Origin of the sequence: Enterobacter sp. TMH.L2, assembly GCF_050847315.1 — a bacterium.
GTDB lineage: Bacteria > Pseudomonadota > Gammaproteobacteria > Enterobacterales > Enterobacteriaceae > Cedecea.
In genome coordinates, this window is the sequence record NZ_CP193791.1 from 4059096 (window position 1) to 4116219 (window position 57124).

Consider the following 57124-nt stretch of genomic DNA (forward strand, 5'->3'; position numbering starts at 1 on the left):
ATGCTCCCCGCCTGCAAAGGCCACTCTCGTTAACCTACAGGACGACACCATGAACATGCCTTCAACTCGTAAACTGCTGCCTTTGCTGTGCCTCGTGACCAGCGGACTTTTCTACTCCGCCACCGCCAGCGCCATGGGCGACGATGATGCCAAAACGCCGGACTGCCCGAAAGGCCAGGTGTACGACAGCAAAACCAAAACCTGTACCGTGGAAAAGAGCAGCATGTTAAGCGACAGCGACAAGACGCAATATGCTTACCATCTGGCAAAATCAGGCCGGTATCAGGAGGCGTTAAACCTGCTGGATACCCTGCAGCAGCCCAACACGCGTGAAGCCTGGAACTACCGGGGCTACGCCACAAGAAAATTGGGGCGAACCGATGAAGGAATCGGCTATTATCAGCGCTCCATCGCCCTGGATCCGCACTATGCCAAAGTGCGCGAATATCTTGGCGAAGCGTGGATGATTAAGGGCCGCCCTGACCTGGCGAAAGCCCAGTTAGCGACCATTAAAACGCTCTGCGGAACCGGCTGCGAGGAGTATCGCGATTTAAAAGCCGCCATTGACGGGCACCCGGAGTCCTAAGGCTGAGGGCATAAAAATCACCGTCAACGAAGTTCGTTTACAGCTGGCCCAGCACCTTGCTCGCCTCTGGCGTTACGGCATGGTGCTGTCCCGCAATCGTGATGTGGCTGAAGATTTGGTTCAGTCCACCTGCGTGCGCGCTTTAGAGCGCTGCAGTCAGTTTCAGTCCGGGACGCGGATAGACCGCTGGCTGTTTGCGATTTTGTACTCTATCTGGATCAACGAAATTCGCGCCCAGCGCGTTCGCCAGGGCCAGGGCTTTGTCGACAGCGACGAACTGAGCCAGCTGGCAGACAGCGAAAATACCGAAGACAAGCACCAGTATCACGCGCTGCTGCAGCACGTTAGCGAGCTACCTGAAGCCCAGCGCAATACCGTGTTTTTAGTGTATGTCGAGGGCTTTACCTATCAGGAAGCAGCCGACACGCTGGCCATTCCCATCGGCACCGTGATGAGCCGCCTGGCCGCCGCGCGCCTGACGCTGGCCAGGCACCTGATGCCGACGATGAAGAAGGAGCTCCAATGACGCGTCAATCCTTCTCCGCTCCGTGGAGCGATGAGGCTATCGTGGCCTGGCTGGACGGCGAAATGCGCGAGGATGAACGCCACGTCTTTGAGCAGCAGTTGAATAACGACGCCGATCTGGCCGCGCGCGTTGAGCCGCTCATGCAAAGCCATCTGCCGCTGGAACAGGCTTTTGCCCCACTTTTGGAAGAAGCGCCAGTCGATAGAATGCAGGCCAAACTCAACGTGCTGCTGCATCAGCCGGTGAACATGAAGCCGCAAACACAAGGCGTTAGCCGCCGCAGCCTGATCGCCGCCTCCCTCAGCTTCCTCGCCGTCGGCGTGCTGGCCGGGCGCTTTATTCGCCCCGGCGAGCAAAAACTTAGCGGCGAGCCAGAAATTCGCGACCTGATTGCGCAGTACATGTCGCTTTACAGCGCCGAAACGCTGGCGGACATCAACGTCACGCCTCAGGCGCTGCAAAACGGCCTGAACCGTATGCAGCAGGATATCGGCCTCAGGCTGCAGCAAGGTGAAGTTGAGCTGCCGGAAGCCGAGCTAAAAAGCGTCAGGATGCTGCGCTACGACAGCACCTCCATCGCGCAGATGGCCTACCTGCACGCCAGCTACGGGCCGATGGCGCTGTGTATTTCCCGCAGCAAGGCAGCCGACAGCCCTACGCTGAAGCACGAAGTTCGCCGCGGCCTTAACCTGGTCTGGTGGCGCAGTAAGGGGTATGAATATGTGCTGATAGGCCGCAACCCGCAGCAGGATTTACAGCAAAGCGGCGAGCTGCTGCAGCGGCAGTTCGCGTGAAATAAAGGCCGCATCCGCGGCCATTTACAGTGAAGCGTTTAAGCGCCAGGACGTTCGTTCCAGGCGTCCGTATACTGAATATTTCCATCAACAATACGACAGGTAATTTTTTCATAGTGCAGGCTGCACGCTTTCGTTATGCTTCATTTTATCGTTTCCAGCCAATTTCACATTTGGAACACCACAGTTAATGCCCGTGATTTTTGCATTCTCCATATATACCGTGTAGTAGCAAACCTCCTGCCCCGCATCGTTTACCCGGTAAAACCAGACCTCAGCATTTCTCAGTGTCTGCCCTGCGGCTGCGGCTTTATAAAGGTAAGGTGTTGAGCTATCAACTACCTTCGCCATCTTCAATGTCTACAGAACCTTTTATATCTGCACCACCATCATCTTTAAGCCACATATTGGGATAAATTGGCGTTTTAGTATTTCCTTATTTTGATTATTAAATTAATTGATATCAGGTAAGCTGCAATGGTAATGGCTACTACGCAGATAATATCGATATAAAAGTAAGCGTCATAAATTGACTCTGCGTTGATATTCCCCGCTATAAACAGGGCGATCTTGTTCGCAACTTGATGGTTAACATAGATTTCTGGATTATCTAAACGTATCATTACCATTGCGCCAATAAACAGAAACAACCCTGTTTTAAGCAATCTACGGGCAAGCGTTGGCAATTCCACTGGCAACCACCTCAATCTATCCGAGAGCGATGGGTAACTTCATACAGTGAGTAATTAGCATTAGAACTCACTCCTGATAGCTCTGAATAACTTCACAGTTATAAAATAAATCAATATTGTTACAGATAAATCAGTAATGATAGAGATATAAAAATAGAGATCATAAAAATTATCAGCACCAATCTCTCCGGGACCATACAGTATGTTGCCTAGCTGAGTGGCCAGGTCATGATCGAACCATATTTCAGGATTCCCAATTGTACGACCTATAATCAGTGATAAGATTAAAAAATAGAGTATTTTTCAACATTACGGACACGTGTTGTTATCGCCATAGACCACGACCTCAATCCAACCACGCGCCATCAAGAACTTCATACAAGGCACACGAATAGGTGTTGTGCTCAGCAACGCATTTCTTATCATTGCATAATATGAATTACTCATCAGCATCTTTCCATGTAAAGCCATAAGTCATCCATTGCTTAGTACAATAAGATTTATGGATAATAATTATATTTTATAAAATAAACCAGACTTACCTCTCAAAGAGATGATTATTTATGACACTCTTCTCATTTAAAATAAAAAAACATCACAAGCTATTCATTCAATAAATCATCCATGCCAGATTATTCATTAAATGAATATAAATGCAATCCAGCTAAACTACCGTTCTAAAAAAGAAAGGATATACAGAGCAAAAAAAGCCAGCTAATTAGCTGGCCTTTTCGAGAATTAACGCCCGGGCTCGTTCAGCGGCCAGGACTCGAACAAATAACCGTCGAAGTTAATATCATCGACGTCGGACAGCTCCAGCAGCCGGTTTTTGACGTTTTCCAGGTGCTGCCACATCGCGTGTTTGGCCGCTTTGGCGTCTTTCTTGATCAGCGCCGCAAGGATTTGTTTATGGTCGGCGAGCCACTCTTGCCGATAGTGGTTGTTCTCCAGATGGCTGTGCAGCTGGATCCACATCGGGTTGTTTTCACGCCACTGCCAGGATTGTTTAAACAATTCCACCAGCATGCTGTTGTGGGTGGCCTCGGCCACGGCAAGATGGAACTGCCTGTCGCCGCTTTCGTTATCCCCGGCAGCCAGTTCCTGTTCTTCTATCTGCAAGGCCTGACGCATTTTCAGAATATCTTCCCGTGTGGCCTGCTGGGCGGCAAACTCCGCGATATTGCTTTCCAGCAGCTGACGCGCCTGCAATAGCTCAAACGGCCCGGCATCGTTGCACTGGCTCGTGCCGACTGGAGGGTTAACGAGTTTATCCGGCATGGCAACCACAAAAATACCCGCCCCACGGCGGACTTCCACCAGCCCTTCAATCTCCAGCATGATCAGCGCTTCGCGCACCACGGTCCGGCTCACCGACAGCAGCGCCGCAATTTCACGCTCGGGCGGAAGACGATCCCCCAGGGCATATTGCTGCCGCGCAATCATGTCGCGCAGCATCACGCCCACTTCCTGATAAGGCCGCTGCGGCTGCGCGGCAGGTTTGTCCTGGATTTGCGGTTTCATCTTTACTCACGGCAGGTAGGGAATGAGCCGGACTATAGCATAACTGGTTGACCCATTCCCTGGCCCGACGAGGGCTATTTACCAAAGAACGCGCGCTGGATAGCCATCTCAACGCCACGCACTTCTGCCAGCCCCTTCAGACGGCCAATCGCCGAATAGCCTGGATTCACCTTTTTATTCAGGTCATCCAGCATTTGATGGCCGTGATCCGGGCGCATCGGAATCAGTTCACTTTGCCCTGCTTCTTTCCGGCGCTGTTCCTCTTCCACAATGGCTTTCACCACTTCATACATATCCACGTCACCATAAAGGTGTGCGGCCTCGTGGAAGGTTTTAGGATTGTCTTCCCGCAGCGTTGAGCGCAGGTGCGTGAAGTAGATACGAGGCCCGAAGCGTTTAATCATGCCGACCAGGTCGTTATCGGCCCGCACGCCGTAAGAGCCGGTACACATCGTGAAGCCATTCGCCGGACTGTTCACCGCCTCCACCATCCACTGCATATCCTCCACAGTTGAAACAATGCGCGGCAGGCCAAGGATGGGGCGCGGAGGATCGTCCGGGTGAACCGCCATTTTGATGCCAACCTGCTCCGCAACGGGGATAATGGCCTCAAGGAAGTAGGCAAAGTTTTCGCGCAGCTTCGCTTTGTCGATATCTTTGTAAGTGTCCAACTGGGCGCGGAACCGCTCGAGCGTGTAGCCCTCTTCCGCGCCGGGCAGGCCAGCGATGATGTTGCGGGTCAGCCGCGCTTTTTCATCCTCTCGCATTTCCGCGAAGCGTCGGTTTGCCTGTTCAATTTCTTCCGCGCTGTAGTCAGCTTCAGCCCCTTTGCGCTTCAGAATATGCAGCTCAAACGCAGCGAATTCGATTTGGTCAAAGCGCAGCGCCCTGGAGCCGTCCGGCAGCGGGTATTCGAGATCGGTGCGCGTCCAGTCCAGCACCGGCATAAAGTTGTAGCACACGGTGTAGATGCCGCATTCCGCCAGGTTACGCAGGCTTTGGCAGTAATTGTCGATCCACAAATCGTACTGCCCGCGATGGGTTTTGATCTCTTCGTGGATAGGCACGCTTTCCACCACCGACCAGCCCAGCCCGGCGGCCTCCACCACGGCTTTGCGTTTCAGTATCTCTTCGACCGGCCACACTTCACCGTTCGGAATATGGTGCAGCGCGGTGACGATCCCTGTCGCCCCCGCCTGCCGGGCGTCGGCCAGACTAACCGGATCGTTTGGACCATACCAGCGCCAGGTTTGCTTCATAATATCCCCTCACAACTCAAATTGGTTGACCAGTAAACACTGATGATTAAGCACCTCTTTAGGTGCGTGATATAGCGTCTAAGTTCGGCCAATTCGGCAAGCGTGTCAATCAGGAAGGGATAATTGGTTAACCAAAATCACAATTTAACACACAACATTAGGCAGGAGAGGGCAAAAGATATCAGACATCTACAAACTGCGGGCACAAAAAAACCCGCCGTAGCGGGTTTCTTCACTTCTGAAACGTCAGGCTGGATTACAGCGCAACAACGTTAGCAGCAGCTGGGCCTTTAGCGCCGTTCTCGATAGAGAACTCAACTTTCTGGCCTTCGTCGAGGGTTTTGAAGCTGTCGCTCTGGATTGCAGAGAAGTGTACGAATACATCTTTGCTGCCATCGGTAGGAGAGATGAAGCCGAAACCTTTCTCAGCGTTGAACCATTTTACTAAACCAGTCATTTTGTTAGACATAGATATTACCTTTTCAGTTTCTTGAGCCACTAAACGCGGCGAACATGGTCTGTTCAGCAGAGTTGGACTTATTCGGGCACTTAGGAGGAGACTCGAGAAGAAGGGATATCTAAGATAGCGCTTGAACTGAGGACTGCTTTACTAAAACTGCTTTCATAAGGTCTGTGTTCCAAACCGGGTGCTAATCTCTCACGTCCGCCGGCATTTAGCAAGTACAGCAGGGAAATAAAAAAAATTCTCATTTAAGGGGGACATGAAACTGTTGGCTGTTCACACAAGTTATCTATAAAGAGAGCGGCTTAAGTTCCGTTCACCCGTATCTCTTTTTACCCTACAGGTACAGAGACAGTGAACGTGTCAGGGGCACTACGCCATGCCCCCTGACAACCCTCGGCGCCCGGCGAGCTCATCGCCGCTGAAGCGGTAAACCCACCGGCCATCACCCAAACATTCGGGGTCGTTCGCGATTCGTTCCCGGCGATCGCTCTCTTTCGCTGTTCCCGACAGCTCAACCCCGCCGGAGGTCTGCCGCTCACGCGGCCGATTTATTTGGCCGGGAGTCCGGGTTCTTAGGGGAGTGACGGTGACTCCCCTAAGACGTTCACCTATGCCGCGTTACATATAAAACAGGGCTGGAAGTGAACGGAACCTTAGCCGACTCTACATAATCGTAAAGATTTTGACTAAGAGGCGACACTCTGCCGCCAGAGTCCTCCCTTTATTCCGCCACCTTCACAATCAGCTTGCCGAAGTTCTTCCCGGCCAGCAGCCCCTGGAACGCCTCCACGGTGTTTTCCAGCCCGTCCACGATATCCTCGCGGAACTCAATCTCTCCGGCGGCGATCCACTCGCTCATCTGTTTGTAGAATTCCGGGTAACGATGGCCGTAATCCTGGCTGATGATAAACCCTTCCACGCGCATACGTTTTTTCAGGATAGTCGCCATTAGCTCCGGCAGACGATCGTGCTCAAAGGCGCTGTTGTTGCCGTTGTACTGGCTGATCATGCCACAAACCGGGATACGCGCTTTGGTATTCAGCAGCGGGAAGACGGCGTCAAACACCGCCCCGCCGACGTTTTCAAAGTAGACGTCGATGCCGTTCGGGCAGGCTTTGGCGAGCTGTTCAGCGAAATCACTGGCACGGTGATCGAGGCACTCATCAAACTTCAGCGTGTCCTTCACATAGCGGCACTTATCTTCCCCGCCGGCAATGCCGATAACTCTCGCCCCGCGAAGGCGAGCCGTTTGCCCTACAACCGAACCCACCGCGCCGCTGGCTGCCGCAACCACCACGGTTTCACCCGGCTGCGGGTTACCGATGTCCGTCAGCCCCATATAGCCGGTAAAGCCCGGCATGCCAAGCAGTCCCAGCGCCCATGAGGGATGAGACATGTTTTTCTCCAGCTTCTGCAGGCCTTCCCCGTTGGAAAGTGAATAATCCAGCCAGCCAGAGTCGGCCAGAACCAGGTCGCCCGGCTGGTAATCAGGATGCTGAGAGCTTTCCACGCGGCTGACGGTTCCCCCCACAATAACTTCACCGATGGCAATCGGCGCCGAGTAGGATTTGGCGTCGCTCATGCGCCCGCGCATATACGGGTCGAGGGAGAGGAAAAGCGTGCGTAGCAGCACTTCACCTTTTCCCGGCGTCGGAACAGCCACTTCTTCCAGATGGATATCTTCGCGGGTCGGCATCCCCTGCGGGCGCTTCGCCAGCACAAAGCGACGGTTTTTCTCTGCGGTCTGAGCCATGAGGTACTCCTTTTATTATCAAGAGTGAAAACCTCAGACTAGACAAAAACGGGTCTCATTAGCATGAAATTCGTGCTGCGTTGCCTTCACACCGCAATTTCCGCTAAAACAGCGCTGACGGCCAGCAGATCCGCGCTCCCGCCGGGACTGAGGTTGCGGGCAATAAGATCGGCATCCATTTGCCGAAGATCGTCCTCGTGCCAGCCTTGCTGAATCAGGCGCGCAGCGTAACGCTGCACATAGCGCAGTCCGTTTAGCCCGCCGCGCGACACAAGATTGGTGTCTGGGTTAGCAGCCATCAGGCGCAACATCGCCGCAAGCAGGCGGCGCTTCGGGCAGCTTTCCGCCTGCCAGTAAGGCAGCACATGCTGGCGCACAGTAAGGAATCCGCTTTCCGCCTCGCCGCGTGCGCCGGTCAGGCCAAACTGCTGATAAAGCCTTTCGCCAACGGAAGAAGCCTTCCGGGCCGCGACCAGTTCTCTTTCCACAATCCCGCTGCAGATCTCGCTCACGGTGGAACACACCGCCGATGCAGTTAGCGCTTTGCCCTGCCCCTGCAGACGGCCAGCGGCGGTAGAAAGCAGCCCCAGCGAAAACACGCCACCTTTGTGCGTATTCACGCCTTGAGTGGCCTGATACATCGCCTGTTCGCAGGCGATGCCCGCCGGACGGATGAGCCGCAGCATCTCACTGGCACCTCGCCCGGCATGTTCACGCCCTAAAGCGTGGAACGTGCTGAACCAGGGGCCAATGGCCGCAATGCTGCCGAGAAACATTGGCAGATCCATATCCCGGTGCGAGCCGTTGTTGGCGGCATCCACCAGCCCCGGCTTTGGCGTTAGCCACACCTCGTCCAGCAGCGCCTGCCGCGCCAGGGCTGGCACATCCGGGGCGGCGGCAGTACTTGATTTAATCCCTGGCAAACCAGCCATCTATCAGCCTCTCGACGCGCGCGGTCACTTCATCCATGGGGTGGCGGCGGGAGCGTGCACAGGCATGCGCGGGCTCGTTGCACACCAGGCAGCGCCGGCCCGCCAAATCCAGCGAAGTCCGCCCGACCGGGCCATTGTCGGGGCAAATCACATCCGCATCCCACAGCCTGCCGAGCGGATGGGTTTGCTCCAGCCCGACAGTTGCCGCCTTAAGTTCGCTGGCCGAATGCGCCACGCTCCACATCGCTTCGGCCCCGGTCGGCAGCCACAGTACCTGCCGCTCGAGCACCGGCCAGCGGTTGCCCCACAGCAGCTGGTCGCAGGCCTGCAGCGCTACCGCCATGCAGTTGCGGTAGCGAATGCTGTCCTTTACCTGGCCGGGCGTCACCAGCGTCAGGGAAAGCACCGGCTGCCGGTACTTAACCAGCCACTCTTGCTGCCGGTGCGCCCGCCGCTCTTTCGCCTCAAGCAGGGCTGCAAGGGTAACGCCTTCCGCTTCCACAAGCGTTTCACTCATTGGGCTGACTCCTCTTTGACCTGACGCACCACGTCGATCACGCTGCCGTCGCGGTAGCGGATCACGCCGACGATGCGCGGCGTAAATTCGATCGGCTTCGGCTCGCCGGTCAGGGAAATAGCGCGCTGATAAAGATCTTCTATGCTCACGATCTTCATCCCCGCACCCTCAAGCCGTTCACGGATCTCCGGCCGGGTCGGATTAACCGCCACGCCGTGATCCGTCACCAGCACATCAATGCTTTCACCTGGCGTAACGCGCGTGGTCACCCGTTTAACAACGGTAGGAATACGCGTGCGCAGCAGCGGAGCAACCACGATAGTCAGGTTTGCCGCGCTCGCCACGTCGCAGTGTCCGCCGGACGCGCCGCGCATAACGCCGTCAGATCCGGTGATCACATTGACGTTAAAGTCTATATCGATCTCCAGCGCGCTAAGGATCACCACATCAAGCTGATCGCAGCTCGTGGCCTTCGCTCCGGGATTGGCATAAACGTTGGTGGAGATCTCAACGTGGTTCGGGTTACGCGCCAGAGAGGCAGCGGCCTGGCCGTCAAAACACTGGGTGTCGAGCAGTTTTTCGATCAGCCCTTTCTCATGGAGATCCACCAGGCTGCCGGTGATCCCCCCGAGGGCAAAGCGAGCGACGACGCCATTACGCTCCATTTTTTCTTCCATAAAGCGCGTGCAGGCGGTGGCCGCCGCGCCGGAGCCGGTCTGCATGGAGAAACCGGGGCGGAAGTAGCCCGAATGTTCAATCACTTCCGCTGCGGTGCGGGCAATCATCAGCTCGCGGGGGTTGCTGGTGACACGTGCTGCCCCGACGCTGATTTTGGCCGGATCGCCCACGGTGTCGACCTGCACGATGTAGTCCACCTCATCCTGCATCAGGCTCGCGGGCATATTGGGGAACGGCACCAGCTCTTCGGTTAACAGCACGACTTTGCGGGCAAAATGGGCGTCTACTTTGGCGTAGCCCAGCGAGCCGCAGCAGGATTTACCGTGGGTGCCGTTGGCATTGCCGTATTCGTCGCTGCACGGCACGCCGAGAAATGCCACGTCGATTTTTAGCTCGCCGTCCTGCAGCAGTTTCACGCGCCCGCCGTGGGAGTGGATTTGTACCGGCTTGGCCATCAGGCCATGAGAGATCGCTTCCGCCAGCTTGCCGCGCATCCCGGAGGTGTAAATGCGGGTGATCACACCGTTACGAATGGGCTCAATCAGCGCTTCGTTGCAGGTCATCAGCGAACTTGAGGCCAGCGTCAGATCTTTAAATCCAAGGCGAGCCAGCGTGGCAACCACGTGATTAATCACCCGATCGCCTTCCCGGAAAGCATGATGGAAGGAGATGGTCATGCCGTCCTTCAGCCCGCTTTGGGCAATCGCCTGCTCCAGCGTGTCGCAAAGCTTGCGGGTTTTCTTCGCTTCGGCATCCGCCAGCCACGGCGTGGTTTGATGCGCCCCGTCGAAGCTTCGCAGATGGGCCAGATGCGGATACTCAAGGTGTAAAAGTTCGGTCATATTACTCATTGTTTTGTCCTTAACGGCGCACGCCGGAAGCCGCGGCGCGCTCAAGCACCACCTGCGCATGGTTAATGATTGGCGCGTCGATCATCTTGCCGTTGAGCGACACTACGCCCAGGCCGTTGCGCTCCCCTTCGTCGGCGGCGGCAATCACCCGGCGGGCATAATCGACTTCGTCCTGAGTTGGCGCGTAGGCGTTATGCAGCAGCTCAATCTGCCGGGGGTTGATCAGCGATTTACCGTTGAAGCCCATTTTGCGGATTAGCTCGACTTCTCGCAGGAACCCGGCCTCGTTATTCACGTCAGACCAAACCACGTCGAACGCGTCAATCCCGGCGGCGCGCGCGGCATGCAGCACCGCGCAGCGGGCATAGAACAGCTCCGTGCCGTCGCCACGCTCGGTTTGCATATCCATCACGTAATCAAACGCCGCCAGCGCAATACCAATCAGACGCGGGGAAGAACGTGCGATGGCGACGGCGTTGATCACGCCGACGGCGGATTCAATCGCCGCCATCAGTTTGGTGGAGCCCGGCTCTCGGCCACACTCACGCTCAATGCGCTCGAGGTGAGATTCCAGCAGGAAGATATCTTCCGGCGTGTCGGTTTTTGGCAGGCGCACCACGTCCACTCCGGCGCGCACGACGGCCTCGAGATCGGCCAGGCCAAACGGGGTGTTGAGCGGGTTAATACGAACCACGGTTTCGATATCGCGGTACATCGGGTGCTGCAGAGCGTGAAACACCAGCACGCGGGCGGTGTCTTTCTCACGCAGCGCCACGGCGTCTTCCAGGTCGAACATGATCGAATCCGGGCGGTAAATAAAAGCGGTGGAGAGCATGGCGGCGTTAGCGCCGGGGAGGAACAACATGCTGCGACGGAGTTTTTTCATTGTAGTTTTCCCCAGTCAATCTGTTCGGCATCGGCGGCACGGAGCACCGCGCTTTGCAAACGGGCGCGGATCACGCAGTCCAGTGCCCCCTTGTCTTCCAGAATAAAAATCCCCTCTTTCACGCCGAGCTGAGCGAGCGTCTGCTCCGCCACACGACGAATTTGCTCCCCGAACTGCTTTTGTACTTCGCTGTGTATCATCAGGCTGAACTCACCTTCGACGGGGGCGACTCTCACCAGCAGATCGCTGGACTCCAGCGTCCCGGCTAAGGCTTGCTTTACGATTCTCATAAGGCTTTGTCCTGGTTAAAAAATTCAGGCCACATCCCGCGCGTAGTGCCGCTGGAGATGGCTAAAGGTACTGTCCGGGACAATGTCCCGGATGCGGGCCATTTGCTGGCTCTTGAGTAAGGCTCGCACTTCAGAGGCGGAAATCTCTCGTCCGGCGGCATGGCATTTTCGCGGCAGCTCGATCACCTGAATCGACGCCGCGCTGTGGTGACGGTGCACTTCCAGCCAGTAGCGCATGGCCTGGTTATATTCCCGGGTCACCGCGCAGAACGGTTCGTTGCCGACAAAGCGGTGCGTCACGCCCAGCGCCGGGGCAACGTAGTCACGGAAAATCATCAGGTCCATTGCGCTCCAGGTTTTGTCGATAAGCCCGCTCTCTTTCAGGAAATAGCCCGGAAAGGTGGCTCGGGAGATCAGGTAGTCGGACCCCGGATGCACAATCACGTTAGGCAAGTGGGCCACTCCCTGGCGAACCATCTCCCACCGCTCCTCGAACGGAAAAAACGAAGCGTCCTCGCGTACCACAAACAGATGCAGCCAGTCGCAGCGCTGCGCCGCCTGCTCGGCCAGATAGCGGTGGCCGAGAGTGAATGGGTTAGCGTTCATCACAATGGCGCCGATCCGGTTGCCCGGTTGCCGCAGTTTCTCCAACCCGGCGCAGTAGCGGCTGATGCCGACGGGCGTGTTTTCCATCAGCACCGCCGCCTCATCCACCTGCACCAGCGGCCAGAAGCCGCTCTGGCGAAACCGGTCGAGGTTGTAGGGGCGGGTGAACAGGAACAAATGCGCCTGCCCGCGCTCCATCGCGATATGCTGGATTTCCCCCAGCAAACGCACGCTAAGGTTCTCCCCACGCCAGGCTTCATCCACCGCCACACATTTGATGGTGCGCCACGCCAGCCCGGCACAGCCGACGATTTTTGCCCCTGAAAGGGCGACGACGAACAGCTGAATGTCGCCGTCCAGCCCGAGCTGGTTCCGCCCCAGCAGATCCCGGATAGCGGCCAGTGCCTGCGGCTGCCGCAGCGGATCGACGGTACTGAACTCGATGGGGTTGGGCTGGAACATAGCGTTAGTGCGCCACCGCCCCGGAAGCCAGAGGCTCGCGGGCCGCAACGATCACGTTGCTGAGATGGCCAATGCGCTCAATTTCAACTTCAATGCGGTCGCCCGGCTGCATGAACAGCGGCGGCGTGCGCTTTTTGCCGACGCCACCGGGAGAACCGGTGATGATCACGTCCCCCGCGCTGAGCGAGGTAAAAGTCGAGATGTATTCGATAAGCTCGGCAACCTTGTGGATCATGCTGCTGGTGTTGTCTTCCTGTACCATGCGCCCGTTCAGCCAGGTGCGGATCGCCAGATCGTGCGGATCGCGAATTTCATCCGACGTGGTCATCCACGGGCCAAAAGCCCCGGTCTGCGGCCAGTTTTTCCCGGCGGTAAACCAGGTGTGCTGCCAGTCGCGCGCCGACCCGTCCATATAGCAGCTGTAGCCCGCGACGTGGTTCAGGGCATCCGCCGCAGAAATGTTCACCCCACCTTTGCCGATGATCACCGCCAGCTCGCCTTCATAGTCGAACTCGCTGGAGTGATGCGGTTTCACCACCGGGGAGTCATGCCCGGTCTGGGAGTCGGCAAAGCGCACAAACAGGGTTGGAGCCGGATTGTGCTGGTCGAACTCTTTGCGCTTGTCAGCGTAGTTCATGCCGACGCAGAGAATTTTCTCCGGGCGTTCGATGACCGGCAGCCAGCGAACGTCTGACGCCGCCACATCGGCCTTCAGCCCGGCAAACGCCAGCGCTTCATGCACCGCGTCTGCCGCCAGCAAAGCCTTTAAATCCGCAAAACGCGAGCCTAAACGGCGGCCCAGGTCAACGATGCCTTCCGGCGTTACCACGCCGTAGCTCCGCTGGCCCTGAAGTACATAACTTGCGAGTTTCATAACAGTTCCTGGTTAATCAAAAGTCAGACAAGAAAGTTGCCAAGCACCAGCAGCGCCACCGAGACGTTGATCGCCCCGCCAATGCGGGTTGCAATCTGGGCGAACGGCATCAGCGACATGCGGTTACCGGCGGTCAGAATGGCGACGTCGCCGGTCCCGCCCTGCCCGCTCTGGCAACAGGACACAATGGCCACGTCGATGGGATGCATACCGATTTTTTTACCGACGAAGAAACCGGTCGCTACCAGCGCGCTGACGGTACTGACGATGACCAGCAGGTTGGTAATAGTGAAAGCGTCAACCAGCTCATTCCAAGGCGTAATGGCGACGCCCACGGCAAACAGAATTGGATAGGTCACGGCGGTCTGGAAGAATTTATAAACCACCTGCGAGCCCGCCAGCATGCGTGGGGAAACACCGTGGCAAAGCTTGATCAGCACCGCGACAAACAGCATCCCGACCGGAGCCGGCAGGCCAATCAGTTTGTGCAGCAGCATACCCACCATGTAGAGCAGCACCGCCAGCAGCGCGCCAGAAGCGATAGTGGTCACGTCTGCTTTGCCGTTGAACAGGGCGGCGGTTTGCTCTTTTTCACCGCCGTTGGTTTTACCCGGCATCAGTTCACCTTCGCCGGTCAGGTGCGGGAAGCGTTTTCCCAGCTGATTCAGGCAGCCGGAGATAACGATCGCCGTCAGGCTGCCCAGCATCACGATAGGCAGAATGCGGCCCAGCGCCACGCCCTGATCCATATGCAGCAGCGTGGCGTAGCCGATGGAAAGCGGGATCGCCCCTTCCCCAACGCCCCCGGCCATGATCGGCAGGATCAGGAAGAAGAAGATCTGGAACGGCTCAAGGCCCAGCGCCAGACCAACGCCCATGCCAACAATCATGCCCACGACTTCGCCACACAGCATCGGGAAGAAAATACGCAGGAAGCCCTGAATCAACGTGGTGCGGTTCATGCTCATGATGCTGCCGACGATGATGCAGCAGATGTAGAGGTAAAGGATGTTGGTGGATTTATAGAATTTGGTGGTGGACTCCACCACCACGTCCGGCAGCAGGCCGTAGTACACCAGCGCGGAAGGGATGAAGGTGGCGCAGATGGCGGCGGCACCCATTTTGCCGATCACCGGCAGGCGTTTACCAAATTCGCCGCAGGCAAAGCCGAAGAAGGCCAGCGTCGCCACCATCACCACGATATCGCTCGGCAGTTTACCGCCTAGGCAGTCGATGGCGATCAGCGCCCCTGCCAGCACAAACAACGGCAGCGGGATGATTCCCACTTTCCAGCTGTCGAGAATATGCCACCAGCGCTCTTTGAGCGTTGGCTTATTAATATCAATGGATTCAGGAATGATGTTGTAGGAATCATCGGTCGTGCTCATATCAAGCCCCTTTTTTTAATTTGTCGGGGCAGACTAAAAGATTAAATACCCCTGTAATGTGAGGGGTAGCAGATTAAAACCGTTAATTTAAAGGCATCTATGGCGTTAATGGTTTTTATTTCTTCGTGGTTTTTATGGTTTTTATTCCCGGCTTAGACAAACCTTAAGAGAGTGCAAAAAAATTGGCTGAAATTAACGAAAAGTGCCGTTGCGTGAGGTTGTTCAAACTTTCGTTCAAAGCCGCGCAGCCAGCGGGGCATCGGTGTTAAGCTGCCATTTTGCCTCACTGAATACACGCCTGGCCTATGAAAGTTTCCTTTCAGATACGCTTGTTTATCTACCTGGTTGCCTTTTTTTCCGTGCTCTTTGCCATGCTCGGAACCTATTACTATTTCGACGTTGGCCGCCAGCTTTATCAGGAAATGAGCACCCGGGCGAGAATTCAGGCGGAAGAGATTGCCTTAATTCCTACCCTGCAGGAGTCGGTGGAAAAAAAAGATATTCCGGCAATACACAACTTTATGCAAAAGCTGGTCGTACATAGCGATGCCAGCTTTATCGTCATCGGCGACGAGCACGGCATTCATCTCTATCATTCCGTGCATGCCGACCGCGTGGGCAAAACGCTGGTCGGCGGCGATAATGAGGAAGTGCTGCAGGGCAAAAGCATCACCACGCTGCGCAAAGGCGGCCTCGGCCTGTCGCTGCGCAGCAAAGCCCCAATCTTCGACCAGCACGGTAAGGTGATTGGCATTGTGTCGGTGGGCTACCTGAAGAGCTACCTCGATGACGTCACGTCCGGCAAGGTGATCAACATCCTGCTGGCGGCGATCATTTTGCTGCTGGCGCTGTTTATCTTTTCCTGGTACTTCACCCGCAGTATCAAAAGGCAGATGTTCTCGCTGGAGCCGCGGCAGATCAGCCTGCTGGTGCGCCAGCAAAAAGCGATGATGGAGTCGATCTACGAAGGCGTGATCGCCATCGACAGCCGCTCGCAGATCGAGGTGATCAACAAGGCGGCGAAGAAACTGCTGGGCCTGGAACAGCCTTCACGCGAGATCCGCGGCAAGCAGATTGCCGAGGTGATCCAGCCGGTTACGTTCTTCGATCCCGAAGTCATGCTGGCGCGAGATACCCACGATGAAATCTGCGCCTTTAACGATCTCAGCGTGCTTGCCAGCCGGGTTCGTATCGAGCTTGAGGGCGTGCTGCAGGGCTGGGTGATCACCTTCCGCGACCGCAAAGATATTGATAGCCTGAGCTTCCAGCTCAGCCAGGTGAAACGCTACGTGGACAACCTACGCATCATGCGGCACGAGCAGCTTAACCGCATGGCAACGCTCGCCGGGCTGCTGCACATGGCTCGCTACGATGACGCCAAACGCTATATCAAAGCGCAGTCCGAGCACGCCCAGGAAGTGCTGGATTTTGTCTCCGCGCGCTTCTGTTCCGCCACGCTGTGCGGCCTGCTGTTGGGCAAATACGCCAGAGCGCGTGAGAAAGGCGTGTCGCTGGCGTTCGATCCGGCCTGCAGCATGACGAGAATGCCGAGCAACGTGCCGGAATCCGAGCTGATTTCGATTATTGGTAACCTGCTGGATAACGCCATCGAGGCCACCCAGCGCGCCGAAGGCGAGCACCAGCCGGTGGAAGTCTATATCGTGATAAACGACCGGGAGCTGGTCATCGAGGTGGCCGACCACGGCGTCGGCATTGCGCCTGAACTGCGTGACCATATTTTCACGCCGGGCGTCACCACCAAAACCCACGGCGACCACGGGCTCGGCCTGCATCTTATCGCCAGCTACGTCGCGCTGGCGAAGGGCACGGTGGAGGTTTCCGATAACCTGCCGAGCGGCACAGTGTTCTCAGTATTTATTCCAGATGTTGTCGTTCCGGGGAGCGACCTCAGCCCAACGTAAGGCTTTTGAGTATGCAAAATGAAATGATTAACGTGCTTATCGTGGAGGATGAGAGCGAACTGGCCGAGCTTCACGCGGAGCTGATAGATAAGCACCCCCACCTGCACCTGGTGGGGATAGCCAACAGCCTGGCGGCCGCCCAGCGCCTGATGCTGGAAAAGCAGCCGCAGCTTATCCTGCTGGATAACTATCTGCCGGACGGAAAAGGCATCACGCTGTTTGGCAGCGACCTTTTAAAACAGCACGCCTGCTCGGTGATCTTCATTACCGCCGCCAGCGATATGGACACCTGCAGCCAGGCGATTCGCAGCGGCGCGTTTGACTACATCCTCAAGCCGGTCTCGTGGAAGCGCCTGAGCCACTCGCTGGAGCGCTTCGTGCAGTTCAGCCAGCAGCAGCGCGAATGGAAAGTGGTGGATCAGCAGAACGTCGATAAGCTTTATGAGCTGCAGGCGCGCAACGCCCCGCTGGATGCGGGCAGCAAAGGTATCGAGGAGAATACGCTGGAGCTGGTCCAGCGCCTGTTTCGCGAAGCCGAAGCTCAGCGCTGTTTCTCGGTAGACGACGTGGTCAGCGAAACCAAACTCAGCAAAACCACCGCCCGCCGCTACCTGGAACACTGCGTGGAAAAAGGCTTTCTCAGCGTTGAAATGCTGTACGGCAAGATTGGTCACCCTCGCCGCCTGTATAAGCGGAGCCAGCCGGATAGCGCTGGCTAACCGCCGGAAACACCTTAACCCAGAACCGTGACCGCATCCTGGAGGCGAGTAGCGCGGTGCTTCACCATCGCCGAGACCTGCGCGCTCTCTTCCACCAGCGCAGCGTTTTTCTGCGTTATCGCGTTCAGCTCTGCCACCGCGCGGGTAATGTCCGCCAGGCCATCCGCCTGCTCTGACGTGGCGTGGCTTATCTGCCCGAGAAGCTGAGTGACGTTCTGCACCTGAGCTACAATATCCTGCATGGTGCGCCCCGCCTCATGCACCTGCACCGTGCCGGACTGCACCTTGCTGGCGCTGGCGTCAATCAGCTTGCGGATATCGTTGGCCGCACTGGCGCTCCGCTGCGCCAGGTTACGTACTTCCCCGGCCACCACGGCAAACCCTTTGCCCTGCTCACCGGCTCGAGCCGCCTCAACCGCCGCGTTAAGCGCCAGGATATTGGTCTGGAAGGCGATGTCGTTAATCAGGCTGGTGATGGAGCCGATGCGCTGGGTGCTGTCGGCAATGTCGTCCATGGTGGTGACCACGGTTTCCATCGCCTGCCCGCCCTGCGCCGCCGCGTCGCTGGCGGAGCTGGAAAGTTTGTCTGCCGCCGAGGCGGTTTCCGAGTTGGTCTGCACCGACGCCGCCATCTGGTTCATGGTCGCCACCGTTTGCTGCACGTTAACCACCGTCTGGCGGGTACGTTCATTCAGATCGTCATTCCCTTTGGCCATTGCCTCGCTGCCGCTGCGCACGTTCGCGACCTGACTGCTGACGTCGTTGATAAGCCAGCGGCACATCAGCCCAAGCTGGCCGATGGAGCGCAGGATCACCCCGATTTCATCGCTGCGCTGGAGGTGCTTCACGCGGTGGCTGTTGCCGGTGGCCACTTCCAGCGCCTGGCGAGCCACGTTTTCCAGCGGACGGGCAATTTGCCATTCCAGTAATACACAAGCTAAGGCGGTAAATGCCGCAATAGCTAACATCTGCAGCGGGCTTTGCCCGAGGGCAAACGCCGAGGCCATGAGCAGAACAAACAAACCGCTCATTAACCCGCGAATACGCCAGCGCAGAGACATAGTCGGCAGCTTGCCGAACAGCCCTTTACGCAGCACCAGGCCTTTATAGACGATCTTGTTGCTGCGGCCTTCGTTCAGCGCCTTGTAGAGCGGCTCCGCAGCGGCAATCTCTTCCGGCGAGGCTTTGGTGCGAATAGACATGTAGCCGGTGGTTTTGCCGTGACGCACCACCGGCACCGCATTGGCACGTACCCAGTAATGGTCACCGTTTTTACGGCGGTTTTTCACGATGCCCGTCCACGGCTCGCCCTGCTGCAGGGTGAACCACATATCGGCAAAGGCCGCTTTAGGCATATCGGGGTGCCGTACGAGGTTGTGCGCGGCGCCGCTTAGCTCATGTAGCGAGTAGCCACTGACCTGCACGAAGGTATCGTTCGCGTGCGTAATGTAACTTTTCAGATCGGTGGTGGACATCAGGGTCGTATCGTCATCAAGCGTGTATTCACGCTGGGTGACCGGCACATGGGCGGACATAGCAACTCCCTTTGAGAGGTTATCCAGATGTTAATTCTTTGGTGGTATGCATGTTATTTCGGCGTAGCGAAATTTTACTTTAGTTAAAAAATTTGATATTGATCACAGTTCTAAGTATTAGCCACATAATTTATGAGACTAGTTTAAGCATTGCATTTCACATAGTTTCAATGGGTTATTACTTTTCACTTCGCTTTATTGCCGCCTCATCTGAGTGCTGCAGTTTTCGCCAGCGCTTATTGCGCGGCGCACTACACTTACAGAGGGAATTTTTACCCCCGCAAGGAAAACACGAGGATAAAGAATGTTAAAAAGGAAAAAGAAAGTCAGACCGATCAAGGTCAGTGACGTCACTATCATTGACGATGCGCGTCTGAAAAAAGCCATCACTGCCGCTTCACTGGGCAACGCGATGGAATGGTTTGATTTCGGTGTTTACGGTTTTGTTGCTTACGCTCTGGGTAAAGTCTTCTTCCCGGACGCCAGCCCTAGCGTGCAGATGATTGCCGCCCTGGGGACCTTCTCTGTTCCTTTCCTGATTCGCCCGCTAGGTGGACTGTTCTTCGGGATGTTAGGGGATAAATACGGTCGTCAGAAAATCCTGGCTATCACCATTGTCATCATGTCGCTCAGTACGTTTGCCATCGGGCTTATCCCGTCTTACGCCACTATCGGCATCTGGGCACCTATCCTGCTGCTGTTGGCAAAAATGGCCCAGGGCTTCTCGGTCGGCGGGGAATATACCGGCGCGTCTATTTTTGTAGCCGAATACTCTCCCGACCGTAAACGCGGCTTTATGGGCAGCTGGCTGGACTTCGGTTCGATAGCCGGGTTCGTCTGCGGCGCGGGCGTGGTTGTGCTGATTACCGCTATCGTTGGCGAAGAAAACTTCCTCGACTGGGGCTGGCGTATTCCGTTCTTCCTCGCGTTGCCGTTAGGTATTATCGGGCTTTATCTGCGCCATGCGCTGGAAGAGACCCCGGCATTCCAGCAGCACGTTGAGAAAATGGAGCAAGGCGATCGTGAAGGCCTGGCCGAAGGGCCAAAAGTCTCGTTCAAAGAGATTGCTACTAAGCACTGGCGCAGTCTGCTGGTCTGTATTGGTCTGGTGATTTCAACCAACGTGACCTATTACATGCTGCTGACCTACATGCCGAGCTACCTGTCCCATAACCTGCATTACTCGGAAGAGCACGGGGTGCTGATCATCATCGCCATTATGGTGGGGATGCTGTTCGTGCAGCCGATGATCGGCCTGCTGAGCGACCGTTTTGGTCGTCGCCCGTTTGTCTTCCTCGGCAGTATTGGCCTGTTCGCGTTCGCTATCCCGGCCTTTATGCTGATTAACAGCGGCGCCATTGGGCTGATTTTTGCCGGATTGCTGGTGCTGGCGGTGGTGCTGAACTTCTTTATTGGGGTGATGGCCTCGACCTTACCGGCGATGTTCCCGACCCACATCCGCTATAGCGCCCTGGCGAGCGCCTTTAACATTTCGGTGCTGATTGCCGGCCTGACGCCAACGCTTGCCGCATGGCTGGTCGAAAGTACGCAAAATCTGATGATGCCGGCTTACTACCTGATGGTGGTGGCGATTATCGGCTTGATTACCGCGATCACCATGAAAGAGACCGCCAATAAGCCGCTGAAAGGCGCGACGCCTGCGGCGTCTGATATTGCCGAGGCGCGTGAAATCGTGCAGGAGCATCACGACAATATCGAGCAGAAAATTGAGGACCTGGATAAGGAAATCGAAACGCTGCAGGCGAAACGTGCTCTGCTGGTGGATCAGCATCCGAGGATTAACGAGTAGTTTTTCCCCTCACCCTGACCCTCTCCCCGTGCGGGAGAGGGGATGAATAGAGAAGCCCCCACCAGCGCGTGGGGGCTTTTTTTTGGCCTTTTCCTGTTCGGCCTCTTCGTGGCAAACACAAGCGATTGTGTTAGGGCGGATGGGGTTCCGTTCAGTTTTATCTTCCGCTACCGGACATGTGAATGTCTCAGGTGGCATTACGCCACGCCCTTCACCCCGGCCCTCTCCCCAAAGGGGCGAGGGAGAAAACAGGTACGGTGAACGGAAGCTTAACCGAACCTTCATCATCGTCGATATTGACGCTCCCTCACAGCAAGTGGCAGTCAGGTTCTCAGCACTTTATCGCATTGGATATATCGTATATTTATATGCAAAGCGCAATTTTGACTTTGTGAATTGAGATAACTCACCTAACGTAAATACACTGAGAAAAGTCGATAAAAAACACCATTACAGGGTACACACATGCAAAAAAAAGTTCTGCCATTACTGCTGCTGGCTGCGCTGTCTGCGGCTTCCCACGCTGCAACGCCACCGGATACCCTGGTGGTTGCTCAAGGGCTGGACGACATCGTCAGCCTTGATCCGGCTGAGGCCAACGAACTCTCAAGTATTCAGACCGTGCCGAGCCTTTATCAGCGCCTGGTGCAGGCAGACCGCACGGACCCGGCCAAAGTCGTGCCGATTCTGGCGGCCAGTTGGCAAGGCGATGCGGCCAATAAGAAACTGACCATCAAGCTGCGCCCGGACGCTAAATTTGCCTCCGGCAACCCGCTGCGCCCGGAAGACGTGATCTTCTCCTACACCCGGGCGGTCACGCTGAACAAATCCCCGGCCTTTATCCTGAACGTACTGGGCTGGCAGCCTGACAACATTGCCAGCCAGTTGAAGAAAGTGGATGACCACACGCTGGAAGTGCACTGGACCGCGGACGTCAGCCCGGCGGTTGCGCTGAATATTCTTTCCACGCCTATCGCCTCCATCGTGGATGAAAAAGCGGTTGAGCCAAACGTGAAAGCCGGTGACTTCGGCAACGAATGGCTGAAAATGCACTCTGCCGGCAGCGGCCCGTTCAAAATGCGCGTTTATCAGCCACATCAGGCTATCGTGCTGGATGCCAACCCGACTTCTCCGGGCGATGCGCCAAAAGTGAAGAACATTATTATTAAAAACGTGCCCGATCCGGCCGCTCGCCGCCTGCTGATTCAGCAGGGTGACGCCGATATCGCCCGTGATTTGGGGTCTGACCAGACCAGCGCGCTGGAAGGCAAGCCGGGCGTGAAGGTGCTGAGCATTCCTTCAGCCGAGCAGAACTATTTAGTGTTTAACGTCGGCAACAACGCCAACCCGCTGCTGAAAAACCCGGCGCTGTGGGAAGCGGCTCGCTACCTGGTGGATTACCAGGGCATTACTAAAGATCTGCTGAAAGGCCAGTACTTCGTTCACCAAAGCTTCCTGCCGGTCGGCTTCGCGGGCGCGCTGGAAAATACCCCGTTCAAATTTGACCCGGCGAAAGCGAAAGAAATTCTGGCGAAAGCGGGCATCAAAGACGCACATTTCTCGCTGGATGTGGAAAACAAACCGCCGTTTATCACCATCGCTCAGTCCATGCAGGCAAGCTTTGCCCAAGGCGGCGTGAAGGTTGATCTGCTGCCAGCCGCCGGTAGCCAGGTGTATGCCCGCGTACGCGCGAAACAGCACCAGGCCGCCATTCGCCTGTGGATCCCGGATTACTTCGACGCCCACTCCAACGCCAGCGCCTTCGCCTATAACGACGGCAAAGCCAGCACCGTGGCCGGTCTGAACGGTTGGCAGATCCCGGAGCTGAATAAACAAACGCTGGCTGCCGTAGCAGAGGCCGATCCGGCCAAGCGCAAAGATCTCTATACCAAACTGCAGGAAGAGCTGCAGCGTAGCTCCCCGTACGTGTTTATTGACCAGGGTAAAACCCAGGTTGTGGTGCGAGATAACATCAAAGGCTACCAGCAGGGCCTGAATGCGGATATGGTGTATTACGATAACGTCACGAAATAACTGAACGGCCCCTCGCCCCGCCCTTTCCATCGTGAAAGAGGCCGGTCGGGGGGTTAATCACCATTAGCGCATAAAAGAGTTACCCATGTCCGAAGTCTCGCCTTCGTCGCAGCGCCTGCGGCGTCCGCTGCTCACCCTGCTTCAGGGAATATTTACCCTTGCTCTGACCCTGATTGGCCTGCTGCTGATTACCTTCGCGTTGTCTGCGCTGTCCCCGGTGGACAGAGTGCTGCAAATCGTCGGCGACCACGCCAGCCAGTCCACTTACGATCAGGTTCGCCACCAGTTGGGGCTGGACCAGTCGCTGCCCGTGCAGTTCTGGCATTATCTGGTCAATCTTGCCCACGGCGATTTAGGCATAGCCAGCTCAACCGGCCAGCCAGTGCTGCATGATTTGCTTTCAGCGTTCCCCGCCACCCTGGAACTCGCCACCCTGGCGCTGATCGTCGGCAGCGTACTTGGCGTACTTTTTGGTGTGCTTTGCGCCCGGTTCGCCGGTTCACCGCTGGATCTCGTGGTGCGCACTTTTACCCTGCTGGGCAACTCCGTGCCTATTTTCTGGCTGGGTCTGCTGATGCTGGCGCTCTTCTATGCTCGTCTGCAGTGGAGCGCCGGGCCTGGGCGGCTCGACGATATTTACCAGTACAGCGTCGAGGCCAAAACCGGCTTCGTGCTGATCGATACCTGGCTTTCCGGCGATAAAGGCGCGTTTCTCAACGCCATTAACCACCTGATTCTGCCGGTATTGCTGCTGGCCTATTATTCTCTCGCCAGCATCACCCGCCTGACCCGCACGGCCTGCCTGAGCGAAATGAACAAAGAGTACATTACGCTCGCCCGCGCGAAGGGCGCAGGCGACATGGCGATTCTGGTGCGCCATGTGTTGCCCAACATTCGCGGCACGCTGTTCACCGTGATCGCTCTGGCTTACACCAGCATGCTCGAAGGTGCGGTGCTGACGGAAACCGTCTTCTCCTGGCCGGGTATTGGCCGCTATCTCACCACCGCGCTGTTTGCCGGGGATACCACCGCCATCATGGGCGGCACGCTGCTGATCGGCGTGTCATTTGTGCTGATCAATAACCTGACCGACATACTGGTGCGCGCCACCGACCCGAGGATCCGCTGATGCCGTCTTCTATTTTTCTGCGACGCATGCTGCGCTCCCCGGCGGCCCTTAGCGGGCTGATTATCATTGCCGGGCTGGTGCTTATCGCGCTGTTTGCGCCGTGGCTGGCTCCGTTCGATCCCAACTGGCAGGATGCCGCCGCGCGCCTGCAGGCGCCCAACGCCCAACATCTGCTGGGCACCGACAGCTATGGCCGCGACCTGCTTTCTCGCCTGCTCTACGGCACTCGCCCGGCGCTGGGCCTGGTGCTGCTGGTGACCATTATTACCCTGCCGGTTGGGCTGCTGATTGGCATTCTGTCCGGCTATTACGGCGGCTGGCTGGAGCGTATATTGATGCGCTTTACCGATGTAGTCATGTCGATGCCCCGCCTGATTTTGGCCTTTGCCTTTGTGGCAATGCTCGGCCCAGGGCTGGTTAACGGCGCGCTGGCGCTGGCGTTGACCACCTGGCCCGCCTATGCCCGCCAGGCAAGAAGTGAAATACAGCGCCTGCGCCATAGCGATTATCTTGCGGCCGCAGAAATGATGGGCATCAAAGGCTTGCGGCTGCTGGTCGGCCATATTCTGCCGCTGTGTCTGCCTTCCGCCATTGTGCGCCTGGCGCTGGATCTGGCCGGGATTATTCTTGCCGCCGCCGGTCTGGGTTTCCTCGGCTTAGGCGCCCGCCCGCCGATGTCCGAATGGGGCGCGATGATTGCCGACGGAATGCAGGTCATTTTCGACCAATGGTGGATTGCCGCCATTCCGGGCACCGCCATTCTGCTGAGCAGCCTGGCGTTTAACCTGCTGGGCGATGGCCTGCGCGACGTGCTGGAGCCGCAACATGACTAATAGAATTACCGTTTCCGGGCTGAATATCGACTATCCCGGCAGCCGGGTAGTCAGCAACCTCTCCTTCACGCTGGGCAATGAACGCCTGGCGCTGGTCGGCGAATCCGGCTCAGGCAAATCCATGACGGCTCGCGCGCTGATGGGGCTGGTGCGTAAACCAGGCAAAGTGAATGCAGAGCAGCTCAGCGTGATGGGGCACGACCTGCTCGACATGAATGCCCGGGGCTGGAACCAGCTGCGCGGGAGTGACATCGCCATGGTGCTGCAGGACCCGCGCTATGCACTGAACCCGGTCAAAAGCGTGCAGCAGCAAATTGACGAAGCGCTACGATTGCACCAGAAGCTGTCCACTGCCGAACGCCGCGATCGCTGCCGCGAACTGGTGCAATCCGTTGGGTTGCCGGATGCGGTTCTGATGCGTTACCCCGGCGAACTGTCCGGCGGCATGGGCCAGCGCGTGATGATCGCCATTGCGCTCGCCAATAATCCCAAAGTGCTGATCGCGGACGAACCTACGTCGGCGCTCGACGCCCGCCTGCGCAACCAAATCCTTGAGCTGCTGGTAGCCCAGTGCGAACAGCGGCAAATGGCGCTGCTGTTGATCAGCCACGATCTGCCGCTGGTGGCGGAACACTGTCACCGCGTGCTGGTGATGTACCAGGGCCAAAAAGTCGATGAAATGGCGGCAGGCGAACTGGCACAGGCCACGCATCCTTACACGCGCACGCTCTGGACCTGCCGTCCAAATGCCGACACCTACGGGCAGATGCTACCGACGCTGAACCGCATCGAATTCCAGCCAGGAGAAACCTATGGCGATCGTTAAGGTTGATAATCTAAGCGTGCAGTTCGCCGCCAAAGGCGGGATCAAAACCGCCGTCGCCGGAGCCAGTTTCTCTCTTGAACAGGGCGAGACATTTAGCCTGATTGGCGCTTCCGGCTGCGGGAAATCTACCATCCTGCGCGTGCTGGCCGGGCTACAGCGTGACTGGAAGGGAGATGTGGAGCTGATGGGCAACCGCATTGCGGCAGGGAAACGCTTCCAGGGCGCGCTGCGTCGCGAAGTGCAGATGGTGTTTCAGGATCCGTATGCCTCGCTGCACCCCAACCACACGATTTGGCGCACGCTGGCCGAGCCGCTGAAAATCCATGGTGAAAGCGAGATTGAAGCCCGAGTGGCGGAAGCATTAGAGCAGGTCGGCCTGCAGTCCGAGGCGGCAAAACGCTACCCGCACCAGCTTTCCGGCGGCCAGCGCCAGCGCGTGGCGATTGCCCGTGCGCTGCTGCTTCGCCCCAAAATTCTGCTGCTCGACGAACCCACTTCCGCGCTGGATATGTCGGTCCAGGCGGAGATCCTCAACCTGCTCAATCGTCTGAAGCAGCAGCACGGCATGACCTATCTGCTGGTCAGCCACGATGCCGACGTGATTGCGCATATGTCCGACCGGGCGGCGTTTATGGCCAACGGGGTGATTGAGCGCACCTTCGATCGTGCTGCGCTGGTAAACGGGGAACACAGGATGGCGAACGCGTAACGCATTATTCCAGCGTGACCATTTCTTCGTCAGACAAAGCCAGAATACAGCGATTGCGGCCCGTGTTTTTGCCGTAATACATGGCTTTGTCTGCCCGACCAATGGCGCTGTGCAGGGAGTCATTCGCACTGACGAGGGTCAGCCCCCCGGTTACCGTCACGCGGATTGCCTGGTCATCCACGCTGATGGGCTGGCTGGCTAAGTGCTGGCAAATGCGCTGCCCGGCCTGCTCTGCCTGCTCACGACTGGTCGCTTCCAGCAGCATAATAAACTCCTCGCCGCCAAAGCGATAAATGCGCTCTTCGTTACGCGTAGCCCCTTTAAGAATGGATGCGACGCTGCGCAACACATCATCTCCGGCGTTGTGTCCCCAGGTGTCATTGATCGTTTTAAAACGGTCAATATCCATGATCAGCAAATAAAGGTTGCGCTCCGCACGCTCGCAGCGAGAGCGTATCAGCGGAAATTCCTGATACATTAAATGGCGTAGCGGCAGGCCGGTTAACGCGTCGTACAAATTGCGGTAGGAAAAAAGGTATTCTTTATACTGATCGATACTGGAAATAAAATTTTGCTGCGCTTCATTGTAATGATTCAGCAATTCTTCACTAACCTGTTTGCCGATAATAGATAACATGAGTACCCGGGCGGCAGCGTGCATATCGGTGTGGTGCTTATCAATCAGCAGAATCAACTCCCGGTCCAGACTCCCCCCCTGCAAACGCTGCCCCAGCCAGCGGCTGAAACGACAATGCTGATGGGAATGAAGATCGTTGATTTCTTTATCGGGTTCACCGCCCAGCAGGCTGAGGCGCAGGCACTTATTTGCCCAGTTATAATGATCGCGGATGGCAATATTTAGCTCTGATAAAGAGCTGTCGATGTCCTTTATATTGATAGTCACGCTATGCACACCTTGTGTTTAACGGGTCAAGTTAATATCCACCACCTGATGATAACGAATATCGCGGGTTAATTTTCACGCCGAATCATAACTTAAACAAATCCTAAACGGCCAATCCATATTAAAAACTTTACGAATAAGGACATTTATTGTTATACGGTATTTCAGAATAAATAAGCATCTATTAACCATTAAGAAATGCTAAACAATAATAAGCCCGATCTTTATTTTCCTTTTTGAGCCATACGGAAACATGTCGCCCCAAAATGGTGCGAATCTCTTCTCAGCAAGGTCATGCTCACGCAATCGACCCTCAGCATTAAAACACGCAAAATGTCATCTATTGTGATTAATTATTGCACAGATGTACTCCTGCGGGCGTTTATCCCGATTTCACCTACGGCGCGCTACCTGGCGCAATCCCTGCAATACTTATTTTGTGTATCGCGTGATACGCCACACCCAGGAGCACATTTTGAACAGGTTACCTTCCAGCGCCTCGGCCCTTGCCTGTACGGCGCACGCACTGAACATTATTGAAAAGAAGTCACTTAGCCATGAGGAGATGAAGGCGCTAAACCGGGAGGTGGTTGATAGCTTCCAGCAGCACGTTAATCCGGGTTTTCTTGAGTACCGCAAGTCCGTTACCGCCGGCGGGGATTACGGAGCCGTAGAGTGGCAAGCGAGCAGCCTGAATACGCTTGTCGACACCCAGGGCAAAGAGTATATCGATTGCTTGGGTGGGTTCGGCATCTTTAATGTGGGGCACCGTAATCCAGTCGTTGTTTCCGCCGTCCAGCATCAACTTGAAAAACAGCCCCTGCACAGCCAGGAACTGCTCGACCCTCTGAGGGCGATGCTCGCTAAAACGCTTGCCACACTGACTCCGGGTAAACTCAAATACAGCTTCTTTAGCAACAGCGGTACTGAGTCCGTGGAAGCCGCAATAAAACTGGCCAAAGCGTACCAGTCGCCACGAGGGAAATTTACCTTTATTGCTACCAGCGGCGCGTTCCACGGCAAGTCTCTGGGCGCACTTTCGGCCACGGCGAAATCCACTTTCCGCAAACCATTTATGCCGCTGCTGCCGGGATTCCGCCACGTACCCTTTGGCAATATCGAGGCATTACGCACGCAGTTCAGCGAATGTCGTAAAACCGGTGATGATGTAGCCGCGCTGATCCTGGAACCTATTCAGGGCGAAGGCGGGGTGATCCTGCCGCCGCCTGGCTACCTGCCTGCGGTGCGCCAGCTTTGTGACGAATTCGGCGTGCTGCTGATTCTGGATGAAGTGCAAACCGGGATGGGCCGCACCGGCAGGATGTTTGCCTGCGAACACGAAAACGTGCAGCCGGACATTCTCTGCCTTGCCAAAGCGTTGGGCGGCGGCGTGATGCCGATTGGCGCCACGGTTGCGACAGAAGAGGTGTTTTCTGTGCTGTTTGATAACCCGTTCCTGCACACCACCACGTTTGGTGGCAACCCGCTGGCCTGCGCTGCGGCGCTGGCGACTATTCACTACCTGCTGGAAGAGAATCTGCCTGCTCAGGCGGCTCAGAAAGGGCAACTGCTGCTGGATGGCTTCCGGGCGCTGGCCCGTGAGTTCCCCGATCTGGTTGTTGAGGCACGCGGCCAGGGGCTGTTAATGGCGATTGAGTTCTGCGACAACGACATCGGCTACGAGTTTGCCAGCCAGATGTTCCGCCAGCAGGTGCTGGTGGCCGGGACGCTGAATAATGCCAAAACCATTCGGGTCGAGCCGCCGCTGACGCTGACCATTGAGCAGTGCGAGCATGTGCTTGAGTACGCGAAGCGCGCGCTTTACAGGCTGAGAGTGACGCAGGATGAGACGGCAGAGGCGCAGGAAAGCTGAGTGCCCCTCTCCCTGACAGGGAGAGGGGGTTTTTCCTATTCAACCCACTCCCTTTGTTTTTTCCCCTCTCCCCTTGGGGAGAGGGCCAGGGTGAGGGGGCATTCCCTACGGCAGCAGCCCAATAAAACTCTGCTTCTTACGCGGCTCAGACATCATCTCATCCAGCTTCTCAACGCAGGCGAGATAGTGCGGGGTCTTCTTGTGCGCCAGCACCGCGGCCTCATCCTGATAGGCCTCGTAGATATAAAATCGCGTTGAAACCTCCGGGTCCTGCAGCACATCAAAGCGTAAATTACCGGGCTCTTTGATGGCGCCTTCGTGATTCGCCCGAAACACGTCCAGAAACTCGTCGACCCGCTCTGGCTTAATGTTGATCTCCACCAGCGTGACGTTCATGCCTTACCTCCCTGATGCTTCGCTTCAAGCCAGAACTGATAGGCCTCGCGGGCAGATGCTTTCTCATGCACCACCTTCTTCACCGCCTGCAGCATCGCCAGGGGTGCTTCAGACTGGAAGATGTTGCGCCCCATATCCACACCGGATGCGCCCTGGTCTATCGCCTTAAAGCACATCTCCAGCGCCTCCTGCTCGGGCAGTTTTTTACCTCCGGCGATAACGATCGGCACTGGGCAGCTGGCGGCGACTTTCTCAAAACCTTCCTCAACGAAGTAGGTTTTTACAAACTGCGCCCCAAGCTCGGCGGCAATGCGGCTAGACAGCGAGAAGTAGCGCGCGTCACGGGCCATTTCTTTGCCCACGCCGGTAACCGCCAGCGTAGGAATGCCGTAGCGCGTTCCCTCGTCCACCAGCTTGATGATGTTGTTGATCGACTGATGCTCATACTCGCTGCCGATATAAATTTGCGCGGCCACCGCGCAGGCGTTGAGGCGTAATGCATCCTCCATCGTCACGGCGACGCTTTCGCGCGAGAGTTCGCTGAGGATCGAATTGCCGCCGGAGGCGCGCAGCACAACAGATTTGTTGGTGGCAGGCGGGACCACGCTGCGTAGAATGCCGCGGGTACACATCAGCACGTCGGTTTCAGGGAACAGCGGCGCAATAGAGAGGTCAATACGCTCCAGGCCGGTCGTCGGCCCCTGAAAATAGCCGTGATCGAAAGCCAACATCACGGTGCGCCCGGTGCTGGGGTTAAAAATCCTCGCCAGCCGCGACTGCATGCCCCAGTCCAGCGCCCCGCTTCCCTTCAGGTAAAACGCCCGGTTCTCCTGCGGCTGGCCAATACCGAAGTCTTTTCCATCTTTAATATCATCCAGATCTGCCATCAAGTTCTCTCCCGGATCCATCAGTGAATAAGAGATAGTGTTCAAAAACTTAGTCAGGGATCGCCCATCGCAACCGTGCAGCGATCACAAAACATCCAAATAGATCGGTCAAATCGCCCGCGATAGATAAGAGTTTATTTATTGAACGAGCGACGGAAGAGGTCTGTGAATGAGTTATCTACTTGCACTGGACGCCGGAACGGGCAGTATCCGCGCCGTGATCTTCGATACTTCTGGCCAGCAAATAGCCGTTGGCCAGGCCGAATGGAAGCACTTGAGCGTGACAGATGTGCCGGGATCGATGGAGTTCGATCTCGCCGTTAACTGGCAGCTGGCCTGCCGCTGCATCCGCGAGGCCCTGCACAACGCTAACCTCTCCTCTTCGGCGATAAGTGCCGTTGCCTGTTGCTCTATGCGGGAAGGGATTGTGCTGTACGATCGCCACGGCGAGCCAATCTGGGCCTGCGCAAACGTGGATGCTCGCGCCAGCCGCGAAGTCAGCGAGCTGAAAGAGATCCACGACTTCCAGTTTGAATCCGAGGTGTACCAGGTTTCAGGCCAGACGCTGGCGCTGAGCGCCATGCCCCGCCTGCTTTGGCTGGCACACCATCGCCCGGATATCTACCGCAAAGCCGCCACCATCACCATGATCAGCGACTGGCTGGCGGCCAAACTCTCCGGTGAGCTGGCGGTTGACCCCTCTAACGCCGGTACGACCGGGATGTTGGATCTATCGACCCGCGACTGGCGGCCTGCCCTGCTGGATATGGCCGGGCTGCGCGCCGACATACTTTCCCCGGTCAAAGAAACCGGCACCGTGCTGGGCGGCATAACCCCACAGGCGGCTGAAGAAAGCGGGTTGCTAAAAGGCACGCCGGTGGTGATGGGCGGCGGCGACGTCCAGCTTGGCTGCCTGGGGCTGGGCATTGTCCGGCCTGGGCAGACGGCGGTGCTGGGCGGCACATTCTGGCAGCAGGTGGTGAACCTGCCGGCAATCAAAACCGACCCCGACATGAACATCCGCATTAACCCACACGTCATCCACAACATGGTGCAGGCGGAGTCCATTAGCTTCTTCACCGGCCTGACGATGCGCTGGTTCCGGGACGCCTTCTGCGCGGAAGAAAAGCTGCTGGCCGAGCGCCTCGGCGTGGATACCTATGCGCTAATGGAAGAGATGGCGGGCCGGGTACCTGCGGGCTCCCACGGGGTGATGCCCATTTTCTCTGATGCCATGCATTTCAAGCAGTGGTACCACGCCGCGCCGTCGTTCATTAACCTCTCCATCGACCCTGAGAAGTGCAACAAAGCGACGCTATTCCGCGCCTTAGAGGAAAACGCGGCGATTGTGTCCGCCTGTAATCTGGAGCAGATTTCCGGCTTTTCTGGCGTGAGGTTCGACTCGCTCGTCTTCGCCGGAGGGGGTTCAAAAGGCGCGCTGTGGAGCCAGATCCTGAGCGATGTCACCGGCCTGCCGGTGCGCGTGCCGGTGGTCAAAGAGGCCACGGCGCTGGGCTGCGCGATTGCCGCTGGCGTAGGCGCCGGGCTTTTTGATTCGCTAGCCAGCACAGGGGAGCGTCTGGTGCAGTGGCAGCGAGAGTTCACGCCAAATCCGGCGCACCACGAGCTTTACGACGAGATGAAGCGCAAATGGCAAAAAGTGTATGCCGACCAGTTAACGCTGGTGGACAGCGGCCTGACGACGTCGATGTGGCAGGCGCCGGGGCTTGTGCCGAGAGTGGCAGGATAATTTTCCCCTCACCCCGGCCCTCTCCCCAGAGGGGAGAGGGGGGATTAGTTAAGTGAGTGGTTTTTTATCCCCTCTCCCTTCCAGGGAGAGGAGGAATTAGTTAAGTGTGTGGTTTTTTATCCCCTCTCCCTTCCAGGGAGAGGGAGAATTAGTTAAGTGTGCGGTTTTTTATCCCCTCTCCCTTCCAGGGAGAGGGCTAGGGTGAGGGTAAAAACACTTTGTATCACACTGTATCCACTACCCCGCCAGATACGCCGCCATGCAAAAAGGGCGGTTTGAAAAACACACCGCCTACAATCTCGTGATGTGATAACCGAACATTTTCTAATGGCTTTGGAGAAAACATCATGTTCAACAAACTGACCCTGTCTGCGCTGATTGCCCCTCTTTCTCTCTCGGTCGTCTTCGCCTGCCAGGCGGAAGCCGCGGGCTTTGATGCCGGACAAATAAAACAGATTAACGCGGGCGTGCTGAACGTCGGCTATGTCGATCTCGGCCCGAAAGACGGGCAGCCGGTAATTCTGCTGCACGGCTGGCCCTACGACATCAACAGCTTTGATACGGTAGCGCCTGAGCTGGCAAAGCAGGGCTACCGGGTTATCGTGCCAAATCTGCGCGGCTTCGGCAGCACCCGGTTCCTTTCCCCTTCCACTCCTCGTAATGGTGAACCGGCGGCGCTGGCTCAGGATACCGTTGCGCTAATGGATGCGTTGCATATCAAACAGGCCATTTTCGCTGGCTACGACTGGGGCGCACGCACGGCGGATATCGTGGCGGCGCTGCACCCTGAACGGGTGAAAGCGCTGGTGTCGGTCAGCGGCTATCTGATTAGTAGCCAGGAAGCAGGGAAAAAACCGCTGCCGCCGCAGGCCGAGCTGCAATGGTGGTATCAGTTCTATTTCGCGACTCCACGCGGCGCGGCAGGATATGAGAAAAACACCCATGACTTCGCCAGACTGATCTGGCAGCAGGCTTCGCCGGGCTGGAAGTTCAGCGATGAGACCTTTAACACCAGCGCCAAATCACTGGATAACCCGGACCACGTTGCGATTACCCTGAGCAACTATCGCTGGCGCCAGGGGCTGGAAAACGGCGAGCAGAAGTACGCGGCTGATGAGAAAAAACTGGCTGCGCTGCCGAATATCACCGTGCCAACCATCACCATTGAAGGCGACAACAACGGCGCACCACATCCTGCACCGGCGGCCTATGCGGCGAAATTTACCGGCAAATATGAACACCGAACCTTCAGTGGAAACATCGGCCATAACCCACCACAAGAAGCGCCAGAGGCGTTTGTGAAGGCAGTGGTAGATGCCGGTAAGTTGTAGTAAAAAAAGAAAAACATAGCCGTTCACTGCCGGGCGGCTATGCTAGTTTTAGCCTTCACTTTTAGCGCCGGGAGCCCCAGGTGGAAGATATCGATCATATTCTCGTGGTGGACGACGACCGCGATATTCGCGAGCTAATCGTCAGCTATCTGGAAAAATCCGGCTACCGGGCCAGCGGCGCGGCCAACGGCAAGGAGATGCGTTCCGTTCTGGATAAGCAGCACGTCGATTTAGTGGTGCTGGACGTGATGATGCCCGGCGACGACGGGCTGACGCTCTGCCGCCAGATGCGCAGCGATAAGCACAAAGATCTGCCTATTTTAATGCTGACCGCCAGAAACGAAGACAGCGACCGGATCCTCGGCCTCGAAATGGGCGCGGACGACTACGTGGTAAAGCCTTTTGTCGCCCGAGAACTGCTGGCGCGGATCAAGGCGATCCTTCGTCGCTTCCGCGCGTTACCCCCCAATTTGCAGGTGACCGAAGCGGGCAGGATCATCGCTTTTGGCGAGTGGCAGCTTGATACTTCGGCCCGGCATCTGATTGATTTACAAGGCACGATCGTTGCCCTGAGCGGGGCGGAATATCGCCTGCTGCGCGTGTTTTTGGATCACCCGCAGCGCGTTTTGACGCGCGATCAGCTGCTGAACCTGACTCAAGGCCGCGATGCAGAGCTATTCGAGCGCTCGATCGATTTACTGGTCAGCCGCGTCCGCCAGCGCTTAAATGAGGATGCCCGCACCCCGGCCTACATCAAAACCGTGCGTAGCGAAGGCTATGTGCTTTCCGTTCCCGTGACGATCGTCGAGGCGCGAGAATGAGGCTTTGGCCCCGAACTCTGCTTTCCCGGCTGTTTCTTATCGTTCTCGTCGGCCTGCTGCTGGCCAACGGCCTGACTCTGGCGCTAACCACGCTCGAGAGAATGAACAGCGCCCGCAGCGTGATGCTGGATAACCTGCAAAACAATGTTGCCACCAGCGTCGCGATCCTCGACAAGCTACCGCCCAATGAGCGACCGGCCTGGCTGGACCGACTCGCCCGGGAAAATTACCACTACATTCTTGGGCCAGGGACACCGGGCAAACCACCCACCGACGAACGTTCTAAAGACGCTATTGCATCTCTGAAAGAGGCGCTGGGCGAGCATTATCAGCTCGATTTCACCTCCATTCCCGGTATGCGCTCCCATATTCAGGCGCATTTGACGCTGGCCGACGGCTCGCCGCTGACCATCGACCTTACGCCGCGTATGCCGCCGATTGAAACCTGGCTGCCGGTGGTGATTGCCATCCAGCTTGTCCTGCTGGCGCTTTGCGCATGGTTTGCCGTGCGCCAGGTGGTGTTGCCGTTTACCCGTTTTACCCGCGCCGTTGAAGCGCTGGAACCCGCCAGCTCAAGCCCCGTGGACATGCAGGAAAGCGGCCCGCTGGAAGTGGAACACGCGGCCAAAGCGTTTAACGCGATGCAGGCCAGAATCCAGGGGCACCTGAAAGAACGCACGCAAATTCTGGCCTCCATTTCGCATGACTTACAGACGCCGATTACCCGCATGAAGCTGCGCCTGGAAATGAGCGACGAGCCGGAACTGCGCGACAAACTAATGCAGGATCTGGACAACATGACGCATCTCGTCCGCGAGGGCATCGCTTATGCAAGGTCGTCGGAAAGTCTGGAAGAGGCTCCCCAGCGTATTGAGTTGAGGGCGTTTGTGGATAGCATTGCCTGCGATTATCAGGACGTCGGCAAAGCCGTGACGTTTGCCGCGCCGGAAGTGTCACTCCCGCTTTCGACCCGCCCCCAGGCGCTGCGCCGTATTCTGACCAACCTGCTGGATAATGCGCTGAAGTTCGGCACCGCCGCTGAAGTCAGCCTGACGGCGGGAGCCAGCCAGGTCACGCTGGCAGTGTGCGATAACGGGCCGGGGATCCCCGAGGAGGAGCTGGACGCCGTGTTGCAGCCTTTTTACCGCGTGGAAAGTTCCAGAAATCGCGACACCGGCGGCACCGGGCTTGGGCTGGCGATAGCCGCCCAGCTTGTCGGCCAGTTAGGGGGGAAATTAACGCTGACTAACCGGCCACAGGGCGGTTTGCAGGCCTGCATCACGCTGCCTGTAGCCTGATTGTATCGCTCTGTATGCCGCCGAGTCGCCGACAAACAAACTGACAATCAGGACGGTTTTCCCACACATCACGAACACATCAGGCGGGTTAAATACCCCGAAATCATCCTGTAATCGTGAGGTGTGTTATGCCCGTTCTGATTGCCTTTCTTGGCGGTATGCTCAGTTTATTAAGCCCCTGTACGCTGCCCGTTATTCCTTTGCTTTTCGCTGCATTTCGCGGCAAAAAAAGCCAAATCATCGCCCTGCTTGCCGGCATGGTGACCATGTTCACCGCCGTGGCTTTGCTGGTCGGCGCTGCCGGGGAGTGGATCGTGCGCGCCACGCTGGCTGGCCGCTGGGTAGCGCTGGGGATGCTGGCGATTGCCGCGCTCACACTCATCTTCCCCGCGCTTGCCGAACGGCTGATGAGCCCGGCGGTGCAGATGGGGAATGCCATCAACAACCAAAGCTCCCGCGCTCGCGGCACGCTGTCGGCTTTTCTGGCCGGACTGGCGGTGGGGCTGCTTTGGTCGCCCTGCGCGGGGCCGATTTTGGGGGCCATTCTCGGCCTCGGCTTGTCCGGCTCTTCGGCTGTCACCACCGGCCTGCTGCTGGCGGCCTACGGCAACGGCTGCGCGCTGATGCTGGCGCTGCTGTGGTTCTGCGGTCACCGGCTGCTGGCTCGCCTGCGTGAGAAAATGGCGCTGATGGCGCAGCTGCGTCGAGTGGCTGGCGTGGCTATGCTTGCCACGGTGGCGTTTATCGCATCTGGCACCACGGCGGTGCTGCAAAACGCCAACGGTTTCGGCGCGAAGCTGGAGCAGCGCCTGCTGGCCTTCTCCCCCACCACCACGCCAGCGCCTAAGCTGCAGCCTATTGTGGATCCCGCGCCCACCAGCGCAATGCCGCCGCTTTCCGGGGGAACCGCATGGATCAATAGCCCGCCGCTGACGCCAGAGGCGCTGAAAGGCAAAGTCGTGCTGATCGATTTTTGGACCTTCGATTGCATTAACTGCCAGCACGCGCTACCGCACGTCCGGGAATGGGCCAACAAGTATAAAGATCAGGGCCTGGTGGTGATTGGCGTGCATACGCCGGAGTACCCGTGGGAGAAAGATCTGGATTCGGTGAAAAAGGCAGTAGCCAAGTGGCAGCTGCCGTACCCGGTCGTCACCGACAATAACTACCAGATCTGGAATGCCTTCGGAAACCAGTACTGGCCAGCGCATTATTACTTCGACGCTCGCGGACAGCTGCGCAATGTCTCTTTCGGCGAGGGGAATTACGAGCAGCAGGAGCAGGTTATTCAGAATCTGCTGAAGGAGGCTCGCGCCTGATTTTGCTTTCGGGGAGGCGGGAATATGACTCTCATCACATTCGCCGCACTCCCCTTTTCCCTTTTGCCCTGCGACGGCTAAATTAGAACTCATCCGACCACATAACAATAATTTTACAAACTGGAATCGATTATGAGCTACTCGTCGCTGCTTGCCCCGCTGGATCTTGGCTTCACCACTTTGAAAAACCGCGTGCTGATGGGCTCGATGCACACCGGGCTGGAAGAGCTGCCGGACGGCGCTGAGCGCCTTGCCGCTTTCTATGCCGAGCGCGCCCGGCACGGCGTGGCGCTGATTGTCACCGGCGGGATCGCCCCGTCGGCCTCCGGGGTGACCGTTGCCCACGGCGCGGTGCTGAACGACAAAAGCCAGCTGGCGCATCACCAGATTGTGACCGGGGCGGTGCACCGCGAAGGCGGCAAGATTGCCCTGCAGATCCTGCACACCGGGCGCTACAGCTACCAGCCTAAGCTGGTCGCTCCGTCGGCCATTCAGGCGCCGATCAACCCGTTTAAACCCCATGAGCTCAGCCACGAAGAAGTGTTAACGCTGATTGAGGACTTTGCCCACTGCGCCAGCCTGGCGCGTGAAGCCGGGTATGACGGCGTGGAGATCATGGGCTCGGAAGGCTACCTGATTAACCAGTTTTTGGCCGCCCGCACCAACCAGCGCGACGATGAATGGGGCGGAGACTACGAACGCAGAATGCGTTTTGCCGTTGAAGTCGTGCGTACTGTGAGAGAACGCGTTGGCAAAGAATTTATTATTATTTACCGCCTGTCGCTGCTCGACCTCGTCGAAGGCGGCGGCAACTTTGAGCAGGCCGTCACCCTCGCCAAAGCGATAGAAAAAGCGGGTGCGACGCTGATTAATACCGGTATCGGCTGGCACGAAGCCCGTATTCCTACCATCGCGACCTCCGTGCCACGCGGCGCTTTTAGCTGGGTAACCAAAAAACTGAGAGGCCACGTCGCGCTGCCGCTGGTGACCACCAACCGAATCAACACCCCGGAAACCGCAGAGCAGATTCTGGCCGACGGCGATGCGGATATGGTGTCGATGGCGCGCCCTTTCCTGGCTGACGCCGAGTTTGTTTCTAAGGCCGCTGCGAATCGCGCCGATGAAATCAATACCTGCATCGGCTGCAATCAGGCCTGCCTGGATCAGATTTTCGTGGGTAAAGTCACCTCTTGCCTCGTCAACCCGCGCGCCTGCCATGAAACCAAAATGCCGGTTGTGCCTGTTTCACAACCGAAGCGCCTTGCGGTGGTAGGTGCTGGCCCCGCCGGACTAGCCTTTGCGGTCAACGCCGCCGGGCGCGGCCATAGCGTCACGCTGTTTGACGCTGCGGCGGAGATTGGCGGGCAGTTTAACATCGCCAAACAGATCCCCGGCAAAGAGGAGTTCTTCGAAACGCTACGCTACTACCGCCGAAAGCTGGCCCTCACCGGCGTGGACGTTCGCCTGAATCAGTACGTTACCCCGGAGATGCTGTACGACTATGACGAAGTTATTCTGGCCTGCGGGATTGCGCCGCGCCTGCCGGAAATTGACGGTATCGGGCATCTGAAGGTGCTGAGCTATGTCGATGTGCTGCGCGACAAAGCCCCTGTGGGCAAACGCGTGGCGGTGATTGGCGCGGGCGGCATCGGGTTTGATACTTCGATGTACCTGAGCCAGGAAGGGGCGTCGACCAGCCAAAGCATCGCCGAGTTCTGCGTGGAATGGGGGATTGATACCAGCCTGCAAACGTCAGGCGGCCTGCGCCCGGAAGGGCCTCATCTGCACAAAAGCCCGCGCAGCATCTTCCTGCTGCAGCGTAAAACCAGCAAACCGGGCGAAGGTCTGGGCAAAACGACGGGCTGGATCCACCGCACTACGCTTGCCGCGCGAGGCGTGAAAATGATGGCTGGCGTGAGCTACGAGCGTATTGACGATGCCGGGCTGCATATCACCGTCGGCGGGGAGCCACAGCTGTTGGAAGTGGATAACGTGATTATTTGTGCCGGGCAGAATCCGCGCCGCGAGCTGGCTGAGCCTCTACAGGCGATGGGTAAAGCCGTGCATTTAATTGGCGGGGCCGATGTGGCAATGGAGCTGGATGCCCGGCGCGCAATTGCGCAGGGCACCCGTTTAGCGCTGGAGATTTAGCGGCGACGACCTAACTTCACCGCTTTCAGCACCACGAACTTGTTGTTCGTTGCCACCGTGGTGCAGTTGCCGAAGATCTTCTTCAGCTTGCGGAAGTAGTCGAGGTGGCGGTTGGCCACAATGTACAGCTCGCCGTTGATTTTCAGGCAGCGGCGAGCGTGGTGGAACATTTCCCACGCGATCTGATCCGTCAGGGCATGCTGCTGGTGGAACGGCGGGTTGCACAGTACGGCGTTAAAGCGGAAAGGCTCCACGCCGGACAGCGCGTTGTTAATCATAAATTCGCAGCGGTCGATATCGCCCGGCAGGTTGGTTTCAACGTTAAGGCGCGCGGAGGCCACCGCCATCGGCGATTCATCCACAAACACCACCTGCGCCAGCGGGTTTTTCTCCAGCAGCGTCAGGCCAATCACGCCGTTACCGCAGCCCAGATCGACAATCTCGCCTTCCAGGTCCGACGGCAAACTTTCGAGGAAGAAACGCGCGCCGATATCCAGCCCGGTGCGGGAGAAGACGTTGGCGTGGTTGTGAATCGTCCACTCGGTGCCCTCCAGCTTCCAACTCAGCGTTTCCGGCACATCTGCCAGCTCCGGTTGGGTGAAGGTCGGGTTAATCAGACGCGCTTTTTTCCACGCCAGCGTGGTGGTGGTTGGCCCTAAAATCTTTTCAAACAGCTCCAGCGTGGAGTTGTGAATGTCCCGCGCTTTCGCGCCCGCAATAATGCGGGTTTCCGGCGTCACGACTTTGCGCAGCGCACGCAGCTGCTGCTCAAGCAGGGCCAGCGTCTTAGGAATTTTAATCAGCACCAGCCCCGGCGCCTGCGGGTAAGCCGCGGTGCTGTCGAGGAAGGTGACGCTGTTTTCCGGGATGTCGTTCTCGCGCAGGTTTTCACGCGTGGCAAGCTCGCTTAAGTACGAGTCGCCAATGCTGTAAGGCTTGTGTTCGGCCAGCACGCAGGCCAGCGCGCCGAAGGTATCGTTAAAAACAAGAACGGGGCCGACTGGCTCAAGTTCGTCTACCTGCTGCAACAGGTAGTCATCTGCCGCTTCCCACGCCTGCAGCGGGTTTACGTCGTCCGTTTCCGGAAAACGCTTCAGCGTCAGTGAACGAAAACCGTTGTCTAATTGGCTCATCGGCCCTCCTGGATGGTAAAGTTTGGTGATATCCCCATAGCGGGGGCGAGAGTATACCTTTTTTTCCTTCAACCTGAGACAAGCATGAGCGAACTGATTTATTTAAGCGGCTATCCGGAGCATTTGCTCTCGCAGGTGCGCACCCTGATTAGCGAGCAGCGCCTCGGCGCGGTGCTAGAAAAACGCTACCCGCAGGGGCACAACATCGCGACCGATAAAGCGCTTTATGCTTACACTCAGGAGTTGAAAAGCCAGTTTCTGCGCAATGCGCCCCCGATAAATAAAGTCGCCTATGACAACAAGATCCACGTGCTGAACAACGCGCTGGGGCTGCATACCGCGATTTCCCGCGTGCAGGGCAACAAATTAAAAGCTAAGGCGGAAATTCGCGTGGCGACCGTGTTTCGCTCCGCCCCTGAAGCTTTTTTACGCATGATTGTGGTTCACGAACTGGCGCATCTTAAGGAGAAGGATCACAACAAAGCGTTTTACTCCTTGTGCTGTCATATGGAACCGCAGTATCACCAGTTAGAATTCGATACACGACTTTGGCTTACCCAGCTGGCGCTGAGCGGCGCGGCTTGATAAAGCCCCGATTTATTGACTATCGACTTCCGGAGAACGCCCCCGTTTATGATACGTTTCGCTGTGATTGGAACCAACTGGATCACCCGCCAGTTCGTAGATGCCGCCCATGAGAGCGGCAAATATAAGCTGACTGCGGTGTACTCCCGCAGCCTCGAACAGGCGCAAAGCTTCGCCAACGATTACCCGGTGGAGTATCTGTTTACTTCGCTGGATGAGCTGGCGCAGAGCGATGCGATCGACGCGGTGTATATCGCCAGCCCTAACTCGCTGCACGGCCCGCAGAGCCTGCTGTTCCTGAGCCACAAAAAACACGTTATTTGCGAGAAGCCGCTGGCGTCTAATCTGGCCGAAGTTGAAGCGGCCATCGCCTGCGCCCGCGAAAATCAGGTGGTGCTGTTCGAGGCGTTTAAAACCGCCAGCCTGCCGAACTTTATTGCCCTGCAGCAGGCGCTGCCGAAGGTGGGGAAAATTCGCAAGGTGCTGCTCAACTACTGCCAGTACTCTTCCCGCTACCAGCGCTACCTGGACGGTGAAAACCCGAACACCTTTAATCCGGCATTTTCTAACGGCTCGATCATGGACATCGGTTTCTACGTGCTGGCCTCGGCGGCGGCATTGTGGGGTGAGCCGCAAGCCGTTCACGCCACGGCTTCCCTGCTGGACAGCGGCGTAGATGCACACGGCACCGTGCAGCTGAACTACGGTGATTTTGACGTTACCCTGCTGCATTCCAAAGTGAGCGACTCGACGATCCCAAGCGAAATTCAGGGCGAAGCCGGATCGCTGGTGATCGAAAAAATCTCTGAATGCCAGCGGGTGACGTTTATCCCGCGCTGCGGCAAACCGCAGGATCTGAGCCTGCCGCAGCATATCAACACCATGCTTTACGAAGCGGAGACGTTCGCGCGCCTGGTGGAAGAGAATGAGGTTAATCACGCCGGACTGGTAACATCGCGCATTACGTCGGCACTGGCGACCGAGATTCGCCGCCAGACCGGGGTAAAGTTCCCGGCGGACGACGTGGACCAGCAGGCCACGGCGTAAAGTATTTCATATAAAAGTGGGTATCAAATATTGACCAAAGCCATGGCTTGTCATATTTTGTTACCTGCAAAGGGGAGTAACTTCATTGCCGGTTAATCGTCATTACGATGCGCAAGCATCCGGTTGCCGGGCGACGTGAAAACGTCGTAAGTGAGACCTTGCCGGAAGGCGAGATCCCTGTTGCAAGCGAAAGCGGCTGGCGTCTTCTGATGTTGGCCGTTTTTGTTTTCAAGGAATCTTATTATGCATACTGTCGGTACTCCGCTGCTCTGGGGCAGCTTCGCCGTCGTGGTCGCCATCATGCTGGCGATCGATCTGCTGGTTCAGGGCCGTCGCGGCTCGCACACCATGTCGATGAAACAGGCGGCCGTCTGGTCGCTGGTCTGGGTTTCACTTTCCCTGCTGTTTAACCTCGCTTTCTGGTGGTATCTCAGCGGCACCGCTGGCCGTGAAGTCGCCGATACTCAGGCGCTGGCCTTCCTCACCGGTTATCTGATTGAAAAAGCGCTGGCGGTCGATAACGTCTTCGTCTGGCTGATGCTGTTCAGCTACTTTGCCGTGCCTGCTGCGCTGCAGCGGCGTGTGCTGGTATACGGCGTGCTGGGCGCAATAATCCTCAGGACCATCATGATCTTCGGCGGCAGTTGGCTGATTACCCAGTTCGAATGGCTGCTGTATGTGTTCGGCGCTTTCCTGCTCTTCACCGGTGTGAAAATGGCGCTGGCAAAAGAGGACGATAGTGGCATCGGCGATAAACCGCTGGTTCGCTGGCTGCGCAGTCATCTGCGCATGACGGACAAAATTGAGAACGAGCGCTTCTTCGTGCGCCAGAACGGCCTCCTGTACGCCACCCCTCTGCTGCTGGTGCTGATTCTGGTCGAGCTGAGCGACGTGATTTTCGCGGTAGATAGCATTCCGGCGATTTTCGCGGTCACCACCGACCCGTTTATCGTGCTGACGTCTAACCTGTTCGCGATTCTCGGCCTGCGCGCCATGTACTTCCTGCTGGCGGGCGTGGCAGAGCGCTTCTCGATGCTGAAATATGGCCTGTCGGTGATCCTGGTGTTTATCGGTATCAAGATGCTGATCGTTGATTTCTACCATATTCCTGTCGCCGTTTCGCTCGGCGTGGTGGGTGGGATTCTGGCGGGAACGCTGATTATCAATGCGTGGGTCAACCACCGTAATGACCAAAAGACGCCGGTCAAATAGACCAGCTTCTCATCACAAATTAAGGGGCGTAATGCCCCTTTTTCATTCTGGCAATCCGCTATCGCATCAAACTGCTGAATATGTGACGCACATGTTAATAATTAGTTGTAAAATCTAACACTGAGCGCAATTCCAGCTTGAAATGCTTTTTCCTTCCACGCTTTTCCTTATACTCACCGGGCAAACACATTTTCTTACAACCGCACAGACGTAGCGCACTACGCACGCGGCACAGCACGACATCACTGAAACACAGGAAGGTATTGATGAGTTCGCAAGCTTCTGGACTACTGCAGCGCTTTGCCCGCGGCAGCCTCGTAAAACAAATTCTCGTTGGCCTGGTGCTGGGTATTCTGCTCGCGCTGGTCTCAAAACCTGCCGCTATCGCAACCGGCCTGCTCGGCACGCTGTTCGTCGGCGCATTGAAAGCCGTGGCGCCGGTGCTGGTGCTCACGCTGGTGATGGCTTCCATCGCGAATCATCAGCAGGGCCAAAAAACCAATATTCGCCCTATCCTGGTGCTCTATTTACTGGGCACCTTCTCCGCCGCGCTGACTGCCGTTGTGGTTAGCTTTATGTTCCCCTCCACGCTCCATCTGACCAGCAGCGCCACGGACATTACGCCGCCATCCGGGATCGTCGAGGTGGTTCACGGTTTACTGATGAGCGTGATTGCCAACCCTATACACGCCCTGCTGAACGCTAACTACATCGGTATTCTGGTGTGGGCGGTCGGCCTGGGCTTTGCGCTGCGCCACGGAAACGAAACGACCAAAAATCTGGTGAACGACCTGTCTGACGCGGTGACGTTTATCGTGAAAGTGGTGATCCGCTTCGCCCCTATTGGGATCTTTGGCCTGGTCGCCTCCACGCTTGCCACCACCGGTTTCTCCACGCTCTGGAGCTATGCCCAGCTACTGCTGGTGCTGATGGGCTGTATGTTTGGCGTGGCGCTGATCATCAACCCGCTGCTGGTGTTTATGACCACTCGCCGTAACCCGTATCCGCTGGTGCTGGCCTGCCTGCGCGAAAGCGGGGTGACCGCGTTCTTTACCCGCAGCTCGGCGGCGAATATTCCGGTTAACATGAACATGTGCCAGAAGATGAACCTGGATCGCGATACTTATTCGGTGTCGATTCCGCTGGGGGCAACGATCAATATGGCCGGGGCGGCCATCACGATTACGGTACTGACGCTGGCGGCAGTGCATACGCTGGGCGTGCCTGTGGATCTACCGACCGCGCTGCTGCTGAGCGTGGTGGCTTCACTTTGCGCCTGCGGGGCTTCCGGCGTGGCGGGCGGTTCGCTGCTGCTGATCCCACTGGCCTGCGGCATGTTTGGCATACCGAACGAGATTGCCATGCAGGTGGTGGCGGTCGGCTTTATCATCGGCGTATTGCAGGATTCCTGCGAAACCGCGTTGAACTCTTCTACCGACGTTATCTTTACTGCCGCCGTTTGCCAGGCAGAAGATGCTCGTCTGGCGAAGGCCGATTTGTTACGCGGCTAATATCAACGAGCCACGCTGGGTGTTCGGCACTGACTTAAACCGCAGCATCGTTTCTGGTTTTTACCCTCACCCTCTCCCTAAAAGGGAGAGGGGATCAACCTTGTATCCCGAAGCTTGTTTTCTCCCTCACCGCTGGGGAGATGACATTCATAGCGTGACGCCGCTTTTAAACAGCGCCAGCTCGCGAAAATCATTTTTCTCGTTGCAGGTTGGCGCGCCGTTCACTTTCTCAACTATCGTCTCAATAAACTGCGCCAGCAGCTCGGGCATCGTGCTGCCATGCAGCAGCCTGCCTGCGTCAAAGTCTATCCAGTGCGGTTTTTTCGCGGCCAGTTCGCTGTTAGTGGCGATTTTTAGCGTCGGCACAAAGCCGCCGTAGGGCGTCCCTCGCCCGGTGCTGAACAGCACCATATGGCAGCCAGCTCCCGCCAGCGCGCTGGTGGCGACCGCGTCGTTACCCGGCGCACTCAGCAAGTTTAAGCCAGCCTGTTTTAGCCTTTCTCCATAGCGAAGAACATCGACCACCTGGCTTTCACCGGCTTTTTGCGTACAGCCGAGGGATTTCTCCTCAAGCGTGGTGATCCCGCCCGCTTTATTCCCCGGCGACGGATTCTCGTAGATGGGCTGCTGGTGTTCGATGAAGTAGCGTTTGAAGTCGTTGACCATCGCCACGGTTTTCTCAAACGTTGCTTCGTCCCGGCAATGGCTCATCAACAGCCGTTCCGCGCCGAACATTTCCGGCACTTCCGTCAGTACCGTGGTGCCGCCGTTCGCCACCATATAGTCCGAGAACCGACCCAGCATCGGGTTGGCGGTAATGCCGGAGAGGCCGTCCGAACCGCCGCATTCCAGCCCGAATTTCAGCTCGCTCAGTTTACCCGGTTCGCGCCTGTCGTAGCGCATGACATCATACAAAGCGTGGAGATGCTCCAGCCCCGCTTCAACCTCATCGTCCTGCTGCTGAAGCGCCATGAAATGAACGCGTTCTGGGTCGTATTCACCTAAGGTTTCGCGGAAAGCAGCGATCTGATTGTTCTCGCAGCCCAGCCCCACCACCAGCACCGCGCCCGCGTTTGGGTGATGCACCATGTTTTGCAGCATGGTGCGGGTGTTGAGATGGTCGTCCCCCAGTTGGGAGCAGCCAAACTGATGGCTGAACAGCCAGGCACCGTCGATATCCGGGGCGTTATTGGTTTCCTGCAGGAAACGGCTCAGCATCTGGCGAGCCATGCCGTTCACGCAGCCAACAGTCGGCAGGATCCATAGCTCGTTACGAACGCCGACCGCGCCGTTGCTGCGGCGATAGATGTTGACGTTCCGGTCGCCAAAAGGCTCCGCCGCTGGCACAACTTCCGGTTGATAGCGGTATTCATCGACGTCATTAAGGTTGGTGCGCAGGTTATGGGAATGCAGATGTTCACCTGCGGCGACATGGCAAAGTGCGTGACCAATAGGCAAGCCGTACTTCACGACGTTTGCCCCTTCGGCAATTGGCTGGAGCGCAAACTTATGGCCGCGCGCGATCGGCTGGCGCAGCCTGAAAGCTTCCGGCGGAGTACCTATCTCTTCGCCTTCCGGCAGGTCCACCAACGCGACAGCAACGTTATCCAGCGCATGGATCCTGATATATCGCATCGCGGCCTCAGTTCAGCTCAATGGCAAAGTAGTCGCGGGCGTTGTTGAAACAGATGTTTTTCACCATCTCCCCCAGCAGCGGCATATCTTCAGGCACTTCCCCCGCCTGGACCCAGTGGCCAAGCATGCGGCACAGAATACGGCGGAAGTATTCGTGGCGCGTGTAGGAGAGGAAACTGCGGCTGTCGGTTAGCATACCAACGAAGCGGCTCAGCAGCCCAAGCTGGGCAAGCTGGGTCATCTGCCGCTCCATGCCGTCTTTCTGATCGTTAAACCACCAGCCGGAGCCGAACTGCATTTTGCCAGGCATCCCTTCTCCCTGGAAGTTACCGACCATCGTGCCAATCACCTCGTTATCCCGAGGATTGAGGCAGTAGAGAATAGTTTTCGGCAGCAGGTTTTCTTCATTTTGCTTACTTAACAGTTTCGACAGCGGCTCGGCCAGCGGGCGATCGTTTATCGAATCAAAGCCTACATCCGGCCCCAGCAGGCGGAACTGCCGCTGGTTATTGTTGCGCAGCGCGCCGATATGGTACTGCTGCACCCAGCCGCGACGGGCGTATTCCGTGCCAAGCCAGGCCAGCACCGCCGTTTTAAATTGCGCGACTTCGGTGTCGTTAACCGCGCCGCCAGCCAGACGACGGGCAAGAATAGCATCCAGCGTGGCTTCATCCGCTTCGGCAAAGACCACCACGTCCAGCGCGTGATCGGCCACCTTACAGCCGTGGGCAGCAAAATGTTCGAGTCTTTTGCTCAGCGCCGCCTGGAGGTCGCTAAAGCGACGAATATCGGTGTCGGACACGGCGGCCAGCGTCGAAATGTAGTCGGTAAACGTCGCCTGTTCGATATTAAAGGCTTTATCCGGCCGCCAGCTCGGCAGCACTTTGATATCGAAGCTACCATCTTTGGCCACGGTGGCGTGGTGCACCAGAGAATCCACCGGATCGTCAGTGGTGCCGACCATTTTCACGTTCATCTGCTGCATGATGCCTCTGGCGGTGAACGAATCCTGCTCCAGCAAGGCGTTACACTGCTGCCAGATGTCTTCCGCCGTTGCCGGCGAGAGCAGTTTGCCGGTAATACCAAACGGGCGGCGCAGCTCCAGGTGCGTCCAGTGATAGAGCGGATTGCCGAGGGTATGCGGCACGGTGGCAGCCCAGGCATCAAACTTTTCGCGGTCGCTGGCATCGCCGGTACACAGGCGCTCAGCCACGCCGTTAGTTCGCATTGCTCGCCACTTGTAGTGATCCCCTTTCAGCCAGATGTCATACAGGTTTTTAAAGCGATAGTTGTCCGCTATTTGCTGCGGCGGCAGGTGGCAGTGGTAATCAAAAATGGGCTGCGATTTCGCGTAGTCATGGTACAAGCGGCGGGCGAATTCAGTATCAAGAAGAAAGTCTTCAGTCATAAAGGGGGTCATAAGAGATATCCTCTGCAGATAACGGTGCTATGCATTCGCATCATGATGGCACGAAGTTATCACACCAATTTCCCTGCAACGACCTCAATTTTGCGTCAGTGGTCACAAAACAAACACATAATTTCCGTCTTTATGTGCATAAAACGGACTAAATCCCGCGCCGATACTGACCTGAGAGCAAGGTATAGCCCAACATTACGCGAAAATGCTTTTGTGATATCACTCAACTTATAAAGATGTATGACAAGTTATCGTTCAAACCGTCGCAGTACCTCTTGCCGGGCAACGCTTGCCCCGGCCCATGGGTGACAAGAGCAGGAACGGAGCCGATTTATCGGGAACAACGTTCACAATAAAGACGGGATGGGGTTAGAAATGCGAAAAATAAAAGGTTTACGCTGGTACATGATAGCGCTGGTGACGCTGGGCACCGTGCTGGGCTATCTGACCCGCAACACGGTGGCCGTCGCGGCGCCCACGCTGATGAGCGAACTGAATATCACCACGCAGCAATACTCGTGGATCATCGCCGCCTATTCGGCTTGTTATACCGTTATGCAGCCCGTCGCGGGCTATCTGCTCGACGTGCTGGGCACCAAGGTGGGCTACGCGGTGTTCGCCGTCGCCTGGGCTATTTTCTGTGGAGCAACCGCGCTGGCGGGGAGTTGGGGCGGTCTCGCACTTGCCCGTGGCGCAGTCGGTGCCGCCGAAGCGGCGATGATCCCCGCAGGATTAAAGGCCAGCAGCGAGTGGTTCCCCGCCAAAGAACGCTCTATTGCGGTGGGCTACTTCAACGTCGGCTCTTCCATTGGGGCAATGATTGCCCCGCCGCTGGTGGTCTGGGCCATTGTGATGCACAGCTGGCAGATGGCGTTCATGATAACCGGCGCACTGAGCTTTATCTGGGCCATGATCTGGCTGTGGTTCTACAAAAACCCCCGCGACCAGAAAAAACTCACCAGCGAAGAGCGTGAGTACATCATTAGCGGCCAGGAAGCCCAGCACCAGACCGATAACACGAAAAAGATGTCGGCGTGGAAAATCCTGCGTAACCGCCAGTTCTGGGGCATCGCCCTGCCACGCTTTCTGGCCGAACCCGCGTGGGGCACATTCAATGCCTGGATCCCGCTGTTCATGTTTAAGGCCTACGGCTTCAACCTGAAAGAAATCGCGATGTTCGCGTGGATGCCCATGCTGTTTGCCGACTTTGGCTGCATTCTTGGGGGCTATTTACCGCCGCTGTTCCAGCGTTGGTTTGGCGTTAACCTGATTGTTTCTCGCAAGCTGGTGGTCACTATGGGGGCCATCCTGATGATTGGGCCTGGCACGATAGGCCTGTTTACCAGCCCTTACGTGGCGATTGCCTTACTCTGCGTGGGTGGATTTGCTCATCAGGCGCTGTCCGGGGCGTTAATCACCCTGTCGTCCGACGTTTTTGGCCGGAACGAAGTCGCCACGGCGAACGGCCTGACGGGCATGGCAGCCTGGACCGCCAGCACCTTGTTTGCCCTGGTCGTCGGCGCGCTGGCCGACACAATGGGATTCAGTCCGCTTTTCGCGGCGCTTGCAGTGTTCGATCTCCTCGGCGCGATTGTTATCTGGACGGTGCTGAAAAACCAATCTGCCAGCGAACTCGCAGCCACTGCTCCCGCCCCGGAGGCCGTGACACAGTCTTGATGTAAAAACCGCCGCCTTCGGGCGGCAATTCTCACGTTGGTTGCTAGAGCGTCACCGGGAAAAGTGGTATAACAAATTTATTCACGTACAGCCCTCTTCCGGAGCAACTTATGGATGCCGTAGAACCCCGCCGCCTTTATCAGCAGCTTGCCGCCGAATTAAAACAACGCATTGAAACCGGTGTTTATCAGGTCGGGGAAAAACTGCCTGCGGAGCGGTTTATCGCCGAAGAGAAAAACGTCAGCCGCACCGTCGTCCGCGAAGCAATCATCATGCTGGAAGTGGAAGGCTACGTTGAGGTTCGCAAGGGCTCGGGCATTCACGTCATGTCTAACCAGGCAAAATACATGACCGTGCCGGATGAGCGTTTTGAGTTTGCCAATTATGGCCCCTTCGAGCTGCTGCAGGCGAGGCAGCTTATTGAAAGTAATATCGCGGAGTTCGCCGCCACGCAGGTCACCAAGCAAGATATTGTGAAACTGATGGAGATCCAGGAAAAAGCGCGGAAAGAGCAAACTTACCGTGATTCTGAGTGGGATCTGCAGTTTCACGTCCAGGTTGCACTGGCTACGCAAAACGGCGCGCTGGCGACCATCGTCGAAAAAATGTGGAGTCACCGCATCCACAACCCCTACTGGAAGAAACTGCACGAACACATCGATATGCGCCCGGTAGACAACTGGTGTGATGATCACGATCAGATTCTTAAAGCTCTGATTCGTAAAGATCCACATGCGGCAAAACTGGCGATGTGGCAGCATCTGGAAAACACCCGTCAAATGCTGTTTAACGCCACCAGCGATGATTTTGAATTCAATGCCGACCGCTATTTCTTTGCAGAAAACCCGGTCATTCACCTTGATACAGCCGCAAACGGTCAAAAATAGTCATTTTTCCGGTCGAGGGTAAGCAAACCATAAATAGTGTCAGCGTTTGTAAATACCCTCGCCAGCCTCTCCCCCAGTAAGCAAAATCATTCCTCAACAAACTGCAAATACTGTGACGTATAACGCGTAGTTTTGTTACAATTAGATGCAATTTCACCGCCTGTGTGGGCTCAGCGCCATCCCGCTGTCGTTTCACGTGGTATTAGTCCGACACCGCAGCACAGGCAGTGGGTTGTTGTCAGCAAATAAGAATAAAAACCATGCTGCATTCTGCTCATCCGTTTCACCGGCGGCCTAAACGAAGTGCCAGGAACCCTGAATGGAACTACTGACTCAACTGCTTTCCGCTCTCTGGAGCCAGGATTTTGAAACGCTTGCCAATCCATCGATGATTGGCATGCTCTATTTTGTGCTGTTCATGATTATATTTCTTGAGAACGGCATACTTCCGGCTGCGTTCTTACCCGGCGACAGCCTGCTGGTACTGGTCGGGGTACTGATCGCTAAAGGGGCGATGGGTTTCCCGGAAACGCTGGCGCTGTTGACCATAGCCGCGAGCCTCGGCAGCTGGCTGGGCTATATCCAGGGGCGCTGGTTGGGAAATACCCGTATTGTACAAAACTGGCTGTCGCACCTGCCGGCCCATTATCACCAGCGCTCACATCAGCTTTTCCATAAGCACGGGCTGTCTGCGCTGCTCATTGGCCGCTTTATTGCTTTTGTTCGTACCCTGCTGCCAACTATTGCCGGATTATCAGGTCTTAGTAGCGCACGTTTTCAGTTCTTCAACTGGATGAGCGGCCTGCTGTGGATATTGATTCTGACCACCCTGGGTTATCTGCTGGGCAAAACGCCTGTCTTCCTGAAGTACGAAGACGCCCTGATGTCATGCCTGATGCTGATCCCGGTGGTGCTTCTGGTCATCGGTCTGGTCGGTTCGTTAATCGTGCTTTGGCGTAAAAAACGCGGCCAGAGCAGTTAGAGGGATTCGATGAAATTAGCGTTCACACGCCGCCTGAAGGCGGCGCTGCTTGTTGGGGCCCTGGCGATTGCATCGCTGATGGTGTGGTCCGGCATGCAGAATAAGGATTCCACCCTCGAAATTCGTGCCTCGCGGCAGGGCGGGAGTATTCCCGACGGCTTTTATGTCTGGCACCACCTGGATGCCAACGGTATCCGCTTTAAAAGCATTACGCCGCTCAATAACACGCTATTGGTCACGTTTGATTCCAGCGCGCAGAGTGAGGCGGCAAAAGAAGTCCTCAACCGCACGCTGCCTCAGGGGTATGTCATTGCCCAGCAGGACGGCGATAAAGACGCGCTAGCCTGGCTCTCTATTCTGCGCCCTGACCACAACCACCTCGGCTGACCCCTTCTTTCAGTCTGAATTTGCTATCATCTTCTAGGTTTTTAGCAGATTCATGACTATGCTTTAGCTGTTTTTACTACTCTTTATCTGCGCTTTTTCGACACTCTGGAACGACGCATGGAGTATGATCGTCTGATACTTTTATGATTCGTCTTACAATGGAAGGTTTAACCATGAATTACCGCACCGTACTGGCTCTTGCTTTACTCACGCTAACCTCTGCCGCACAGGCAAATACCTTGTGCAACGAGAAAGAGCAGGATATTCAACGCGAGATTGGCTATGCGGAAAAACATAATAATCAACACCGTATTGATGGCCTGAAAAAGGCCCTGAGTGAAGTACGCACCAACTGCAGCGACACTAGCCTGCGTGCGGAGCACCAAAAGAAGATAGCCAAACAAAAAGCGGAAATCGAAGAGCGTAAAGCCGATCTCATCGAAGCCCGTCAGAAGGGTGACCCGGACAAAATCACCAAACGCGAGAAGAAACTTGCGGAAGCAGAAGATAGCCTCAAAGCTTTAGAGAAGCGTGATTACTGATTGTGTAGTCGCAGACTTTAAGGATCCATCTCAAACACTCGGAGAGAACTATGTCAAAAGATACTACGTCAGAACATTTACGCGCTGAGTTGAAATCCCTGGCAGATACGCTTGAAGAAGTCCTGAGTGCGTCCACGGACAAGTCAAAAACTGAACTGGACAAACTGCGTGCCAAAGCGGAAAAAACGCTAAAAGAGAGCCGGGATCGCCTGGGTGAAACCAGCGAAGCCATCGCCAAACAGACCCGTGAAGCGGCTGCCAAAGCGGATGATTATGTTCGCGAGAACCCTTGGACCGGTGTAGGCATTGGTGCGGCGGTAGGCGTCGTGCTGGGTGTGCTGCTGGCACGTCGCTAAGATGGCGGATTCTCACCAAAGCCAGGGGCCGGGCAAAAGCGTACTCGGCGTTGGCCAGCGGCTGGTGACGATTCTGGTCGGCATGGTCGAAACGCGCGTGCGTCTTGCCGTCGTCGAACTGGAAGAGGAAAAAGCGCACATCGTTCAGCTTCTGCTGATGCTGGGGCTGACCATGCTGTTCGCTGCCTTTGGCTTAATGAGCCTGATGGTGCTGATTATCTGGGCCGTTGATCCGCAGTATCGTCTTAACGCCATGATTGCTACCACCGTCGTCCTGCTGTCGCTGGCATTGATCGGCGGTATCTGGACGCTGCGGAAGTCCCGTCAATCAACCCTGCTGCGCCACACCCGGCGCGAGCTGGAAAACGACAGGGCCCTGCTGGAAGAGGATAAGCGATGAGCGATGCCGAACGTGATAAACGTAAAGCCTATCTGCTCAGCCAGGTTCAGCAGCAGCGGCTCGATCTCAGCGCCGCAAAACGCGACTGGCTGCAGGTCACCAGCCCCTACGATCGCGGCTGGAACACCTTAGTCAGCCTGCGTAGCTACGCGATGATCGCCAGCAGCGTGTTGGCAATCTGGACGGTGAAGCACCCGGGTAAGTTCATGCGCTGGGCCAAACGAGGATTTGGCGCCTGGAGCACCTGGCGGCTGATTCGTAACACGCTTAACACGCCTTCGCGCTAAACTTAAACACCGCCTCTGGCGGTGTTTTTATTTCTGCCCCTTCTCTTCCATACCTCGTATTTTTACTTTCCTGACTTAGTTTCCTCAGGATATTTGAAGAACTTAGACAGTTTTCCTTGCTAACAATCTTTTTTCACCCCGTCTATTATCCTCCCCATCGACAGCAAACATCGGTAATCACTGGAGTTTGCACACCTTTTAAGCCCTGGCCGAGAACGCCGGAAAAAAAGAACCGCTGGAGAGAAAAATGAAAAAATTAGAAGATGTTGGCGTACTGGTTGCTCGTATTCTGATGCCAATCCTGTTTATTACCGCTGGCTGGGGCAAAATCACCGGTTATGCAGGCACACAGCAGTACATGGAAGCCATGGGCGTGCCGGGTGCGCTGCTGCCGCTGACCATTCTGCTTGAGTTCGGCGGCGGTCTGGCTATTCTGTTCGGCTTCCTGACCCGTACAACCGCGCTGATCACTGCGCTGTTTACCGTGCTGACCGCGTTCCTGTTCCACAGCAACTTTGCTGAAGGCGTGAACTCTATTATGTTCATGAAAAACTTCACCATCGCAGGTGGCTACCTGTTGCTGGCGGTCTTCGGCCCAGGCGCAATCAGCCTTGACCGCGTCCTGAATAAAAAATGGTAAGCGTTCTATACTGATGAACACCGAGAAAGCGAAGACACCGTCTTCGCTTTTTTGCTATTGAGGAGGAGAAAAAATGGGACAACTCATCGACGGCGTCTGGCATGACGTCTGGTACGACACCAAATCGACCGGCGGCCGCTTTAAACGCTCTGAATCCGCCTTCCGCAACTGGCTCACTGCCGACGGTGCAGCAGGCCCCTCCGGCAAAGCGGGATTCGCCGCAGAGAAAGATCGCTATCATCTCTATGTGTCTCTTGCCTGCCCCTGGGCGCACCGGACGCTTATCGTGCGTAAGCTAAAAGGCCTCGAGCCCTTTATTTCCGTTTCCGTCGTTAACCCGTTGATGCTGCAAAACGGCTGGACGTTCGCGGAAAATTTCCCGGAGGCAACCGGCGACACGCTTTACCACCATGAGTTCCTCTACCAGCTTTATCTGCAGGCCGATCCTCATTACACGGGCCGCGTGACGGTGCCCGTACTTTGGGATAAGAAAAACCAGACGATCGTCAGCAACGAGTCCGCAGAAATCATTCGGATGTTTAATACGGCTTTTGATGCCCTGGGTGCGCGTCCCGGCAACTATTACCCCGACGAGCTAAAAGGCGAGATTGATGAGCTGAACGGCTGGATTTATGACACGGTGAATAACGGCGTATACAAAGCGGGCTTTGCCACTTCTCAGGAAGCCTACGATGAAGCCGTTGAAAAAGTCTTTATCTCCCTGGCGCGCCTGGAGCAAATTCTTGGTCAGCATCGCTACTTAACCGGCCCGCAGCTAACCGAGGCAGACATTCGCCTGTGGACGACCCTTGTGCGTTTTGACCCGGTGTATGTCACCCACTTCAAGTGCGATAAATACCGCCTCAGCGACTACACAAATCTTTACGGCTTCCTGCGCGATATCTATCAGTTACCCGGCGTTCGTGAAACGGTAAGTTTCCCGCATATCCGTACCCACTATTATTGCAGCCATAAAACTATCAACCCAACCGGCGTCATTTCCATCGGCCCTGCACAAGATTTAGACGAGCCGCACGGGCGAGATGAGCGGTTTAGGAAGAGTTAAGAATATTCAGCACAACAACGATTTACGGCCTGTGCATTCACGACTATTCTTGAATCGATCGCTTCCCGTTCAGGTGATTGTCGGATAATCAAGGCAGGCCTTAGATGGATTGGTATTTCAAAGCATTAAGAAATTACATTGGGTTTGGCGGGCGGGCTCGCCGCAAAGAGTATTGGATGTTTCATCTGGTGAACTTCATCCTGGCGGGCGTGCTGAGCGTGCTGGATAAAATGCTTGGGCTGCACATCGCCAAGGATGAAGGGGCGCTCACCACGATTTATACCGTTCTGGTTTTGCTGCCGCTTTGGGCAGTCCAGTTTCGCCGCCTGCACGACACCGACCGCTCAGCCTGGTGGCTGCTGCTGCTGTTAATCCCGATTGTCGGCTGGTTGATTATTCTGGCATTCAACTGCCAGGATGGCACGCCGGGAACTAACCGCTTTGGGCCAGATTCTAAGGCCCCTGAACTCTACTAAACAAAAAGGGCGTCCCGTAAGGCACGCCCTTTTTCTCATCATGCTCTGCGCTTAAAACGCCTGCTCACTCTGCTGTTCAGCTTTCTTCGCCAGACCATCCAGCAGTTTCTGATGAATACCGCCGAAGCCGCCGTTGCTCATGACCAGAATATGGTCGCCAGGCTGGGCCGTTTTCACTACCATCTCCGCGAGCGTGTCCACGTCTGCGCTCCAGTGCGCTGGCTGCACGCACGCTTCCGCCACTTCAGCAACCTGCCACGGAATGTGCTGCGGCTGAAGCAGGAACACTTCGTCCGCGCGCCCCAGCGAAGGAGCCAGATCGTCTTTGCAGACGCCCATTTTCATGGTGTTAGAACGAGGTTCCAGCACGGCCAGAATGCGAGCGGTGCCGCCCACTTTCCCGCGCAGGGCAGCAAGCGTAGCCAGAATCGCCGTCGGGTGATGTGCAAAATCGTCATAAACGGTGACGCCATGCGCTTCGCCGCGCAGTTCAAGGCGGCGACGAGCGTTCACAAAACTACCCAGCGCCTGGGCTGCGTCAGCTGGGGTAACGCCAACATGGCGGGCAGCGGCAATAGCCATCAGGCCGTTATGCATGTTGTGTTCGCCGACCAGCTGCCAGTTCACGGTGCCAACGCATTCGCCATCCAGGTAAACTTCCCACTGAGAAGCATCGGTCGTCAGCTTCTTCGCCTGCCAGTGGCCCTGATCGCCCACCAACTCCTGCTCACTCCAGCAGCCCATCGCCAGGGTTTGCTTCAGATTGGCGTCGTTTTCCGGCCAGATAATTTTGCCCTGCCCTGGGACGATGCGCACCAGGTGATGGAACTGCTTCTGGATCGCTTTCAGATCGTCAAAGATATCCGCGTGATCGAACTCAAGGTTATTGAGGATCAGCGTCCGCGGGCAGTAATGGACAAATTTGGAGCGTTTGTCGAAGAACGCGCAGTCATATTCATCGGCTTCAATAACGAAGAAGGGGCTATCGCCCAGACGCGCAGAGACGTCAAAGTTGCCCGGTACGCCGCCGATAACAAAGCCAGGCTTGTAGCCGCAGGCTTCAAGGATCCAGGTCGCCATACCGGCGGTGGTGGTTTTCCCGTGCGTCCCCGCCACCGCAATCACCCAGCGGTCACGCAGCACAAAATCATGCAGCCACTGCGGGCCGGACATATACGGAATGCCCTGCTCAAGAACGGCTTCCACGCACGGATTACCGCGCGTCATCGCGTTGCCGATGATCACCAGGTCCGGGTGCGGGTCGAGCTGGCTTGCGTCATAACCTTCGATTAACGAGATCCCCTGCTCTTCGAGCAGCGTACTCATCGGTGGGTAAACATTGGCGTCCGAGCCCGTCACTTCATGCCCTAAAGAGCGTGCCAGCATCGCCAGGCCGCCCATAAAGGTGCCACAGATCCCTAGAATATGAATGCGCATACGAAACTATCCTTTCTTTGTTTGGCGCACATTCTAACCGCATGGCTGCGGAGGCGAAACGCATTTCAGGATATTCCTTATCTTGCTGGCGCGATTCACCTGTGCGCGACAATTTG

General features: G+C 56.6%; 55 protein-coding genes and 2 pseudogenes (1 of these 57 running past the window's edge). 34 read left to right on the forward strand and 23 right to left on the reverse strand.

All coding sequences use genetic code 11. From position 1 onward, the window contains the following. The 4 genes from ACREYP_RS19410 to ACREYP_RS19425 form a co-directional block, all read left to right on the forward strand. Window positions 1–33 carry the 3' portion of a cytochrome b gene (locus tag ACREYP_RS19410; protein WP_336818338.1) on the forward strand. 558 nt of this gene lie to the left of the window's left edge, so only the last 33 of its 591 coding nucleotides appear in the window; its start codon lies off the left edge, out of view; the stop codon is at window positions 31–33. A gap of 100 nt (window positions 34–133) precedes the next feature. Next, the gene (locus tag ACREYP_RS19415; RefSeq protein WP_442892452.1) at window positions 134–586 is read left to right on the forward strand and encodes a tetratricopeptide repeat protein; all 453 of its coding nucleotides are present in this window, start codon (window positions 134–136) and stop codon (window positions 584–586) included. After that, window positions 564–1112 carry an RNA polymerase sigma factor gene (locus ACREYP_RS19420; RefSeq protein ID WP_336818337.1) on the forward strand — a complete coding sequence of 183 codons (549 nt, stop codon included), beginning with the start codon at window positions 564–566 and terminating at the stop codon, window positions 1110–1112. The genes ACREYP_RS19415 and ACREYP_RS19420 overlap by 23 nt, the downstream gene beginning before the upstream one ends. Then, entirely contained in the window at window positions 1109–1906 is a 798-nt protein-coding gene (locus tag ACREYP_RS19425; protein WP_336818336.1) for an anti-sigma factor family protein, read from the forward strand. The genes ACREYP_RS19420 and ACREYP_RS19425 overlap by 4 nt, the downstream gene beginning before the upstream one ends. Before the next feature lie 38 nt (window positions 1907–1944). Here the strand turns inward: ACREYP_RS19425 and tssD are convergent. From tssD to ACREYP_RS19500, 15 genes and pseudogenes are all read right to left on the reverse strand, one after another. Next, a pseudogene (tssD, locus tag ACREYP_RS19430) lies at window positions 1945–2312 on the reverse strand (type VI secretion system tube protein TssD). Window positions 2313–2331: 19 nt separating this feature from the next. Then, a complete protein-coding gene (locus ACREYP_RS19435; RefSeq protein WP_336818335.1) occupies window positions 2332–2598 on the reverse strand; it encodes a hypothetical protein in 267 nt (88 codons plus the stop codon). A 309-nt stretch (window positions 2599–2907) separates the two neighbouring features. Beyond that, a pseudogene (locus ACREYP_RS19440) lies at window positions 2908–3039 on the reverse strand (DUF2778 domain-containing protein); the annotation flags it as partial. 297 nt (window positions 3040–3336) lie between these two features. After that, window positions 3337–4119 (reverse strand): Uxu operon transcriptional regulator, encoded by a 783-nt coding sequence (gene uxuR, locus ACREYP_RS19445; RefSeq protein WP_008459994.1) that lies wholly within the window; start codon window positions 4117–4119, stop codon window positions 3337–3339. A 74-nt stretch (window positions 4120–4193) separates the two neighbouring features. Next, window positions 4194–5378 (reverse strand): mannonate dehydratase, encoded by a 1185-nt coding sequence (gene uxuA, locus ACREYP_RS19450; protein WP_336818334.1) that lies wholly within the window; start codon window positions 5376–5378, stop codon window positions 4194–4196. Window positions 5379–5634: 256 nt separating this feature from the next. After that, window positions 5635–5847, reverse strand: coding sequence for a transcription antiterminator/RNA stability regulator CspE (cspE, locus tag ACREYP_RS19455; protein ID WP_008459989.1), 213 nt, complete (start codon window positions 5845–5847; stop codon window positions 5635–5637). Between the two features lie 718 nt (window positions 5848–6565). After that, window positions 6566–7597: an NADPH-dependent curcumin/dihydrocurcumin reductase gene (gene curA, locus ACREYP_RS19460; RefSeq protein WP_336818333.1), complete on the reverse strand. Its 1032-nt coding sequence runs from the start codon at window positions 7595–7597 to the stop codon at window positions 6566–6568. A gap of 86 nt (window positions 7598–7683) precedes the next feature. Then, a complete protein-coding gene (citG, locus tag ACREYP_RS19465; RefSeq protein WP_336818332.1) occupies window positions 7684–8529 on the reverse strand; it encodes a triphosphoribosyl-dephospho-CoA synthase CitG in 846 nt (281 codons plus the stop codon). After that, window positions 8507–9046, reverse strand: a complete 540-nt coding sequence (citX, locus tag ACREYP_RS19470; RefSeq protein WP_008460526.1) for a citrate lyase holo-[acyl-carrier protein] synthase — start codon at window positions 9044–9046, stop codon at window positions 8507–8509. The genes citG and citX overlap by 23 nt, the downstream gene beginning before the upstream one ends. After that, a complete protein-coding gene (citF, locus tag ACREYP_RS19475) occupies window positions 9043–10575 on the reverse strand; it encodes a citrate lyase subunit alpha (RefSeq protein WP_336818331.1) in 1533 nt (510 codons plus the stop codon). The genes citX and citF overlap by 4 nt, the downstream gene beginning before the upstream one ends. A 10-nt stretch (window positions 10576–10585) precedes the next feature. After that, entirely contained in the window at window positions 10586–11461 is an 876-nt protein-coding gene (gene citE, locus ACREYP_RS19480; protein WP_008460523.1) for a citrate (pro-3S)-lyase subunit beta, read from the reverse strand. Then, window positions 11458–11751, reverse strand: a complete 294-nt coding sequence (gene citD, locus ACREYP_RS19485; protein WP_336818330.1) for a citrate lyase acyl carrier protein — start codon at window positions 11749–11751, stop codon at window positions 11458–11460. The genes citE and citD overlap by 4 nt, the downstream gene beginning before the upstream one ends. A 24-nt stretch (window positions 11752–11775) precedes the next feature. Next, window positions 11776–12819 carry a [citrate (pro-3S)-lyase] ligase gene (gene citC, locus ACREYP_RS19490; protein WP_336707675.1) on the reverse strand — a complete coding sequence of 348 codons (1044 nt, stop codon included), beginning with the start codon at window positions 12817–12819 and terminating at the stop codon, window positions 11776–11778. Between the two features lie 4 nt (window positions 12820–12823). Continuing rightward, window positions 12824–13693, reverse strand: coding sequence for a fumarylacetoacetate hydrolase family protein (locus tag ACREYP_RS19495; protein WP_008460517.1), 870 nt, complete (start codon window positions 13691–13693; stop codon window positions 12824–12826). A gap of 23 nt (window positions 13694–13716) precedes the next feature. Continuing rightward, window positions 13717–15081, reverse strand: coding sequence for a 2-hydroxycarboxylate transporter family protein (locus ACREYP_RS19500; protein WP_008460515.1), 1365 nt, complete (start codon window positions 15079–15081; stop codon window positions 13717–13719). Window positions 15082–15386: 305 nt separating this feature from the next. On the opposite strand from ACREYP_RS19500, the gene ACREYP_RS19505 reads away from it, so the two are divergent. Both ACREYP_RS19505 and ACREYP_RS19510 read left to right on the forward strand, forming a co-directional pair. Continuing rightward, entirely contained in the window at window positions 15387–17003 is a 1617-nt protein-coding gene (locus ACREYP_RS19505; RefSeq protein ID WP_008460512.1) for an ATP-binding protein, read from the forward strand. An 11-nt stretch (window positions 17004–17014) separates the two neighbouring features. Then, complete coding sequence (locus tag ACREYP_RS19510) at window positions 17015–17722, forward strand: response regulator (RefSeq protein ID WP_008460511.1); 708 nt, start codon at window positions 17015–17017, stop codon at window positions 17720–17722. Window positions 17723–17736: 14 nt separating this feature from the next. Here the strand turns inward: ACREYP_RS19510 and ACREYP_RS19515 are convergent, their stop codons facing one another. After that, window positions 17737–19257: a methyl-accepting chemotaxis protein gene (locus tag ACREYP_RS19515; protein WP_336818329.1), complete on the reverse strand. Its 1521-nt coding sequence runs from the start codon at window positions 19255–19257 to the stop codon at window positions 17737–17739. A gap of 304 nt (window positions 19258–19561) precedes the next feature. On the opposite strand from ACREYP_RS19515, the gene proP reads away from it, so the two are divergent. From proP to ACREYP_RS19545, 6 genes are all read left to right on the forward strand, one after another. Then, window positions 19562–21067: a glycine betaine/L-proline transporter ProP gene (proP, locus tag ACREYP_RS19520; protein ID WP_008460508.1), complete on the forward strand. Its 1506-nt coding sequence runs from the start codon at window positions 19562–19564 to the stop codon at window positions 21065–21067. A 465-nt stretch (window positions 21068–21532) separates the two neighbouring features. Beyond that, window positions 21533–23101 (forward strand): ABC transporter substrate-binding protein, encoded by a 1569-nt coding sequence (locus tag ACREYP_RS19525; RefSeq protein WP_039299945.1) that lies wholly within the window; start codon window positions 21533–21535, stop codon window positions 23099–23101. A gap of 85 nt (window positions 23102–23186) precedes the next feature. Beyond that, window positions 23187–24230: an ABC transporter permease gene (locus ACREYP_RS19530; protein ID WP_336818328.1), complete on the forward strand. Its 1044-nt coding sequence runs from the start codon at window positions 23187–23189 to the stop codon at window positions 24228–24230. Continuing rightward, window positions 24230–25063 (forward strand): ABC transporter permease, encoded by an 834-nt coding sequence (locus ACREYP_RS19535; RefSeq protein WP_336818327.1) that lies wholly within the window; start codon window positions 24230–24232, stop codon window positions 25061–25063. Before ACREYP_RS19530 ends, ACREYP_RS19535 begins: the two co-directional genes overlap by 1 nt. Beyond that, complete coding sequence (locus ACREYP_RS19540) at window positions 25056–25889, forward strand: ABC transporter ATP-binding protein (protein ID WP_336818326.1); 834 nt, start codon at window positions 25056–25058, stop codon at window positions 25887–25889. Before ACREYP_RS19535 ends, ACREYP_RS19540 begins: the two co-directional genes overlap by 8 nt. After that, window positions 25876–26598: an ABC transporter ATP-binding protein gene (locus tag ACREYP_RS19545; RefSeq protein ID WP_008460503.1), complete on the forward strand. Its 723-nt coding sequence runs from the start codon at window positions 25876–25878 to the stop codon at window positions 26596–26598. Before ACREYP_RS19540 ends, ACREYP_RS19545 begins: the two co-directional genes overlap by 14 nt. Before the next feature lie 4 nt (window positions 26599–26602). Here ACREYP_RS19545 and ACREYP_RS19550 read toward each other — a convergent pair whose 3' ends face one another. Next, entirely contained in the window at window positions 26603–27502 is a 900-nt protein-coding gene (locus ACREYP_RS19550) for a diguanylate cyclase (RefSeq protein WP_336983497.1), read from the reverse strand. A 475-nt stretch (window positions 27503–27977) separates the two neighbouring features. Here ACREYP_RS19550 and ygjG point away from each other — a divergent pair, with 475 nt between their 5' ends. Continuing rightward, window positions 27978–29375 (forward strand): putrescine aminotransferase, encoded by a 1398-nt coding sequence (gene ygjG / locus ACREYP_RS19555; protein WP_336818324.1) that lies wholly within the window; start codon window positions 27978–27980, stop codon window positions 29373–29375. A 105-nt stretch (window positions 29376–29480) separates the two neighbouring features. Here ygjG and lsrG read toward each other — a convergent pair whose 3' ends face one another. Both lsrG and lsrF read right to left on the reverse strand, forming a co-directional pair. Continuing rightward, complete coding sequence (lsrG, locus tag ACREYP_RS19560; protein WP_008460496.1) at window positions 29481–29771, reverse strand: (4S)-4-hydroxy-5-phosphonooxypentane-2,3-dione isomerase; 291 nt, start codon at window positions 29769–29771, stop codon at window positions 29481–29483. Then, window positions 29768–30658 (reverse strand): 3-hydroxy-5-phosphonooxypentane-2,4-dione thiolase, encoded by an 891-nt coding sequence (gene lsrF / locus ACREYP_RS19565; protein ID WP_336818323.1) that lies wholly within the window; start codon window positions 30656–30658, stop codon window positions 29768–29770. The genes lsrG and lsrF overlap by 4 nt, the downstream gene beginning before the upstream one ends. A 169-nt stretch (window positions 30659–30827) precedes the next feature. On the opposite strand from lsrF, the gene lsrK reads away from it, so the two are divergent. The 6 genes from lsrK (at window position 30828) to ACREYP_RS19595 (ending at window position 39328) form a co-directional block, all read left to right on the forward strand. Beyond that, on the forward strand, window positions 30828–32408 hold the full coding sequence (gene lsrK, locus ACREYP_RS19570; RefSeq protein ID WP_336818322.1) for an autoinducer-2 kinase: 1581 nt from the start codon (window positions 30828–30830) through the stop codon (window positions 32406–32408). A gap of 347 nt (window positions 32409–32755) precedes the next feature. After that, window positions 32756–33739 carry an alpha/beta fold hydrolase gene (locus ACREYP_RS19575; RefSeq protein WP_008460493.1) on the forward strand — a complete coding sequence of 328 codons (984 nt, stop codon included), beginning with the start codon at window positions 32756–32758 and terminating at the stop codon, window positions 33737–33739. A gap of 80 nt (window positions 33740–33819) precedes the next feature. After that, window positions 33820–34560, forward strand: a complete 741-nt coding sequence (locus ACREYP_RS19580; RefSeq protein ID WP_336818321.1) for a response regulator — start codon at window positions 33820–33822, stop codon at window positions 34558–34560. Next, entirely contained in the window at window positions 34557–35858 is a 1302-nt protein-coding gene (locus ACREYP_RS19585) for a sensor histidine kinase (RefSeq protein WP_336818320.1), read from the forward strand. The genes ACREYP_RS19580 and ACREYP_RS19585 overlap by 4 nt, the downstream gene beginning before the upstream one ends. Before the next feature lie 128 nt (window positions 35859–35986). Further along, entirely contained in the window at window positions 35987–37177 is a 1191-nt protein-coding gene (locus ACREYP_RS19590) for a cytochrome c biogenesis protein DipZ (RefSeq protein ID WP_336818319.1), read from the forward strand. A 132-nt stretch (window positions 37178–37309) separates the two neighbouring features. Continuing rightward, entirely contained in the window at window positions 37310–39328 is a 2019-nt protein-coding gene (locus ACREYP_RS19595) for an oxidoreductase (protein WP_498881029.1), read from the forward strand. Here the strand turns inward: ACREYP_RS19595 and rlmG are convergent. After that, entirely contained in the window at window positions 39325–40461 is a 1137-nt protein-coding gene (gene rlmG / locus ACREYP_RS19600; RefSeq protein ID WP_008460487.1) for a 23S rRNA (guanine(1835)-N(2))-methyltransferase RlmG, read from the reverse strand. The two genes, ACREYP_RS19595 and rlmG, sit on opposite strands and share 4 nt — an antisense overlap. A gap of 84 nt (window positions 40462–40545) precedes the next feature. Here rlmG and ACREYP_RS19605 point away from each other — a divergent pair, with 84 nt between their 5' ends. The 4 genes from ACREYP_RS19605 (at window position 40546) to sstT (ending at window position 44816) form a co-directional block, all read left to right on the forward strand. Further along, the gene (locus ACREYP_RS19605) at window positions 40546–41046 is read left to right on the forward strand and encodes a M48 metallopeptidase family protein (RefSeq protein ID WP_008460485.1); all 501 of its coding nucleotides are present in this window, start codon (window positions 40546–40548) and stop codon (window positions 41044–41046) included. A gap of 48 nt (window positions 41047–41094) precedes the next feature. Next, a complete protein-coding gene (locus tag ACREYP_RS19610; RefSeq protein ID WP_336818317.1) occupies window positions 41095–42093 on the forward strand; it encodes a Gfo/Idh/MocA family protein in 999 nt (332 codons plus the stop codon). Window positions 42094–42336: 243 nt separating this feature from the next. Then, a complete protein-coding gene (locus ACREYP_RS19615; protein WP_166993367.1) occupies window positions 42337–43305 on the forward strand; it encodes a TerC/Alx family metal homeostasis membrane protein in 969 nt (322 codons plus the stop codon). 266 nt (window positions 43306–43571) lie between these two features. Next, window positions 43572–44816 carry a serine/threonine transporter SstT gene (sstT, locus tag ACREYP_RS19620; RefSeq protein WP_166993365.1) on the forward strand — a complete coding sequence of 415 codons (1245 nt, stop codon included), beginning with the start codon at window positions 43572–43574 and terminating at the stop codon, window positions 44814–44816. Window positions 44817–44963: 147 nt separating this feature from the next. Here the strand turns inward: sstT and ACREYP_RS19625 are convergent, their stop codons facing one another. Next, the gene (locus ACREYP_RS19625) at window positions 44964–46451 is read right to left on the reverse strand and encodes a UxaA family hydrolase (protein WP_336818315.1); all 1488 of its coding nucleotides are present in this window, start codon (window positions 46449–46451) and stop codon (window positions 44964–44966) included. A 7-nt stretch (window positions 46452–46458) separates the two neighbouring features. Beyond that, complete coding sequence (gene uxaC / locus ACREYP_RS19630) at window positions 46459–47871, reverse strand: glucuronate isomerase (protein ID WP_336818314.1); 1413 nt, start codon at window positions 47869–47871, stop codon at window positions 46459–46461. Window positions 47872–48246: 375 nt separating this feature from the next. On the opposite strand from uxaC, the gene ACREYP_RS19635 reads away from it, so the two are divergent. The 11 genes from ACREYP_RS19635 (at window position 48247) to ACREYP_RS19685 (ending at window position 55571) form a co-directional block, all read left to right on the forward strand. Beyond that, entirely contained in the window at window positions 48247–49548 is a 1302-nt protein-coding gene (locus tag ACREYP_RS19635) for an MFS transporter (protein ID WP_166877176.1), read from the forward strand. Window positions 49549–49658: 110 nt separating this feature from the next. Beyond that, window positions 49659–50435, forward strand: coding sequence for a transcriptional regulator ExuR (gene exuR, locus ACREYP_RS19640; protein WP_039299895.1), 777 nt, complete (start codon window positions 49659–49661; stop codon window positions 50433–50435). A 319-nt stretch (window positions 50436–50754) separates the two neighbouring features. Continuing rightward, window positions 50755–51417 carry a DedA family general envelope maintenance protein YqjA gene (gene yqjA / locus ACREYP_RS19645; protein WP_008460467.1) on the forward strand — a complete coding sequence of 221 codons (663 nt, stop codon included), beginning with the start codon at window positions 50755–50757 and terminating at the stop codon, window positions 51415–51417. A 9-nt stretch (window positions 51418–51426) separates the two neighbouring features. Next, on the forward strand, window positions 51427–51804 hold the full coding sequence (mzrA, locus tag ACREYP_RS19650; protein WP_166867124.1) for an EnvZ/OmpR regulon moderator MzrA: 378 nt from the start codon (window positions 51427–51429) through the stop codon (window positions 51802–51804). Window positions 51805–51977: 173 nt separating this feature from the next. Continuing rightward, window positions 51978–52346, forward strand: a complete 369-nt coding sequence (locus ACREYP_RS19655; protein ID WP_008460462.1) for a DUF1090 domain-containing protein — start codon at window positions 51978–51980, stop codon at window positions 52344–52346. A gap of 50 nt (window positions 52347–52396) precedes the next feature. Further along, window positions 52397–52702 (forward strand): ElaB/YgaM/YqjD family protein, encoded by a 306-nt coding sequence (locus ACREYP_RS19660; protein WP_008460461.1) that lies wholly within the window; start codon window positions 52397–52399, stop codon window positions 52700–52702. 1 nt (window position 52703) lies between these two features. After that, the gene (locus ACREYP_RS19665; RefSeq protein WP_008460458.1) at window positions 52704–53102 is read left to right on the forward strand and encodes a phage holin family protein; all 399 of its coding nucleotides are present in this window, start codon (window positions 52704–52706) and stop codon (window positions 53100–53102) included. Beyond that, complete coding sequence (locus tag ACREYP_RS19670) at window positions 53099–53389, forward strand: YqjK-like family protein (RefSeq protein ID WP_008460455.1); 291 nt, start codon at window positions 53099–53101, stop codon at window positions 53387–53389. Before ACREYP_RS19665 ends, ACREYP_RS19670 begins: the two co-directional genes overlap by 4 nt. A gap of 247 nt (window positions 53390–53636) precedes the next feature. Next, window positions 53637–54029 carry a DoxX family protein gene (locus tag ACREYP_RS19675; RefSeq protein ID WP_038476076.1) on the forward strand — a complete coding sequence of 131 codons (393 nt, stop codon included), beginning with the start codon at window positions 53637–53639 and terminating at the stop codon, window positions 54027–54029. 73 nt (window positions 54030–54102) lie between these two features. After that, entirely contained in the window at window positions 54103–55095 is a 993-nt protein-coding gene (locus tag ACREYP_RS19680) for a glutathione S-transferase family protein (RefSeq protein WP_336818313.1), read from the forward strand. A 104-nt stretch (window positions 55096–55199) separates the two neighbouring features. Then, window positions 55200–55571, forward strand: a complete 372-nt coding sequence (locus ACREYP_RS19685) for a DUF805 domain-containing protein (protein WP_008460449.1) — start codon at window positions 55200–55202, stop codon at window positions 55569–55571. Between the two features lie 51 nt (window positions 55572–55622). On the opposite strand, the gene mpl is transcribed toward ACREYP_RS19685, so the two are convergent. Further along, on the reverse strand, window positions 55623–57008 hold the full coding sequence (mpl, locus tag ACREYP_RS19690; protein ID WP_008460447.1) for a UDP-N-acetylmuramate:L-alanyl-gamma-D-glutamyl-meso-diaminopimelate ligase: 1386 nt from the start codon (window positions 57006–57008) through the stop codon (window positions 55623–55625). Window positions 57009–57124 lie beyond the last annotated feature (116 nt).

Excerpts from the sequence above, each read along its gene's own strand:
- proP (WP_008460508.1), top strand. The coding sequence starts at position 19,562 with ATGTTAAAAAGGAAAAAGAAAGTCAGACCGATCAAGGTCAGTGACGTC.
- curA (WP_336818333.1), bottom strand. The coding sequence starts at position 7,597 with ATGGCTCAGACCGCAGAGAAAAACCGTCGCTTTGTGCTGGCGAAGCGC.
- ACREYP_RS19655 (WP_008460462.1), top strand. The coding sequence starts at position 51,978 with ATGAATTACCGCACCGTACTGGCTCTTGCTTTACTCACGCTAACCTCT.
- mzrA (WP_166867124.1), top strand. The coding sequence starts at position 51,427 with ATGAAATTAGCGTTCACACGCCGCCTGAAGGCGGCGCTGCTTGTTGGG.
- rlmG (WP_008460487.1), bottom strand. The coding sequence starts at position 40,461 with ATGAGCCAATTAGACAACGGTTTTCGTTCACTGACGCTGAAGCGTTTT.
- uxaC (WP_336818314.1), bottom strand. The coding sequence starts at position 47,871 with ATGACCCCCTTTATGACTGAAGACTTTCTTCTTGATACTGAATTCGCC.
- ACREYP_RS19675 (WP_038476076.1), top strand. The coding sequence starts at position 53,637 with ATGAAAAAATTAGAAGATGTTGGCGTACTGGTTGCTCGTATTCTGATG.
- citX (WP_008460526.1), bottom strand. The coding sequence starts at position 9,046 with ATGAGTGAAACGCTTGTGGAAGCGGAAGGCGTTACCCTTGCAGCCCTG.
- ACREYP_RS19660 (WP_008460461.1), top strand. The coding sequence starts at position 52,397 with ATGTCAAAAGATACTACGTCAGAACATTTACGCGCTGAGTTGAAATCC.
- ACREYP_RS19680 (WP_336818313.1), top strand. The coding sequence starts at position 54,103 with ATGGGACAACTCATCGACGGCGTCTGGCATGACGTCTGGTACGACACC.
- ACREYP_RS19595 (WP_498881029.1), top strand. The coding sequence starts at position 37,310 with ATGAGCTACTCGTCGCTGCTTGCCCCGCTGGATCTTGGCTTCACCACT.
- citC (WP_336707675.1), bottom strand. The coding sequence starts at position 12,819 with ATGTTCCAGCCCAACCCCATCGAGTTCAGTACCGTCGATCCGCTGCGG.
- lsrK (WP_336818322.1), top strand. The coding sequence starts at position 30,828 with ATGAGTTATCTACTTGCACTGGACGCCGGAACGGGCAGTATCCGCGCC.
- ACREYP_RS19545 (WP_008460503.1), top strand. The coding sequence starts at position 25,876 with ATGGCGATCGTTAAGGTTGATAATCTAAGCGTGCAGTTCGCCGCCAAA.
- citE (WP_008460523.1), bottom strand. The coding sequence starts at position 11,461 with ATGAAAAAACTCCGTCGCAGCATGTTGTTCCTCCCCGGCGCTAACGCC.
- ACREYP_RS19575 (WP_008460493.1), top strand. The coding sequence starts at position 32,756 with ATGTTCAACAAACTGACCCTGTCTGCGCTGATTGCCCCTCTTTCTCTC.
- ACREYP_RS19610 (WP_336818317.1), top strand. The coding sequence starts at position 41,095 with ATGATACGTTTCGCTGTGATTGGAACCAACTGGATCACCCGCCAGTTC.
- ACREYP_RS19615 (WP_166993367.1), top strand. The coding sequence starts at position 42,337 with ATGCATACTGTCGGTACTCCGCTGCTCTGGGGCAGCTTCGCCGTCGTG.
- yqjA (WP_008460467.1), top strand. The coding sequence starts at position 50,755 with ATGGAACTACTGACTCAACTGCTTTCCGCTCTCTGGAGCCAGGATTTT.
- ACREYP_RS19670 (WP_008460455.1), top strand. The coding sequence starts at position 53,099 with ATGAGCGATGCCGAACGTGATAAACGTAAAGCCTATCTGCTCAGCCAG.
- ACREYP_RS19525 (WP_039299945.1), top strand. The coding sequence starts at position 21,533 with ATGCAAAAAAAAGTTCTGCCATTACTGCTGCTGGCTGCGCTGTCTGCG.
- ACREYP_RS19505 (WP_008460512.1), top strand. The coding sequence starts at position 15,387 with ATGAAAGTTTCCTTTCAGATACGCTTGTTTATCTACCTGGTTGCCTTT.
- citD (WP_336818330.1), bottom strand. The coding sequence starts at position 11,751 with ATGAGAATCGTAAAGCAAGCCTTAGCCGGGACGCTGGAGTCCAGCGAT.
- ACREYP_RS19515 (WP_336818329.1), bottom strand. The coding sequence starts at position 19,257 with ATGTCCGCCCATGTGCCGGTCACCCAGCGTGAATACACGCTTGATGAC.
- ACREYP_RS19625 (WP_336818315.1), bottom strand. The coding sequence starts at position 46,451 with ATGCGATATATCAGGATCCATGCGCTGGATAACGTTGCTGTCGCGTTG.
- ACREYP_RS19425 (WP_336818336.1), top strand. The coding sequence starts at position 1,109 with ATGACGCGTCAATCCTTCTCCGCTCCGTGGAGCGATGAGGCTATCGTG.
- citF (WP_336818331.1), bottom strand. The coding sequence starts at position 10,575 with ATGAGTAATATGACCGAACTTTTACACCTTGAGTATCCGCATCTGGCC.
- lsrG (WP_008460496.1), bottom strand. The coding sequence starts at position 29,771 with ATGAACGTCACGCTGGTGGAGATCAACATTAAGCCAGAGCGGGTCGAC.
- uxuR (WP_008459994.1), bottom strand. The coding sequence starts at position 4,119 with ATGAAACCGCAAATCCAGGACAAACCTGCCGCGCAGCCGCAGCGGCCT.
- exuR (WP_039299895.1), top strand. The coding sequence starts at position 49,659 with ATGGATGCCGTAGAACCCCGCCGCCTTTATCAGCAGCTTGCCGCCGAA.
- citG (WP_336818332.1), bottom strand. The coding sequence starts at position 8,529 with ATGGCTGGTTTGCCAGGGATTAAATCAAGTACTGCCGCCGCCCCGGAT.
- ACREYP_RS19585 (WP_336818320.1), top strand. The coding sequence starts at position 34,557 with ATGAGGCTTTGGCCCCGAACTCTGCTTTCCCGGCTGTTTCTTATCGTT.
- ACREYP_RS19500 (WP_008460515.1), bottom strand. The coding sequence starts at position 15,081 with ATGAGCACGACCGATGATTCCTACAACATCATTCCTGAATCCATTGAT.
- uxuA (WP_336818334.1), bottom strand. The coding sequence starts at position 5,378 with ATGAAGCAAACCTGGCGCTGGTATGGTCCAAACGATCCGGTTAGTCTG.
- ACREYP_RS19605 (WP_008460485.1), top strand. The coding sequence starts at position 40,546 with ATGAGCGAACTGATTTATTTAAGCGGCTATCCGGAGCATTTGCTCTCG.
- ACREYP_RS19495 (WP_008460517.1), bottom strand. The coding sequence starts at position 13,693 with ATGAAACTCGCAAGTTATGTACTTCAGGGCCAGCGGAGCTACGGCGTG.
- ACREYP_RS19665 (WP_008460458.1), top strand. The coding sequence starts at position 52,704 with ATGGCGGATTCTCACCAAAGCCAGGGGCCGGGCAAAAGCGTACTCGGC.
- ACREYP_RS19530 (WP_336818328.1), top strand. The coding sequence starts at position 23,187 with ATGTCCGAAGTCTCGCCTTCGTCGCAGCGCCTGCGGCGTCCGCTGCTC.
- ACREYP_RS19510 (WP_008460511.1), top strand. The coding sequence starts at position 17,015 with ATGCAAAATGAAATGATTAACGTGCTTATCGTGGAGGATGAGAGCGAA.
- sstT (WP_166993365.1), top strand. The coding sequence starts at position 43,572 with ATGAGTTCGCAAGCTTCTGGACTACTGCAGCGCTTTGCCCGCGGCAGC.
- ACREYP_RS19590 (WP_336818319.1), top strand. The coding sequence starts at position 35,987 with ATGCCCGTTCTGATTGCCTTTCTTGGCGGTATGCTCAGTTTATTAAGC.
- ACREYP_RS19415 (WP_442892452.1), top strand. The coding sequence starts at position 134 with ATGGGCGACGATGATGCCAAAACGCCGGACTGCCCGAAAGGCCAGGTG.
- ACREYP_RS19635 (WP_166877176.1), top strand. The coding sequence starts at position 48,247 with ATGCGAAAAATAAAAGGTTTACGCTGGTACATGATAGCGCTGGTGACG.
- ACREYP_RS19540 (WP_336818326.1), top strand. The coding sequence starts at position 25,056 with ATGACTAATAGAATTACCGTTTCCGGGCTGAATATCGACTATCCCGGC.
- ACREYP_RS19535 (WP_336818327.1), top strand. The coding sequence starts at position 24,230 with ATGCCGTCTTCTATTTTTCTGCGACGCATGCTGCGCTCCCCGGCGGCC.
- mpl (WP_008460447.1), bottom strand. The coding sequence starts at position 57,008 with ATGCGCATTCATATTCTAGGGATCTGTGGCACCTTTATGGGCGGCCTG.
- cspE (WP_008459989.1), bottom strand. The coding sequence starts at position 5,847 with ATGTCTAACAAAATGACTGGTTTAGTAAAATGGTTCAACGCTGAGAAA.
- lsrF (WP_336818323.1), bottom strand. The coding sequence starts at position 30,658 with ATGGCAGATCTGGATGATATTAAAGATGGAAAAGACTTCGGTATTGGC.
- ACREYP_RS19685 (WP_008460449.1), top strand. The coding sequence starts at position 55,200 with ATGGATTGGTATTTCAAAGCATTAAGAAATTACATTGGGTTTGGCGGG.